Here is a 56,973-nt window from a genome sequence, read left to right as displayed (position 1 = left end):
GGCCATCATCGCGATCCACAACACGGTGCTGGGCCCTGCGCTCGGCGGTCTGCGCATGTGGCCGTACAAGACCGAGCAGGAAGCGGTGAACGACGTGCTGCGGCTGTCGCGCGGCATGACCTTCAAGAACGCCGTGGCCGGCCTGAACCTGGGCGGCGGCAAGGCGGTGATCATCGGCGACCCGAGCAAGGACAAGTCCGAGGCGCTGTTCCGCGCGTTCGGCCGCTTCGTCAACTCGTTGAACGGCCGCTACATCACCGCCGAGGACGTCGGCATCGACGTCAACGACATGGAATACGTGTTCCGCGAGACCGAGTACGTCACCGGCGTGCACCAGGTGCATGGCGGTTCGGGCGACCCGTCGCCGTTCACCGCCTACGGCTCGCTGCAGGGCCTGATGGCCGCGCTGCAGTTCAAGCACGGCAACGAAGACGTGGGCAAGTACAGCTACGCCGTGCAGGGCTGCGGCCACGTCGGCGGCGAGTTCATCAAGCTGCTGCGCGAACAGGGCGCCAAGGTGTTCGTCACCGACATCAACAAGGAAGCGGTGCAGCGCTGCGTCGACGAGTTGGGCTGCGAGGCGGTGGGCCTGGACGAGATCTACGACGTCGACGCCGACGTGTACTCGCCGTGCGCCCTGGGCGGCACGCTGAACGAGCAGACCATCAACCGCATCAAGGCGAAGATCATCTGCGGCCCGGCCAACAACCAGCTGGCCACCGACGAGATCGGCGACGAGCTGAACCGTCGCGGCGTGCTGTATGCGCCGGACTACGCGGTCAACGCCGGCGGCGTGATGAACGTGTCGCTGGAGATCGACGGCTACAACCGCGAGCGCGCGATGCGCATGATGCGCACGATCTACTACAACCTCGGGCGCATCTTCGAGATCTCCAAGAACGACGGCATCCCGACCTACAAGGCCGCGGATCGCTTGGCCGAAGAGCGCATCAACGCGATCGGCAAGCTGAAGCTGTCGCACATGGGCAACGGCGGCACCCGCTTCCAGGGCCGCATGCGCGGTCAGTAAACCGTTGCGATACGGCATGCCGGTGACCTCACCGGCATGCGATGCTCGCCAAAGGCCTGCCGCGTTGCGCGGCAGGCCTTTGCATATGTGAGGTGGCAACCGAATAATCGGACGCAGGAGGTGCCACGGATGCGCAGGGTGATGATCTGGCTGGGCTGGAGTGTGCTGGCGCTGTTGCTGCTCATGCTCAGCGGGCTGCTGCTGGCCGACCACCTGACTCCGCGCGCCACCGGTGCGCCCAGCACGGCGTTGCCGCTGCAGCCGGCACAGACCGCGATCGACCGCGAGCTGGCGCCGTACCTGGCCACCCACCCGGGCAAGACCGCAGCGACCCTGTTGCCCGACGGCCTGGACGCGTTCGCCGCGCGCGCCGCCTCGGCACGCCTGGCCGGGCGCAGCCTGGACCTGCAGTACTACATGTGGCACGACGACCTGGTCGGCCACCTGCTGGCGCGCGAGGTATACGCCGCGGCCGAGCGCGGCGTGCGCGTGCGCCTGCTGCTCGACGACATCAACGCCAAGGGACTCGACCCGGCGCTGCTGGCGCTGGACGCGCATCCCAACATCGAAGTGCGGTTGTACAACCCGTTCCGCAACCGCAGCGGCGTGTGGCGCCTGCTGGAAATGGTGCAACGTTTCTTCAGCGTCAACCACCGCATGCACAACAAGGCGTGGATCGTCGACGGCCGGGTCGCGCTGGTCGGCGGCCGCAACATCGGCGACGAATACTTCGACGCCGGCAGCAGCGTGAACTTCCGCGACCTCGACATGCTCCTGCTCGGCCCGGCGGTGGTCGACGCCAGCGCGATCTTCGACGATTTCTGGAACTCCAGCGCGGCCGTGCCGATCGAGGCGCTGAACCCGCAGACGCCGGAAAACCTGCACAAGCTGGTGGCCGCGCTCGCCCACGAGTCCGCCGACGCCACCGCGCAGGTCTATCTGCATCGGGTCGCCGCCTCGCCCTCCGCGCAGCGCCTGGCCAACCACGAACTGTCGCCGCACTGGAGCGCGAACATCGTGGTGGCGTCCGATCCGCCGCTGAAGACGAAGTCCGCCGACCGCGGCAGCTGGCTGCAACCGCGGCTGGCCGCCCACCTCGGCGGCGTACACAGCGAGGTGCTGCTGATCTCGCCCTACTTCGTCCCCGGCAGCAAGGGCACCGCCACACTGCTGACGCTGGTGCATGCCGGCGCGCGGGTCGGCGTGATCACCAACTCGCTGGCCGCGAACGACGTGCCGGCCGTGCACAGTGGCTACGAGCGCTACCGCTCACGCCTGCTGGCCGGCGGCGTGAGCCTGTTCGAACTCCGCCGCAACGGCCCGGTCGCCACCCACGGCCTGTTCGGCAGCAGCGGCGCCAGCCTGCACACCAAGGCGTTCGTGATCGACGGCGCGCGCGGTTTCGTCGGCTCGTTCAACCTCGACCCGCGCTCGGCCAACCTCAACACCGAGATGGGCGTGCTGTTCGACGATCCGGGCCTGGCCCGCGACCTGCGCCAGGAATACCTGCGGCTGGCCGCACCGGCGCTGAGCTACCAACTCCGCCGCAGCGCGGACGGCTCGACGCAGTGGCTGGACCGCACCACGCAGCCGCCGCGGGTGCTCGGGCACGAGCCCGACGCCGGCTGGTGGCTGCGCGCGATCACCCGGGTGATGAGCTGGCTGCCGATCGAATCGCAGCTGTAGCTCCCGCGCCCGTCCGTGGCCGGCGCTGCGAGGCGGCGTGCGCTAAAATCGCCGGTCTGCATTCAAGGAGTTCGCCATGCGTCCGTTTCCGCTCGGAGAAGACATCGACCTGCTGCGCGAGTCCGTGCATGCGTTTGCGGAAAAGGAAATCGCCCCGCGTGCTGACCGCATCGACCGCGATAACCTGTTCCCCGCCGACCTGTGGCGCAAGTTCGGCGAGATGGGCCTGCTCGGCGTGACCGTGCCGGAAGAGTACGGCGGCAGCGGCCTGGGCTTCCTCGCGCACATGGTGGCGATGGAGGAAATCTCGCGCGCGTCCGGTTCGGTCGGCCTGTCCTACGGCGCGCATTCCAACCTGTGCCTCAACAACATCTACCACAACGGCAACGAGGCGCAGCGTCGCAAGTACATCCCGAAACTGTGCTCGGGCGAGTACGTCGGCGCGCTGGCGATGAGCGAGCCCGGCGCCGGCTCCGACGTGGTCGGCTCGATGAACTGCAAGGCCGAGTTGCGCGGCGACGTATGGGTCGCCAACGGCACCAAGATGTGGATCACCAACGGCCCCGACGCCGACGTGCTGCTGGTCTACATGCGTACCGCGCCGCGCGCGGCCGGCAGCCGCTGCATGACCGCCTTCATCGTCGAGAAGGGCATGCAGGGTTTCAGCACGGCACAGAAGCTGGACAAGCTCGGCATGCGCGGCTCCAACACGTGCGAACTGGTGTTCGAGAACTGCGAGATCCCGGCCGGAAATATCATTGGCGAAGTCCACGAAGGCGTGCGCGTGCTGATGAGCGGCCTGGACACCGAGCGGCTGGTGCTGTCCGGCGGCCCGCTCGGCCTGATGCAGGCGGCGCTGGACCTGGCCCTGCCCTACGTGCGCGAGCGCAAGCAGTTCAACGCGCCGATCGGCACCTTCGGCGTGATGCAGGCGAAGATCGCCGACATGTACACCGCGCTGCAAAGCTCGCGCGGCTTCGCCTACATGGTGGCGCAGCAGTTCGACAACGGCGTGAAGTCGCGCATCGACCCGGCCGCGTGCCTGCTCAACGCCTCGGTCAACGCGGTACAGGTGGCGCTGGAGGCCATCCAGACCCTCGGTGGCAACGGCTACATCAACGAGTTCCCCGCCGGCCGCCTGCTGCGCGACGCCAAGCTGTACGAGATCGGCGCCGGCACCAACGAGATCCGCCGCATGCTGATCGGCCGCGAGCTGTTCCACGGCAAAGCATGATGTCGCGCATGGCCGGCGGCAGTCGATGCCCGCCGGCCATGCCGTCGATCGGCCGGATCAGAACGACCAGCTGAAATTCGCCGTGGCCATCTGCGCCTGCTGGCGTTGACCGAGGTAACGGTCGTAGCCGAGCTGCAGGCTGGCGCGTGAAGTCATCTGCCAGCCCAGCGTGGTACCGAGCACGCCGCCGTAGCGCGACAGGCCGATGCCGCCGACCGGGGCGAACTGGTCGATCCCGCTGAAGCTGGCGTCGAACACCTCGCCGCGCAGGCCGAACGACTGCTGCCACAGCATCCGTGTCTGCAGGCTGAGGCTGCCACCGCCGGCCAGCGTCCAGTTGCGCGTGGCACGCACGCCCAAACCAGCCTGCCAGCGCGCTGTCGTCTGTGCGCCTGACTTCAGGCCGAAGCCATACGCGCCGCGTTCGTTGAAACCGTCGCGCTGCACCTGCGCGTACTGCAGGTTCACGTACGGCGTGAACTGGGTGCGGCCAAGCGCCAGACGGTAGCCGCTTTCGCCATAGGCCACGCCGTAGCGGCCGCTGCCGTCGCTGGCCACGCCGGCGAACTGGTCGCCGAGTTCGAGTCGGCGACGCATGCTTTCACGATAGCTGCCGGCCCCGAAGCGGCCCATCGTATACCACGCGCCGCGGATCACGCCGCCGTACAACATGCCTTCCAGCGCATGGCTGCGGCCCTGATCCGCACTTTCGGCGAGCCGCCCCAGGCCTTGGCTCTGGCTCAGTGCATAGCCGGCAATGCCGTTGCTGCCTACGCGATGATCCTGCCCGACCAACCAGCCGCTGAGGTCGTAGCCGACGCTGTCGTAGCCGCTGCGCGACATGTCGCCGTGATAGCCGAGGTTCTGTGTCCAGCCGCCGGCCTGCGGCGTATCGAGCAGGCTGTCGAAACGATCGGACAGCGCACGCGTGCCCGCATCGATCGCCTCGAACGTCATCGCCGCACTGGCCGCATGCAGTTGGCCCGAGAGGCTTTCCAGCGAACGCTGCATGACCTCGGTGGAAACGGCGCGCTGCAGGCTCGCGGCACCGGCGATAAAGCCCGCGTCGGCCGGTGCGCCGCTGGCTACGCCCTGCAATTGGCTGTTGATCTGCTCGAATGCGCTCTGCGTGCGTTGCGCAGCGCCGAAACTGGCGGCGGTGTACGGCAGGCCCAGGATCTGGCTCAGATTCACCTGCTGCACGTCGAGCCAGGCGTTGTTGGCGTCGTAGTTCAGCGTCGCGGTCAACGTCACGCTCGGCGCCGTGCCCAGGGCCGAAAAGGTGCCCGTCAAACCACCATAAGCCGACAGCACCGTCGTGTGCGAGTTGAGGGTGTAGTTGGAATTGGCGCCGTACACATAGAGGTCCCCACCGGACAGGGTAGCCGTGCCGTTCACGTACAGCTGCGACCCCAGCGATAGTGCTATCCGCCCGTTGCCCTGCTGCACGTAGTTGCCGCTTAGATGGACGTCACCCTGGCTCACGACCAGCACACCGGCGTTGGTCACGTTGTTGTAGACCGAGAAGCCCGTGGGATTCAGCGGCGAATCGCCGGACATCAGCGTGCCCTGCGCGCCAATCTCGACGGGGCTGCTCAACCCGGCCACGGCGAGCGTGCCGCCCTGCACCTGGGTGAGACCGGTATAGCTGCTGCTGCCGCCCCAGAGGTTGAGCCTGCCCGGTCCTTGCTTGATCAATCCGCCGGCACCGGAGATCGAGTTGCCCCAGGTCGAGGTGCCGCTGAAGTTCACCGTGACATCGCCCCAGTCGAACCTGGCTGGCCCGTTGACCGCCCTGAATGCGTCCAGCATGCCGTAGCCGAACGTGGTGTCGGGGCCGGGCGCGCCAAGGTCGCGCGCGGTACCGAGCAGGGTCTGCCGCACCAGGTCGTTGCTGAAATACGGATAGGCCTGCCACACCAGTGCGGCCGCGCCGGAGACTTCCGGTGCGGCGAACGAAGTGCCGCTGACCACCCAGTAGGCCGGGCTGGTGCCGGCAACGGCATCCTTGTCGCTGACGATCACATCGCCCGGTGCGGCAAGGCAGTAGCTCATCGCCCTGCCGCAGGCGTTCGAATAACTCGCCAACTGGCTCGGATGGTTGCTGTCGACCGCCACGGCGACCAGCCAGCCCGGCGCCAGTTGCGGCGCCAGGCTGGGCAGGCTGGCGATGTCGCTGGGATCGCTGCGGGAGTCGTTGCCGGCAGCGAACACCACCAGGCCGCCATGCTGTATCACGAACGGCTCGTAAGCCTGGGCGAAGGCCTGGTTGATCGAGGCGTTGGTGGTATCCCAGTAGATGCCGCCCCAGGAGTTGTTCATCACCTGCACGCCGGCGTTGATCAGGGCCGGATTGAGCGTCTGCGCGAAGAAGTCGGCATCGGCGGCGGTCACCGCGTTGCCCTGGCCCGAACCATCGTCCTTCGGCTCGACGTCGCTGATGATGCGCGCCGAAACCAGGCTGGCGCCGGGCGCGATGCCGCCGGGGAACTTGTCGAACGCCTGGCCGGCGGCGATCTGCGAGACCCAGGTGCCGTGGCCGACCACGTCGTCGATCGCGGTGTTGTTGGTGGCCGGATCGATGTAGATCAATTCCTGCTTGACCCGCCCGACCAGCGCCGGGTGGTTGCGCATGATGCCGCTGTCGACCACGCCGATGGTCACGCCGGCGCCGGTGTAGCCCAGGCTGTGTGCGCCGGAGGCGTTGGTCAGCGCAAGCTGGGCATCCAGCGGCGGCTGATTGGTCGGCGTGCTTGGCGGTGGCGGTGGCGGCGAACTCGGCACGGTCGGTGGTGGTGTCGGCTTGACGTTGCCGCCTCCGCCGCAGGCACTCAATCCAAGCGCCATGGCCATCAGCCACGCCATCTCGCGACGCCGCAAACCCGAGTCGAACGTTTTCATCATTCCCCCTGCCAACGAAGTCCCAATCCCATGCATCGCCGGCGTAGCGGATACGCCGCGGTGCTTCCCTGCCGCGCATCTTGGCACAACGGAAATCCAATGAAACGCTCGCAAATGCCGGTGCCGCAAGGACTTGCGGCCGTTTGCCGAGCTTCGCGGCAGGCTGCGATAATTGCGGGGTTATCTGTCAGGCGTTCGCGCCCCTCGAGTCTTGCAAGCGGAGTTATCCATGTCGGATGTCAGCGTCGTCATTGTCGGTGCCAAGCGCACGGCCATCGGTTCCTTCCTCGGCCAGTTCACCGGCGTGCCTACCCCGAAGCTCGGCGCCACCGCGATCCGCGCCGCGCTGGAGCAATCCGGCGTGGCCCCGGCCGATGTCGGCGAAGTGATCATGGGTTGCGTGCTGCCGGCCAACCTCGGCCAGGCGCCAGCGCGCCAGGCCTCGCTGGGCGCGGGCCTGCCGGCGGGCACCGGCTGCACCACGATCAACAAGGTGTGCGGTTCGGGCATGAAGGCGATCATGCTGGGCAACGATCTGATCAAGGCGGGCTCGGCGACCGTGGTGGTGGCCGGCGGCATGGAGTCGATGACCAATGCGCCGCACATGGTGCAGGCCCGCACCGGCATCCGCTACGGCGACGGCCAGCTGGTCGACCACATGGCGTGGGACGGCCTGACCAACCCGTACGACGGCAAGGCGATGGGCGTGTTCGGCGAACTGTGCGCCGACAAGTACCACTTCACCCGCGAGGCGCAGGACGCGTTCGCGATCGAGTCGGTCAAGCGTGCGCTGGCGGCGCAGCAGAACGGCGGGTTCGCCGGCGAGATCGTCCCGGTCACCGTGAGCGGCCGCAAGGGCGACGTGGTGGTCGATACCGACGAGCAGCCCGGCCGTTCCGATATCGCCAAGGTCCCCAGCCTGAAACCGGCCTTCCGCAAGGAGAACGGCACGATCACCGCGGCCAGCTCGTCCAGCATCTCCGACGGCGCCGCCGCCGTGGTGCTGCTGTCGGCCGACGATGCGAAGGCGCGCGGCCTGAAGCCGCTGGCGCGCATCGTGGCGCACGCCACCCATTCGCAGGAACCGGAGTGGTTCACCACCGCGCCGGTCGGCGCGATCCAGAAAGTGCTGGACAAGGCCGGCTGGAAAGTCGGGGACGTCGACCTGTTCGAAATCAACGAGGCATTTGCGGTGGTCGCGATGACTCCGATGAAGGAACTCGGCATCCCGCACGACAAGCTCAACGTCAATGGCGGCGCCTGCGCGCTGGGCCATCCGATCGGCGCCAGCGGCGCCCGCCTGGTGGTGACCCTGCTCAACGCCTTGAAGGTGCGCGGCCTCAAGCGCGGCATCGCGAGCCTGTGCATCGGCGGTGGCGAGGCCACCGCGATTGCCGTGGAGCGCATCGACTGATATCCGGCTGGCCCGCCGGCCTCATTTCATTACCCGGCACATGACGGCTGGCTAAATCGGTTTTTGACGTATAGAGGCAGTACCATAAAAAAAGTGGCGCAATTTCCACGAAAGCGTTATTAATACACGGCCAAATGGCATTCCACGGCATAGGAGATCCACCATGAAGTTTACGCGTACCCTTCTCGCCTCCGCGCTCGTCGCGTTGCTGGCGGCTTGCAGCAACGGCGCGCAGGATTCCGCGCAGGACGCCCAGAAGTCGGCTGACACCGCTCAGCAGGCTGCTGATACGGCGCAGCAGGCTGCCGCAGCTGCCACCGCCGCTGCTCCGGCTTCCACCGCTGCTGCTCCGGCTTCCACTGCTGCTGCTCCGGCCTCGACCGAAGCTGCCCCGGCTGCTGCCGGTACGGCCCCCAGCGCTGTTGACACCATGAAGAGCGCTGCTGACGCTGCCGGCAAGGCTGCCGACACTGCCAAGGACGCTGCCGACAAAGCCAAGGACGCCATGAAGGATCACTGATCCTTTTCTGGTTTCCTGAAAAAACGGCCGCCCTGTGCGGCCGTTTTTTTTGATTCGAAGACTACCTCGCCCGTTGTCGTCATATTGCCGGACATACCTCGACGCCGGCGGGTCCACTCGCCGGAGTGGCGAAAAACCGTGGCCGCCTGAAAATCACCGCACGCGTCATGCCGGACCACCGCCAAATGAAAAGCCCCGGTTCGCACCGGGGCTTTTCGTTCCGCCTGGCAAATAACCCTGCCTAGAAGTTCTGCGTGAAACGTAGACCGACAGTACGGGGCACGTTGGTGACGGTGTAGACCTGCCCGTTGGGGTACTGCGGCACTACGCCGTGGGCGGCGCAGACCGCTTCGGCGCACTCGGCGTACTTGTAGAGTTGCCCGCGTTTGTCGAACAGATTGTTGACGTACATGTCCACCGACCAACTGCCTTTCTGGAAGCCGGCAGAGAAGTCCATGGTTGTGTACGCGGCGAGATTGCCGGTCAGGCTGTTTTCGAACACCCGCAGATCGGATTTGCGCTCGCCCACATGCACCACCGCACCCTGGATGAATGCCTCATTCTGACCGACGTCGAACGTGTAGCGGGCAACCAGATTGCCCTTGAACTTGGGCGTCACCGGCAACTGGGTGCCCTTCGGTGCCTCCTCCGCGCCGGGGCAATCGGTGACCGGCGTGCCGCTGGCGTCGGTAAAGCCGCAATAGTTTGCCGTCAGCTTGGCATCGTAGAAAGCGAAGCCGGCACCGAGCTCGAGATTGTAGGTGGCGGCCCAGTTCAACTGGGACTCCAGGCCCCTGATTCGCGCCTGGTTCGCGTTCTTGATTTCGGTGAGACCGTTGGCGCCCAGGATGCTGAACTGGAAATCCTTCCACTTCTGCTCGAATACCGAGCCGTTGAACGACAGCCGGTTGCCGAACCAGGTGGTTTTCCAGCCAAACTCCAGGTTGGTCAGGAAGTCCGACTTGTAAGGCGGCAACGAGCCGCGGCGATTGATGCCGCCGGGGCGATAACCCTCGGAACGGGTCACGTAGATCATCTTGCTCGGGTTGATGTTCCAGGTCAGGTTGACCTTGCCGAGCGAACCGCTCTCCTTCACGTTCTTGTCGAAGTCCAGGCACGGTGCGCCGCGGTAGGGCTGTGGCGAGATGCAACCGGCCTCGCCATAGCTGGAACCCGGGTAGTAGCCGGCGCTGAAGCCGTAGTAGCCGCCCAGGCTGTTGTCGGCGCGGAAGTAGCGTCCGCCGATCGTGCCGGTGAGCGTGTCGGGAATGAAGTCGTAGGACAGCTCGCCGAATACGGCCTCATCCTGATCGGTCCGGACCTGCTCGGTCAGCCAGATGGTGTTCGGCCAGCCCGGTATCGTCAGCGAGTCCGAGAAACCGTTGATCATGTAGCGCTGCTCGATGTCGTGCACCGACTTCTCCCAGAACACGCCACCGACCAGGCGCAGGCGATCCTCCTTCGGCGAGGCGATGCGCAGCTCGTGGCTGTTCACGGAGTAGTGATCCTTGCCGATGATGTACTGGGAAGGATTGATCAGGGCGCCGCTGTTGTCGTAGATGTAGTTACCGTACGCATAAGGCAGCTGGTCGTACCAGAACGAATAGTCGCTGTAGTCGTTGTGTTCGACGTTGTCGCGGTTGAGATGCGCATAAGCGTAGGTCAGGTCGAAATTGCCGATCTTGCCTTCCACAGTCAGCGCAGCCTGCCACCAGCGGTCGGTGGTGCTCTCGGGATAGAAGTGGGTGAGCGCAAGGTCGCCGATCGCCGGATCGGTCGCGATGTTGCCGTTGGCGCGCGTGTACTGGCCCATGAAGGTGCCGTTGACCGACCAATCGTCATTGAGATCGACTTTCAGCGCCGCACGCGCACCATTCGTATCGACATCGTTGTAGTTCTTCTTTGCCGCAGGAAGGCATACCAGCAGGCTCGACGACGTGCAGTTCCTGGCGTTACTGACCGTGCCACCCCAGACCGGATAGGTGCGCGTGCCGGGCTTGTTGTCGATGTAGCCGGCATCGTGCTCGTGCCAGCCGACCAGCCGGATCGCCGCCGTCTTCGAGATCGGGATATTCACCATGCCTTCGACGGTATTGCCGATGCCGCCATGGGCCACCGAGTCGATGCCGACGCTGTAGTTGGCGGCGAATCCGCTGGGGTCGGGCTTGTTGGTGATGATGCGCAGGGCACCCGATTCCGCGCTGGCGCCGTACAGGCTGCCTTGCGGACCGGCCAGCACCTCGACCCGGGCGATGTCGTACATGTGGATATCGAGCGGACCGGTGACTGTGGTGACCGGCTGCTCATCCAGATACACGCCGACGCTGGGCCGCGACGCGGAATGGTTGCCATCGCCGCCGCTGGCCACGCCGCGCATGTATATCTCGGAGAAGCCCGGGCCCGCGCTCTGGTAGGAAACGCTGGGCAGGTACTTCACGTAGTCGTCAAAGTTCTTGATATGCAGCTGCTCGATCTGATCGGTACCCAGCACCTGGATGCTGACCGGCACTTTCTGCAGGTTCTCGGTACGTTTCTGCGCGGTCACGGTCACCGCGCTCAGCGTCGCGACCTTATGCTCCGCGGCGGCTGTCCCGGTCGGCGCCTGGGCCTGGCCGGTGTCCTGCGCGAAGGCCGCCGAGCTGACGGCGAAACAGATCGCCGCGGCGAGCGGCAACCGGTTCAATCCCGCCCGCCGTGTTCCTGCTGGTTGTCTACCCCTGGTCCTGTGCATTGGCTCCCCTCTCTATTGTTGATGACGATCAATCGGAAATTGCCACATCAGACTCGAATCCCGGCACGTCGGGGTACTGCTGCAGCACCTGCCCCAGTGTCGATTCCAAAGGCACCAGCCATGGTGCGTAGTTGCGCCAGTGATCCACGCCTTCGCGGTAGATCGGCCGGCGCACCTGCTCCGAACTCGCAGTACGCACGGGTCGCTCGTTCTGGAAGAACCGCAGGCACGATTCCTCGAACGGCAGGCCGCAATGATCGAGCAGGCGCCGAATCTCCCCTTCGGTGTCCTCGACCATGCGTTCGTAGACGACGCGGTGGATGCGGCCAGGCAGCACCGCGTCGAAATGCGCCATCAGCGCGACATAGTCGCGGTAGTAGCGGCCAAGATCATCAAGGCTGTAGCTGAAACCCTGCCCACGCGCGAAATGCTGCTTGAAACCCGAGAAACAGCAGGCCAGCGGATGCCGGCGCGCGTCGATGATGGTCGCGTTCGGCAGCATCAGGTGGATCAGCCCGATGTGCATGAAGTTGTTCGGCATCTTGTCGATGAACAACGGCGCCGTGGTCTTGCGCTGGATGCGGGTGCGCGCAAGGTAATGCTCGCCCAGCTCGCGCAGCGCACCGGCATCGAGCGCCGCCAGCGCATCGTGGTACGGCACCGCGCTGTCGGCATCACCCTGTCCGCGCAGCACGCGCGTGATCGAGGTGACCTCGGGCAGTTCCATCGTGCCTTCAACCTGGCTGTGGCTGGCCAGGATCTGCTCGATCAGGGTGGAGCCTGCGCGGGGCAGGCCGACGACGAAGATCGGGTCGCGCGCCGGGCTGCCGCTGCCTGCGCGCGCAGCGAAGAATTCGCGGGTGTAACGCCCGCGGATATGGCGCACGCGCGCGCTGGTCTCGTCGGCGCTGTAGTACAGCTGCTCGCGGCGGATCGCGTTACCCCGAGCATAGTGCCGGAACGACGGCTCGTAATCGCCGGTGTCCTCGAGTGCCTTGCCGACCGCGAACTCCAGGTGCAACCGGTCCTCGACGACCAGCTCAGCGCGCTCCAGCTGCTGGCGCATCGTGGCGAGGTCGGCGGCATCGAAGCGGAAGGTCTTGAGGTTGGCCAGGCTCCACCAGACTTCGCCGAAGGACGGCTCCAGTTCCAGGCTGCGACGATAGGCGGCGATGGCGCGTTCGGCGTGGCCGGCGGTCTTGAGCGCATGGCCGTAGCTCATCCACACCTTCGGGTTGCCCGGGTATTGCTCCAGCAGGTCGGCATAGATGGCGGTGGCCGGTTCGTAGTCGCCGATCCGGCACAACACCACTGCCTTGAGATTGCGGTAGCCCGGATGCGCCGGCGCCTGCGCCAGCAGGTGCTCGATCTGGACCAGCGCCTGTTCCGGCTGGTTGCTGCGATGCAGGACCAGCGCGTAGTTCTGGCGCGCCGCCTGGAAGCTGGGGGCCAGTTCCAGGCAGCGTTCGAGCAGATGCAGGGCGTCCTCGTTGCGGCCCAGCCGGGCAGCGACCTCGGCGAACATGCGGATCGCCGCCACGTCGGTCGGCGCCTGCTTCAGGTGCTCGCGCAATAAGGCCTCGGCCTCGGGAATGCGGTTCTCGACCAGGGCGACGGCGGCAGCCAGCAGGCGCGGGTCGCGCGTGGAGTAACGCACGTGGTTGGCGTATGCCGCGTCCGCCGCGTCCTGGTCGCCGGCCGCCATCAGATGGTCGCCAAGCGCGCGCCAGGCCTGCGGCAGGTCGGGCTTCAGCGCCACCGCGCGGCGCAATGCCTGGATCGCTTCCTGCCCGCGCCCACGGCGGCCCAGGGCCAGCCCCAGGTCGAAATGGATCATGGCCCAGTTCGGCTGGGCCTGCGCCAGGGGAATGAGGATATCGAGCGCGCCCTGCACGTCTCCCTGCAGCGAGCGCGCGGCGGCCAGCAACTGCAGCGCGGCTGGATGACCCGCGGCCACCTGCAGAATTTCGTCGAGCTGTTCGGCCGCCAGCAGCGGATCCCGCTCCAGCAGGCGTGCCGCGTGAGCCAGCGCCTGTTCCAGCGTACCGGTCGCTGACACACCCGTCACGGCCGACCTCGCGGTGACAACGCGCCCTGCCCGCGCGGGTCGAGTCTCGGGCGACGCAGCCGGGGCACAACGCGTTGCATGGACGGCAGCAGCTCCTCACGGGTATCGCCGCAATCTACAACTGATCCCGACCGGTAGATAGTGGCGACGGCAACTACATTGGTAGAGGTGCCCTGATCTATCCGGCGCAGGCAGCACCGGTTGCCCCCGGTTCGGCGGAGGCGCTAGGCTGGATCGGGCAAACACTGCTGCGGGCGCGAGACGGCATGCGGGACATGGAAGCTCCGGAAGACGACCGCTCGCCGCATCCATCCATCCGGGGACCGAACTTGCTCATGCCTACCGACACCATGGTCGAGGAACTCAACCGCGCGCACGCCCTGCCCGCCCGCTATTACGCGGGCGACGCGAAGCTGGCGATGGAACAGCGTGCGGTATTCGCGCGCAGCTGGCAGTTGGTGGCCCACCAGGAGCAACTGGCCGAAGCGGGCGACCATGTCGTGGAGCAGATTGCCGGGGTGCCCATCTTGCTGATCCGCGGGCCGGACGGCGTGCTGCGCGCCTTCCCCAACGTCTGCCGCCACCGGGCGGGGCCGCTGGCGCTGTGCAACGGCAAGGGCGCCAAAGCGCTGCACTGCAAATACCACGGCTGGACCTACACCCTCGAAGGCCAGCTGCGCAGCGCACCGGAGATGCAGGACGCCTGCGATTTCAAGGTCGAGGACATCCGCCTGCCGCCGCTGCGCGTGCACGAATGGCAGGGCCTGGTGTTCGTGGCGCTGGAGCCGGACGTGCCGCCGTTCGACGAGGTCTACGGCGGCATCGCCGAGCGCATCGCGCCGATCGACCTGTCGGCGATGCGCTACCTGCGTCGCGACAACTACGACATCGACTGCAACTGGAAGGTCTACGTCGACAATTACCTCGAGGGCTACCACCTGCCGCACGTGCACCCGGGCCTGTCGAAGGTGCTCGACTACCGCGCCTACGACACCGAGCTGTTCGCGTGGCATTCGCTGCAATCCTCGCCGTTGCGCAACAGCACCGAGCTCTACGGCGACGGCCAGGCGTTCTACTACTTCATCTACCCCAACGTGATGCTCAACATCATGCCCGGGCGGCTGCAGACCAACCGCATCCTGCCGCTGGGGCCGGATCGCTGCCGCATCGTGTTCGACTACTACTACGCACAGGACGCCGGCGCCCAGGCACGCATCGCCGCCGATCAGGCCTTCAGCGACGAAGTGCAGAACGAGGACATCGCGATCTGCGAGGCGGTACAGAAGGGACTGGCGTCCGGGTTCTATGTTCCCGGCCGGCTGAATCCGAAACGCGAGGGCGGCGTCTGGCATTTCCAGAACCTGCTGCGCGCGGCGTATGCCGGCCCCGCCGGCGAATCCGCATGAGCATGCGCCGCCCCGGCGGACCGTTCCTCCCCAACTGACCCCAAGCGGAAGCCGGCATGCACGACAGCAACAAGATCGGCTTCTGGACCTGCACCGCGCTGGTCGTGGGCAACGTCATCGGCATGGGCATCTTCGTGCTGCCGGCGTCGCTGGCACCGTTCGGATTCAATGCGCTGATCGGCTGGGTCATCGTGCTGGCCGGCTGCCTGGTGCTGGCCCGCGTGTTCTCGCACCTGGCCCGTGCCCTGCCCGACGCCGAAGGCCCGTACGGCTACATCCGCCGCACGCTGGGCGAGCTGCCGGCGTACATGGCGCTGTGGGCCTACTGGGTGTCGATGTGGCTCACCAATGCCGCGCTCGCCACCGGCGTGGTCGGCTACATGACGGTGGTGTTCCCGCCGCTGGGTGCGATCCAGCCGGCGCTGTTCGCGCTGTGCCTGCTGTGGTCGGTGGTGGTGATCAACCTGTTCGGCGTGCGCACCGGCGGCGGCGTGCAGATCGTCACCACCGCACTGAAACTGTTGCCGATGCTGGCGATCGCGCTGCTCGGCGGCTGGCTGCTGTTGACCTCGCCGGCAAGCTATACCGCGCACCCGCCGACCACGCCGGTCACCCTCGCCGACGTGATGGCGGCCTCGACCATCGCCCTGTTCGCGATGCTCGGCATCGAATCGGCCAGCGTGCCGGCGGCACGGGTGGACGACCCGGGGCGCACGATTCCGCGCTCGACCATGACCGGCACCATACTGACCGCGATCATCTACATCATCGTCTCCACCGTGCCGCTGCTGCTGATCCGGCAGCAGGAACTGGCCGAGGCAAGCGCACCGTTCGCGCTGCTGATGGACCGCTTCGCCGCTGCCGGTTCCGGGCGCTGGCTGGCGCTGTTCGTGGTGATCAGCGGGCTGGGCGCGCTCAACGGCTGGACCCTGCTCGCCGGCGAGCTGACCCGCACGATGGCCGTCAACCGCGTGCTGCCGGCGGTGCTGGCGCGCAATAACCGCCACGGCGCGCCGGCGGTGGCGCTGCTGGTGATCGGTGCGCTCGCCTCGGTGATGGTCTGGATGAGCTACAGCAAATCGCTGGTGTCGGCGTTCACCTTCCTCACCCGGGTGGTGACCGCCGCCAACCTGCCGCTCTACCTGTGCTGCGCGCTCGCGCTGATCGTGCTGTGGTGGCGGCGCAGCGCGACGTGCGCCACGCGCCGGGTGCTGCTGGTCGCCGTCACCTGCGTGGCGTTCGTGGTGTTCGCCTTCGTCGGCATCGGTCACGAGCCGTTCCTGTATGCGCTGGGACTGATCGCGGCGGGCCTGCCGCTGTATGCGTTCATGCGCCTGCGCCGCAAACCGGCACCAGTCATCAAGGCCATCGCCGAATGAGAGATCCGCGCTACGACATCCTGTTCACTCCGCTACAGATCGGCCCGGTGACGGCGAAGAACCGCTTCTTCCAGGTGCCGCACTGCAACGGCATGGGCCATGCGATGCCGCTGGCGCATGCGGCGATGCGCGAGACCAAGGCCGAGGGTGGCTGGGCGGTGGTCTCCACCGAGGAGTGCGAAATCCACCCCAGCGGCGACCTCACGCCCTACGTCGAGGCGCGGCTGTGGGACGACCGCGACATCCCCGCGCTGGCGCTGATGTGCGACAAGGTGCACGCGCACGGCGCGCTGGCCGCACTCGAGCTGTCGCACAACGGCCCCACCGCGTCGAACCTGTATTCGCGCGAGGTGCTGCTGGCGCCGTCGCACCAGCCGTCCAAATACGGCTACCCGTCGCAGGCGCGCGCGATGACCCTGCACGATATTCGCGAATATCGCCGCTGGCATCGCGAGGCGGCGATCCGCGGCAAGCGCGCGGGCATGGACATCATCTACGTCTACGCGGCGCACGACCTGTCGCTGGCGATGCATTTCCTGCAACGCCGGCGCAACCAGCGCAGCGACGAGTACGGCGGCTCGCTGGAGAACCGCGTGCGCCTGCTGCGCGAAGTGCTGCAGGACACGAAGGATGCCGTCGGCGACACCTGCGCGGTGGCGCTGCGCTTCGCCACCGAGGAACTGCTCGGGCCCGGCGGCGTGGAGCTGGCCGAGGCGAAGGACATCGTCGGCATGCTGGCCGAGCTGCCCGACCTGTGGGACGTGAACCTGGCCGCCTGGTACAACGACTCGGTGCCCTCGCGCTTCGCCGGCGAAGGTGCGCAGGAGCCGTTCATCGACTTCGTCAAGCAAACCACCAGCAAGCCGGTGGTGGGCGTGGGCCGCTTCACCTCGCCGGACACCATGGTGTCGCAGCTCAAGCGCGGCGTGCTGGACATGATCGGCTGCGCGCGTCCGTCGATCGCGGATCCCTTTCTGCCGCGCAAGATCGAGGAAGGCCGCATCGACGACATCCGCGAATGCATCGGCTGCAACATCTGCGTGTCCGGCGACATGACCATCTCGCCGATCCGCTGCACGCAGAACCCGACCATGGGCGAGGAGTGGCGCAAGGGCTGGCATCCGGAGCGCATTCAAGCGAAGCGCTCGGCCAGCCGCGTGCTGGTGGTCGGCGCCGGGCCGGCCGGGCTGGAGGCCGCGCGCGCGCTCGGCCAGCGCGGTTACGAGGTGAGTCTGGCCGAGGCGCGCCGCGAGCTGGGTGGGCGCGTCACCCGCGAAGCCCGCCTGCCGGGCCTGGCCGAATGGGCGCGCGTGCGCGACTGGCGCACCGGCCAGATCGGCAAACTCGCGAATGTGGCCGTCTACCTCGATTCCGCGTTGGGTGCGCAGGACGTGCTCGACTTCGGCGCCGAACACGTGGTGCTCGCCACCGGTTGCCACTGGCGCCGCGACGGCTACGGCCGCAGCAACGGCTTCGCCATCGCCGGCTTCGTCGACAACCCGCGCGTATTCACCCCCGACGACCTGATGGACGGCCGCCTGCCACAGGGTCGCGTAGTGGTCTTCGACGACGATGGTTTCTACTACGCCAGCGTCGCGGCCGAGATGCTGCGCGCGCACGGCTGCGACGTGACCTACGTGACCCCCGACGACAGCATCGCCCCGTGGAGCCTGAATACGCTGGATTACCGGCATATCCGCAAGCGCATGGCCAAGCTCGGGATCGAGCCGTTGGTATCGCACAACATCGCCGGCTTCGACGGTTCGACGCTGACCCTGGAAGACGTCTGGAGCGGCCAGCGCCGCGAGCTCGCCTGCGATGCGGTGGTCACCGTCACCGCGCGCGTGCCCGACGATGCGCTGTTCCAGGAACTGCAGCAGCGCGAAGCGGCCTGGGCCGAGGCCGGCATCCGCTCGCTGCGCCGCATCGGCGACGCCGAAGCGCCGGGACTGATCGCCCACGCGGTCTACGCCGGCCACCGCTACGCGCGTGAACTGGAGGAGCCGGCCGCCGGCGACGTCGCGTTCAAACGGCATTTCCACACTGCGGACGCCACCGACCTGCGCCGCGAGCCGCGGGCGTAGAAGTCGCCCCTGCGGGCCGCTCGCCGAAGTCCGTGGTTCTGATGGAGGGCGTGCGCCGCTATCATCGGCATTCGACTCCCTACAGCCAGCACGCACCATGAGCATCATCGCCTCGCAGATCGACCCGCGTTCGCCCGAGTTCCAGGCCAGCAGCGCCCAACTGCGCGCCGTGGTCGACGACCTGCAGCGCGAGCTGGTGCGCAGCGCCGAGGGCGGCGGCGTCAAGGCACGCGAAAAGCACGTCGCCCGCGGCAAGCTGCCACCGCGCGAACGCATCCGCGCCCTGCTCGATCCGGGCTCGCCGTTCCTGGAACTGTCGCCGCTGGCCGCGCACGGCATGTACGACGACGCCGCGCCCGCTGCCGGCCTGATCACCGGCATCGGCCGGGTCAATGGCATCGAGGTGGTGGTGGTCGCCAACGACGCTACCGTCAAGGGCGGCACCTATTTCCCGATCACCGTGAAGAAGCACCTGCGCGCGCAGGAAGTGGCGCTGGAAAATAACCTGCCCTGCATCTACCTGGTCGATTCCGGTGGCGCGTTCCTGCCGCTGCAGGACGAGGTGTTCCCGGACAAGGAACACTTCGGGCGAATCTTCTACAACCAGGCGCGGATGTCGTCGCTGAACATCCCGCAGATCGCGGTGGTGATGGGCTCGTGCACCGCCGGCGGCGCCTACGTGCCGGCGATGAGCGACGAGACGATCATCGTGCGCGGACAGGGCACGATCTTCCTCGGCGGCCCGCCGCTGGTGAAGGCGGCCACCGGCGAGGTGGTCGACGCCGAGACGCTGGGCGGCGCGGACGTGCACACGTCCATCTCCGGCGTGGCCGACCACTACGCCGAGAACGACGCACACGCGCTGTCGATCGCGCGCGACATCGTGGCCCACCTCAACCGCAAGAAGGAGATGCCGCTGGCGCTGCGCGCGCCGGTCGAGCCGAAGTACCCGGCCGAGGAACTGTACGGCGTGATCCCGCAGGACACCCGCCGCCCGTTCGACATCCGCGAGGTGATCGCACGCATCGTCGACGGCTCCGAGTTCCACGAGTTCAAGGCGCGCTACGGCAAGACCCTGGTCTGTGGTTTCGCGCACATCCACGGCTACCCGGTGGGCATCGTCGCCAACAACGGCATCCTGTTCGCCGAGAGCGCACTCAAGGGCGCGCACTTCATCGAGCTGTGCAACCAGCGCAACGTGCCGCTGGTATTCCTGCAGAACATCACCGGCTTCATGGTCGGCAAGAAGTACGAGCAGGCCGGCATTGCCAAAGATGGCGCAAAGATGGTCACCGCCGTGGCCTGCTCGCACGTGCCGAAGTTCACCGTGGTGATCGGCGGCAGCTTCGGCGCCGGCAATTACGCGATGTGTGGCCGCGCCTACGGCGCGCGTTTCCTGTGGATGTGGCCGAATGCGCGTATCAGCGTGATGGGCGGCGAACAGGCCGCGAGCGTGCTGGCCACGGTCAAGCGCGACGGCATCGAGGCCAAGGGCGGCGAATGGTCGGCCGATGAGGAAGAAGCGTTCAAGGCGCCGTTGCGCGACCAGTACGAACGCCAGGGCCACCCCTACTACGCCAGCGCGCGGCTGTGGGACGACGGCATCATCGACCCGGTCGACACCCGCCGCGTGCTCGGCTTGGCGATCTCCGCCTCGCTCAACGCGCCGATCGAACCACAGCGCTACGGCGTGTTCCGCATGTAGCGCCGCGGTGGCCGGTGGCTCAGAAGAACTCGTATTCGAGCTGGGCCAGCCAGGTGCGACGCGGGGCCGCCGCGTTGATGCCCAGCAGCACGCCGAAGCGGTATTCCAGGTTGCCGCTGCTGTGTGGCACATGCCATTCGCCGGCGACGATCGGGCCGGCCTGGTACGCATCGTCATCTGGGCGACCATAGGCCTCGATGCCCGGGCGGAACGCGCTCGACACGGCGTAGGTCCCCGCGTAGCTGTAGCGGAACTCGGTTCCGGACGCCGCACCCGCGCCGACGTGCTTCTCCCAGATCAGGTTGACCCGGTGGTCGAAGCGGCCCACGGTCTTCTCGATCAGCGGACCGAACTCGAGTTCGCCGGGCCCGCCATCCTTGGGGTGGCCATAGGATGCGAGCAAGCCGAAGTCCGCCCAGTAACGCCCTGGCTCGGTGAGCTGAAAGGTGTTTTCGAACTCGTAGCCCACCAGACTTCCGCCGGCGCCCGGTTCCTTTTCGTATTCGGCGAGATAGAGCTCGGGCTTCCACCAGCCGGTGAAGGCGTGCGCCACGGACAATTCGGCGGCGCGCTGACCATCCATGTCCGATCGGCCATCGCCGAAGCTGTAGCCGCGCAACTCGATCTCGGTCTGGGTCGCGATCACGTGCGGCGAATACACGATGAAGTCATCGGCATGCGCACGCCCGGCACCTGCCAGCGCAACGGCAGCGAACAACATCAGACAGGTGCCGCGGGAGAATCGGGAATGGGTGATCACGCAGGAGCTTCCTTGAAATCAGGTTCGGGTGAATCGGGCGCGCACCGCACCCGCTCGAGGCGGCAAGCCGCGACAGCGTGGCTGGTACGCGGAATCAGGGCTGGGGTTGCGCTGCGATCGCAGCGGCCGCATGGCCAGCACGCGGGGCGGCAGCGCGAGCGACCCAGCGCATGCCGCCCAGCAGGATCAGCAGGGTGGCGGTGTAGAACACCAGCATGATCCCGGACGGACGGGCGTCATAGCCGATCAGGATATGCAGCGTCTGCCCCGGCAGCGAGTCATTCGACAACAGCCAGGAACTGTCCCACAGCGGGTCGGTGAGCGCCGGCAGCAGATCAGCCTGCACCAGATAGCGCGCTGCCGATGACGCCAGGCCCGCAGCCAGCAACATCAGCATCGCATTGGTCGCACTGAAGAAATGCCGCAGCGGGATCCGCAACAGGCCGTAGTACAGGGCGAAACCCACCGCGCTACCCGCGATCACGCCCAGCGCCAGCCCTCCGATTACGCCAACCGCGCCACCGGCCACCATGCCATACAGAAACAGCACCACTTCCGAGCCTTCACGCAACACGGCCAGCGCCACGACCAGCAACAGCATCATCAACGAACTGGAGCCGCTCTGGACGGCACCTCCCAGCGCCTTCATCTCCGCGGCCATCGCCCGTCCATGGCCGGACATCCACAGCACATGCCAGCTGATCATGAGTACCGCGGCCAGCAGCACGCTGGCGTTGAAGACTTCCTGGCCGACGCCGCTGAAGGCATTCGTCAGTGCGCCGGCGAACAGGGCGACCAACAGCGCGCCCAGCACACCCAGGGTCAGGCCGCCGCCGACAAACAGCCCGCGCCGCGGTACCCCGCGGGTGGCCGCACAGACGATGGTGATGATCAGGGCGGCTTCCAGGACTTCCCGGAAAACCAGCAATGCGATGCCTGGCATGCGGCTACTCCACCAACAGCGCGCCTTGCGCCGTGTCCTGATGGAAGTCGCCGAAGAACTTGTAGTGCCCGGCGGCAAGCGGGCCCATGTAGATATGGGCCGAGCTGTTCGGCATCACGATCTTCTCGCGATTGAACTCGGTGCTCTCGAACTCTTCCGGAGAAGCGTCGCGGTTCTCCACCACCAGCTTGAACTTGATACCGGCGGGAACCTTCAGCTCAGCCGGCTGGTAGCGGTGATTGCTGATCACCAGCCGGTATTCCGGCACCTCGCCTGCATGCGCGGAGAAACCGGCAAACATCAGGCAGGCAGCGATGAAAAACTCACGCATCATGAGGATCCACTCAAAGCAAAGTGGCGTTGATGATAATCATTCTCGTTATCGACCGCAAGCGAATCCGCGCACAGCCTCCCTCGTCGGACGCCCGTTGGACTGCGCTGTTCCAAATCGGGCCCAGCTATGGATGGATCGACGGCGGGCGTGTGTCCGCCGGCCCCCAGCGTCGAATCCGCGGGCGATCAGCCTTGCGTCGGCGCTTCCCCGCGCAGGCGCACGTCGTTCGGCAGCATGTCGGTGCGTTCCACGCTGGCCTCGCGTTGCGACTCGAAGAAACGCTGCACCTGCTGGCACACGGCCATGGTGTTCTCGCGGGCGATCGCCGAGACCAGGAACCACGGCTGGGTCCAGTCCAGCTCGGCGACGATCTTCTCCGCCACGGCCTGGCGTTCGTCCTCGGCCAGCATGTCGGCCTTGTTCAGCACCAGCCAGCGCGGGCGTTCCAGCAATTCCGGATTGAATTTCTGCAGTTCCTGCTCGATCGCACGCACCTGGGCGGCCACGTCGGAGCCGTCGATCGGCGCGATGTCGACGATGTGCAGCAGCAGGCTGGTGCGCGCCACGTGGCGCAGGAACTGGATGCCCAGGCCGGCGCCTTCGGAGGCGCCCTCGATCAGGCCGGGAATGTCGGCGATCACGAAGCTCTGGTCGGTGCCCAGGCTGACCACGCCCAGGTTCGGATGCAGCGTGGTGAACGGGTAATCCGCCACCCGCGGCGTCGCCGCGGACACCGCACGGATGAAGGTGGACTTGCCGGCGTTCGGGAAACCGAGCAGGCCGACGTCGGCCAGCAGGCGCAGCTCCAGCTTCAGCTCGCGCGCCTCGCCCGGCGTGCCCGGCGTGGCCTTGCGCGGCGCCCGGTTCACCGACGTCTTGAAATGGATATTGCCCAACCCGCCCTTGCCGCCCTGCGCCACCAGCATGCGCTGGCCGTGACCGGTGAGGTCGCCGATCACCTCGTCGGTGTCGACGTTGGTGATCATGGTGCCGACCGGCACGCGGATCGTGGTGTCCTCGCCGCCCTTGCCGTACATCTGGCTGCCCATACCGTTCTCGCCGCGCTTGGCCTTGAAGCTGCGCTGGTGACGGAAGTCGACCAGGGTATTCAGGCCCTCGTCGGCCACCAGCCAGACCGAGCCGCCGAAACCGCCGTCGCCGCCGTCGGGACCGCCGAACGGGATGAACTTCTCGCGGCGGAAGCTGATGCAGCCATTGCCGCCGTCACCGGCCTGGACTTTGATGTTTGCTTCGTCGACGAATTTCATTGGAGAGCCGGGATTGGGGATTCGGGATTGGGGATTCGGGAAGAGCTGGCTATCTGGACAGGATACGGGACGTGGAGCATTTCAGCTTTTACGAATCCCGAATCCCAAATCTCGAATCCCGTTACAAAAAAACAAAAACCCCGCCGAAGCGGGGCCTTCGCTATCGCGTCGCGGAAGGCTTACGCCTGGACGACGTCGACGAAACGGCGGTTCTTGTCGCCGCGGACAGCGAACTTGACGGTGCCGTCGACCAGCGCGAACAGCGTGTGGTCGCGACCCAGACCCACGCCCACACCCGGATGGAACTGGGTGCCGCGCTGACGCACGATGATGTTGCCGGCTTCGATGGCCTGGCCGCCGTAGATCTTGACGCCGAGGTATTTCGGGTTCGAATCGCGACCGTTGCGGCTGGAACCTACGCCTTTTTTATGTGCCATGACTCAGTGCTCCAGTGCTCAGGCGTTGATGCCCGTGATCTCGATTTCGGTGAAATGCTGACGGTGACCTTGCTGACGCTTGTAGTGCTTGCGGCGGCGGAATTTGATGATGCGGATCTTGTCGGCACGGCCGTGCTTGCGCACGGTGGCGCTGACGGTGGCGCCTTCGACGACCGGCGCACCGACGGTGACCGACTCGCCGGAGCCGACCAGCAACACTTGGTCGAAGCTCACGGTGGCGCCTTCTTCGGCGGTCAACAGCTCCACGCGCAGCACGTCGCCCTGCTGCACACGGTACTGCTTGCCACCGGTCTTGATGACTGCGTAACTCATGGGAATGCCCTTCTGTCGTTATTCTCTTGGGTATCGCCATGACCTTGTCAGGCCTGGCGAACTGCGGATTATAACGATCTGCCCGCGCGCTGGTCAAATACTGACCACAACCGGCCCCGAACCCCGCCGGATGGCCGTGGACCGGGGCCTGCGCGGCTCAATGGCCCGGCTTCGGCGCGGTAGCCGCCGGACTGGCGGGGCAGCGCCCGTTGGCGTCCAGGGTACCGTTTTGCTGCAACTGCCGGACCATCGCCTGGCCGCGCTCGCGGCCCCACTCCTGGCCGATCTTCATGCCCTCGGCCATGGTCACCGGCATCTGCGTGATCACCTTCTGGCCCAGCGGCGACTTGTAGAACTTCAGCAGGCCGGTCACGTCGGTAGCACTGAAGTGATGCTGGTAGATCGGCACCATCCGCCCGAGCAACTGCTGACTGCCGCTGGCGTCGATGAAACCCTGCCAGTACGACGCCGGCACGCACGGCACCGCCTGCCCCATCACGCCGGCCATCTGCGAGTTCATCTGGTCGAACATGCGCTCCATGTGCATCACCTGGAACAGCTGGCGCACCTGTTTCTCGCTCGGCTGCGCCGCCATGACCTGGCCCGCCATCCCCAGCGTCAGCACGGCGCCGGCCGTCATTCCCACCCACTTGCGCATGGCGCGCCTCCCACATCTGGCCATGGCGAGCATGGCAATGAAACCGGAATCCACCGGGCATTCCGCCGAAGCACAGTGAACTATCGAAACTCCTTGGTATAGTAAACGATCCCCCCCATATCCGGCGTCCATGGACACCATTCGCATCCGCGGCGCACGCACGCACAACCTCAAGAACATCGACCTCGACCTCCCGCGCGACAAACTGATCGTGATCACCGGCCTGTCCGGCTCCGGCAAATCCTCGCTGGCGTTCGACACCATCTACGCCGAAGGCCAACGGCGCTACGTCGAATCGCTGTCGGCGTACGCGCGGCAGTTCCTGTCGATGATGGAGAAGCCCGACGTCGACCACATCGAAGGCCTGTCGCCGGCGATCTCGATCGAGCAGAAATCCACCTCGCACAACCCGCGCTCCACCGTCGGCACGATCACCGAGGTGTACGACTACCTGCGCCTGCTGTACGCCCGCGTCGGCACGCCGCGCTGCCCCGACCACGGCATTCCGCTGGAAGCGCAGACGGTAAGCCAGATGGTCGACGCCACCCTCGCGCTGAACCCGGAGCAGCGCTACATGCTGCTGGCGCCGGTGATCCGCGAGCGCAAGGGCGAGCACGTGCAGGTGTTCGAGCAGCTGCGCGCGCAAGGCTTCGTGCGCGCCCGCGTCGACGGCGCGGTGGTCGACCTGGACGCGGTGCCGCCGCTGACCCTGCGCCAGAAGCACACCATCGAAGTGGTGATCGACCGCTTCCGCCCGCGCGAGGACATCAAGCAGCGCCTGGCCGAATCGTTCGAGACGGCGCTGCGGCTGGGCGACGGGCTGGTGATCCTGGCGAACATGGACGCCGGGCAGGAAAGCCCAAGTGCCGCGAGCACAGGACGCGCAGGAGCGGCCGCTGCCGGCGCGAAGGAGCAGATGCTCTCGTCACGCTACTCCTGTCCGGTCTGCGACTATTCACTGCCCGAGCTGGAACCGCGGCTGTTCTCGTTCAACTCGCCGGTCGGCGCCTGCCCGTCCTGCGACGGCCTGGGCGTGACCCAAGTGTTCGATGCGGCGCGCGTGGTCGGTCATCCCGAACTGCCGCTGTCCAACGGCGCGGTGCGCGGCTGGGACCGGCGCAACGCGCACTATTTCCAGCTGATCCTGTCGCTGGCGGCGCACTACGGCTTCGACGTGGACACGCCGTGGCAGAAGCTTCCCGCGGACGTCCAGAAGGCCATCCTGTACGGCAGCGGCAAGGACAAGATCGCGTTCCGCTACATCACCGAGCGCGGCGGCAAGGTCACCCGCGAGCACGCGTTCGAGGGCATCCTGCCGAACCTGGAGCGGCGCTACAAGGAAACCGAATCCGCCGCGATACGCGAGGAACTGGCCAAGTACATCAGCGACCAGCCCTGTCCCGCCTGCGCAGGCCAGCGGCTGAACCGCTCCGCGCGCAACGTGTTCGTCGCCGACCATGCGCTGCCTTCGCTCACCTCGCGTTCGATCGACGACGCACTGGCGTTCTTCGAGGAACTGAAGCTCGCCGGCTGGCGCGGCGAGATCGCGGTGAAGATCGTCAAGGAGATCCGCGAGCGGCTGACCTTCCTCAACGACGTCGGCCTGAACTACCTCACCCTGGATCGCCAGGCCGATTCGCTGTCCGGCGGCGAAGCGCAGCGCATCCGTCTCGCTTCGCAGATCGGTGCCGGTCTGGTTGGCGTGATGTACGTGCTGGACGAACCCTCGATCGGCCTGCACCAGCGCGACAACGAGCGCCTGCTCGGCACGCTCACGCGCCTGCGCGACCTCGGCAACACGGTGATCGTGGTCGAGCACGACGAGGACGCGATCCGCATGGCCGACCACGTGCTCGACATCGGCCCCGGCGCCGGCGTGCACGGCGGCGAGATCGTGGCGCAGGGCACGGTGCAGGACATGCTCGATTCGCCGCGCTCGATCACCGGCCAGTTCCTGTCCGGCGCGCGCGCGATCGAAGTGCCGAAGGAACGCCGCCAGCCGATCGACGCCGACGCGTGGCTGCATCTGAAGGGCGCCAGCGGCAATAACCTGAAGCACGTCGACCTGGCGATTCCGGCTGGCCTGTTCACCTGCGTCACCGGCGTATCCGGCTCGGGCAAGTCGACCCTGGTCAACGACACCCTGTTCCGCCTGGCCGCGGCCGAACTCAACGGTGCCGGCACCCAATCGGCACCCTACAAGTCCGTCGACGGCATGGAGCTGTTCGACAAGGTGGTCGACATCGACCAGTCGCCAATCGGCCGCACGCCGCGTTCCAACCCGGCCACCTACACCGGCCTGTTCACCCCGCTGCGCGAAATGTTCGCGCAGGTGCCGGAAGCGCGTTCGCGTGGCTACACGCCGGGCCGCTTCAGCTTCAACGTGCGCGGCGGCCGCTGCGAGGCGTGCGAGGGCGACGGCATGATCAAGGTGGAGATGCATTTCCTGCCCGACGTCTACGTGCCCTGCGACGTGTGCCACGGCAAGCGCTACAACCGCGAGACGCTGGAGATCCTGTACAAGGGCCACACCATCGCCGACGTACTCGACATGACGGTGGAGGATGCGCTCAAGCTGTTCGAGAACGTGCCGACCATCGCGCGCAAGCTCGACACGTTGCGCGCGGTCGGCCTCGACTACATCAAGCTCGGCCAGAGCGCGACCACCTTGTCCGGCGGCGAGGCACAGCGCGTGAAGCTGTCCAAGGAACTGTCCAAGCGCGACACCGGCCGCACCCTGTACATCCTCGACGAACCGACCACCGGCCTGCACTTCCACGACATCGAGCAACTGCTCGACGTGCTGCACCAGCTGGTCGACCAGGGCAACACGGTGGTGGTGATCGAGCACAACCTCGACGTGATCAAGACCGCCGACTGGATCGTCGACCTCGGTCCCGAAGGCGGCGCCGGCGGCGGCCGCATCCTGGTCGCCGGCACGCCGGAAACCGTGGCGGCTACGCCCGAATCGCACACCGGCCATTTCCTCGCGCCGCACTTGAAACCGGCCAAGCCGAAGAAGCCGGGCGCCGCCACGCGGGTCAAGGCCGCCACCAAGCACATCGCCTCGGCCGACAAGTACAAGCCGATGCGCGGCAGCAAGAAGAAGCGTTCATGAGTCCACGCAAATCCACCACGGTCGTCGACGCTGCGAGCACTGCCGCGCCGGAAACCGAAGCCGGCAAGCCGCTGTTCGTCGCCTCGATCGGCGTGCGCTGGCGCGACCTCGACGCGTTCAATCACGTCAACAATTCCAACTACCTCACCTACCTCGAAGAGGCGCGGCTGCAGTGGCTGAGCCACGTGCCCGGGCCGTGGTTCGACGATCACGCGATGCCGGTGATGGCCGCCAGCCAAGTCAACTACCGTCGCCCCATCGCGTGGCCCGCACAGCTGCAGGTGCAGCTGTTCTGCGCGCGCGTGGGCAACAGCTCGATGACGCTCGCGCACCGGGTGATCGACGCCGAACACCCCGACCGGCTGTACTGCGACGGCCACGTGGTGATGGTGTGGATGGACCCGGCCAGCGGCAAGCCGGTGCCGTTGCCCGAGGCGATCCGCACCGCCACTGCCTAGCCGCCCATGCACGCCGCAGCCGCCCGCACTTCATTCACGGTCAGCCCGGGCGAAGCCGGCCGGGTCGAGACGATCGCGGGTGCGCGCTATGCCTGGCGCTTCCGGCCGCACTTCCACGCCGGCGACGAGATCGTGCAGGTGCTGGCAGGCCGGGCACGGCTGCGCCTTCCCACGACCTGCCGCGAGGTCGTCGCCGGGGACACCATCGTGGTGCCGGCAGGCGTGATCCACCGCTTCGAGCCGGTCGACGGCAGCGGCTGGGCCTTCAGCTCGCGCTTTGTGCCACCCGCCACGAAGAAGGTTTCGACCGACAGCCATCACGATGCACTCGGCGCGCAGGCCAGAACCCTGCTGGCCGTGCGCCCTTCGCTGCACACCGATGTGGAAGCGATCGCGCAAGCCTGCGCGGTTTCCGCCGGCCACCTGGCACGCGCGTTCCGCCGCGAGACCGGCACCAGCCTGCACAACTTCCACGTCCTGCTGGCCCTGCACAAGGCCAAGGCGCTGCTGCGCGATCACACACCGGTCATCGAGGCGGCGCTCGACGCGGGCTTCTACGACCAGGCCCATCTCAACCGCGAATTCGTGAAGACGTTCGGCATGACTCCCGCCGTTTTTCGCGCGGGTTGGGCGGCGTAGCTCAGACCGTTCCCGGCTCGAGTTCCAGCGCCATGTACAACGTGCCCGGCACCGGGTTGTCGTAATACGGCGCCACCGGACGAAAACCCAGCGCGGCATAGAGTTGCCGGGCCGCCTGCATCGAGGCCAGCGTGTCCAGCAGCACGCGCACGTAGCCGGCCTGGCCCGCCCAGGCAATCACCGCCTCGGCCAGTCGCCGTCCCAGCGCCTGCCCACGCGCCGCAGGTCGCACATAGAAGCGCTTGATCTCGCACACGCCCGGCTGCGACCAGGGTCGCAGCGCCACGCAACCCTGCGCCGATCCCGCGCCATCGCGAGCGATCAGGATCACGCCCCGCGGCGGCGCGTACTTGCCGGGCAATTGCGCCAGCTCCACGGCCACGTGCTGGAAGGAGAGATCGATGCCGAGGCTGTCGATATATTCCGCGAACAGCCCGCGCACGGTTTCGATGTCGTCCGGCAGGCGGGCAGGTGCGATTTCGATCGTCGAAGTTGCAGACATGGTCGGAGCGTCCACAAGGAATCCGCACATCACGATAGTGAATCCGTGCCATCGACGCTTGGACAATCCTGACCAACGGCAAGGGAACCAGCGCGGATGCCGGCATTCCTCGGCACGCAGCGACGCCGTCGACGCACGGCATGCATGCGCCGTCGCTATGATGACAATCCGGTCCCCACGATGGAATGCGCCTCATGACGACAGCACATCGCTCCGCCCTTGCCTTCGCCTGTATCGCTGCCCTGGCCGGCGCATGGCCGGCCTACGCTGCCGACACCACGGCGCTCACCTTGTATCGCAGCGACAGCGCCACGTTGTACGCCAGCCATGGCGGCGGCGATGTCGGGGACGGTTACGCGGTGGTGCGCGAGCAACGCTCGCTGGCGCTCGCTGCCGGCACGCATGACGTGGTGATCGGCGACCTGCCGACCTTCCTCGATCCCGAAGCGCTGGCGCTGGGATTCCCCGACGCCAGCGCGAAGGTGATCTCGCAGCGTTTGTTGCTGGCGCAGGGTGCGGATGCGGCGCTGACCGGCCTGGTCGGCCGCAACGTGGACGTACTCGGCAGCAGCGGCGAGCCGCTGGCCAGCGGCACCTTGCTGCGCGCGGGCGACGGTCTGCTGGTGCGCGACGGCAACGGCCGCACCAGCCTGGTCATCCACTACGCGGCCGTGCGCAGCAGCGGCGCCGACTTCCCCACCGGATCCAGCCTCAGCCTGCGCGTGGACGCCGCGCGCACCGGCCAGGCCCGGGCCGTGCTCAGCTATCCCACTTCCGGTCTCGGCTGGCGCGCCGCCTACGTGGCGACGCTGCAGCCCGGCACAGCCTGCCGCATGCAGTTCGAATCGCGCGCGAGCATCGCCAACCGCAGCGGCCGCGACTGGCACGATGCGCAGGTCACCCTGATCGCCGGCGAGCCGAACATGGCCAAGGCCTCGGCGCCGCGGCCGATGATGACGATGGCGCGCGGTTTCAACGCCAAGGCCGAGAGTGCCGACATGCCGCAGCAGGACAGCGTGGGCGACTACCGTAGCTACACCCTGCCCGCCGCGGTCGAGCTGCCCGACGGCAGCGTCAGCCAGGTGCCGTTGTACGCCACGCGCACGCTGGATTGCGTGCGCACCGCGCTGTACGAGAACGGCAACAGCTTCCAGCCGCAACAGCCGATCCTCAGCCGCGACTTCAACCAGGGCGGCGGCAGCGCCATCGTCAGCACGCTGAAGTTGAAGGCGTTCGACAGCCTGCCCGCCGGCTACCTGCGCGTGCTCACCGCTGACCGGAGCGGCACGCCACAGTTCATCGGCGAAGGCCGCATCGACGACACCCCGAAAGGCAGCGAGGCCACCTTCACCCTGGGCACCGCGTTCGACCTGCGCGCCACGCGCGAGCGCACCGCCTTCAGCACCGACAAGGCCGGCCGCACCCTGGATGAGGCATTCCGCATCAGCCTCAGCAATGCCGGCGACAGCGCACGCACGGTGACGGTGCGCGAGCATCCCAGCCGCTGGCGGCAGTGGACACTGATTTCATCCAGCAGCAAGCCCAGTCAGCAGACGCCGGACACGCTGGAGTTCCGCATCGACGTGCCGGCCAACGGCAAGGCCGTGCTGGACTACGCGGTGCGCTACAGCTGGACCGCCGACGAACAACCACAGTAATCCCAACCGGAGTTCACCATGCTCAACATCACCAACCATGACAACGGGATCCGCGAGATCCAGCTGGCCCGTCCACCGGTCAACGCACTGAATCTGGAGCTGCTGCGCGCGTTGCGCGCTGCCGTCGACGACGCCGCGCGCGACGGTGTGCGCGGCATCGTGCTGTCCGGCGCGCAGGGGTTGTTCTCGGCCGGCGTCGACATACCGGCCCTGCTCGGCCGCGACCGCGCCGGCGTGCGCGAATACTGGCGCGAGTTCTTCGCGTTGTGTGCCACGCTGGCGCACGCACCGATTCCGCTGGTGGCGGCGATCACCGGCCACAGCCCGGCCGGCGGCGCGGTGCTGGCGCTGTTCTGCGACTACCGGGTGATGGCCGAAGGTCCGTACCGGATTGGCCTCAACGAGGTGCAGGTCGGGCTGATCGTGCCCGAGGCGATCCAGCTGGCGCTGCGCCGCGTGGTCGGCACCTATCGCGCCGAGCGGCTGCTGGTCGCCGGTGCCATGATCGAATCGGCCGAGGCGGTGGCTTGCGGCTTCGTCGACGAACTCACCGGCGTCGACCAGGTCACCACCCGCGCCATCCGCTGGCTGGGCGAGTTGCTGGCGCTGCCACCGCACGCGATGCTGGCCACCCGCACGCTGGCCCGCGCGGACCTCGCCGCGGCCTACGCCGATCTGGACGCGCTGCCGCTGGACGATTTCGTCGAGGCGTTCTTCCACCCGCAGACGCAGGCGGTGCTGCAGCAGTTGGTCGCCCGGCTCAAAGAGAAAAAATGAATCAACCTTTCGCCACCGGCCGCGACGGGTCGCTGACCCAGCCGCTCCACGATGGGGCGTACAGCCGCGAGCCGTGCAGGCCGGCGTGTTCCATCGCCAGCAGGTTGTGGCAGGCGGTGACGCCGGAGCCGCACATGTGCACCACATGCGAGGGTGCGTTCACGCCGAGCACCGCCAGGAACTCATCGCGCAGTTGCGCCGCCGGCTTGAAGCGGCCGTCGCTGCCGAGGTTGTCGGCGAACGGCCGGTTCAGCGCGCCGGGCACGTGGCCGCCGACCCGATCCAGCGGCTCGACATCACCGCGGTAGCGGGGCGCGGCGCGCGCATCGAGCAATTGGCCGGCCGCGCCGTCGCGCACCGCCACATGATCGAGCAGCACCTGGTTCGCGTTATAGCGCAACGACACCTTGCTGACCGGCCGCGGAGCGGCCGCGCCGGATTCGACCGGCAGGCCGGCCGCCAGCCACGCAGCGTAGCCGCCATCCAGCACCGCCGCCTCATGTACGCCGACCAGGCGCAGCAGCCACCACAATCGCGCCGCGGCCAGCGCGCCGCCGGCGGCGTCGTAGCTCACCACCTGCATGCCCGGCTGCCAGCCCCAGCACGACAACAGCGCGTTGAACGCGGACTCCAGCGGCAACGGATGCCGGCCCAGGCCTTCGGCCTGGCGCGACAGGTCGGACAGGTCACGGTCGAGGCTGGCATGGACGGCGCCCGGGATATGGCCGTCCAGATAATCACGCTCGCCTTTCGCCGGATCGGTCAGGTCGAAGCGGCAATCCACGATCAGCACCGCATGCGCTGGCAGCGCAGCCAGTTCCGTCGCGTCAATCAAGGTGGTCCTCAGCGTCATGTGCGTCCCATCCTCTGCAACAGGTTGTACAGCATCGCGGCGGTGGCGCCCCAGATGCGGTGGCCGCCGTGAATGAATTCCACCATCGGCCGCTGGTGGCCGCGGAATTCCATCGTATAGCGGCGCAGGTTGGCCGGTTCCAGCAGGAACGCCAGCGGCACCTCGAACACCTCGGCCACCTCGTCCGGCGCCGGATACAGCTGCGCCTCGGCCGCAATCTTCGCCACCACCGGGGTGACGCAGAAACCGCTGATCGTTTCGAAGCGGTCGAGATAGCCCAGCGGCGTCACCAGCGCGCGGTCGAGACCGATCTCCTCCTCGCTTTCGCGCAATGCGGTGGCGAGTGCGTCGCCATCGCCCGGGTCGCTGCGCCCGCCGGGAAACGCCACCTGGCCGGCATGCGCCTGCAGGTTGTCGGTGCGCACGGTGAGCACCAGCCGCGGCTGCACGCCTTCGCGAAAGCCCACCAGCACGGCCGCCGGCAAGCGCTGACTGCTGCCGAGCAAGCGGGACATGTCCGCGTGGTTCCAGCCCGGCCCGGTCGGCGGCGCCGACAACGGCCGCAGGGCGCTGACCAACTCGCCGATCATGAGGTCCTGCGCAGCGGCAGGATATCGCGCATCACATGCAACCGTTCGGTGTCGCTCATCGCGCGCCAGCGACCGATCTCCTCGCCGCTGCGCTGGCAGCCGATGCAATAGCCGCGCGCATCCAGCCGGCAGGTGCCGATGCAGGGCGTCAATGGTGGAGTTTCGGCGGGGATCGGGGCGTTCGACATGCCCCGCCATGCTACCACCGCGGGACTTGAGCAGGCTCTCAGGGCTTGCCCGTATCCGGCTTGATCGCGAGCAGCTCGATCTCGAATACCAGTGCCTCGTTCGGGCCGATCCGCGGCAACGCGCCGGTTTCGCCGTACGCCAGCTGCGGCGGAATCACCACCTTCCAGCGATCGCCCACGTGCATGCGCGGAATCACGTCCTGCCAGCCGCGGATCACCTTGTCGACGGTGAAACTGACCGGCGCGCCATGCGCCCAGGTGCTGTCGAACTCGGTGCCGTCGACCAGCATGCCGCGGTAGTTCACCGTCACCGTGCTGCTCACGGTGGGGCTGGCCTTGCCGCTGCCCTTGCTCAGCACCGCGTACTGGATGCCCGACGGCAGTTGCACCACGCCGGACTGCCGCCGGTTCTGCGCCATGTACTGCGCGCTCTTGCGCGCATTGAGAGCGGCGATCCGGTTGAACTCGGCCAGCGCATCGGCATGCATCTGCTGGTCGAGCCGCTGCAATTGCTGATGCATGTCCTGCATCGACACGCTGGGATGGCGCCTGGCGTAGGCATCCTGGATCGCCCGCACCAGCATCGGGATTTCCACGTCCGGCTTGCCGTCGGCGAACTGGCTGCCGATCTGGTAGCCGATCGCGTACGACAGCTTCGCCTTGTCGGGCTTCGTCGTCGGCACCGCACTCTGCGCATGCGCCACTCCGCCCAGCAACAGCACTGCGCCGAGCAGCCCGCAACGCAGATGTGTCATGCCTTTCTCCACCGGGCCTTTCCCTATCGCGACAATCGATCCTGACGGTTCATCCTAAGCGGTTCGCGCGATTCGTGCAGCGCTGGCGCTCGTGGCTTGAGAAACCCCGCGGCGGCAAAGGTTCCCGCTGCTACCATCGCGTTTTTGCACTGATCGGGAACCACTCATGGCCTATCGCAACCTGGAAATCAGCAACCGCGGCGCAGTGCGCACGATCGTGGTCAACCGCCCGGACAAGCTCAACGCGTTGAACCGCGACACCCTCAACGAGCTGAGCCTGGTGTTCGCGCAGGCCGCGCAGGACGACGCCGTGCGCGTGGTGGTGTTGACCGGCGCCGGCGAGAAGGCGTTCGTCGCCGGCGCCGACATCGCCGAAATGAACGGCTACACGCCGGTGCGGGCGCAGGGTTTCTCGCGTGCCGGCCAGCGCCTGATGACGTCGATCGAGCGGCTCGGCAAGCCGGTGATCGCGCGCGTGCAGGGTTTCGCGCTCGGCGGCGGCATGGAGCTGGCGATGGCCTGCCACCTGCGCGTGGCCAGCGAGAAGGCGAAGTTCGGCCAGCCGGAAATCAACCTCGGCCTGATCCCCGGCTTCGGCGGCACCCAGCGCCTGCTGCGCCTGGCCGGCCGCGGCGCGGCGCTGGAGCTGTGCCTGACCGGCGCGCCGATCAACGCGCAGCGTGCGTACGAGCTTGGCATCGTCACTCGCGTGGTCGCGCCCGAAGCACTAGACGAAGCTGTGAACACGCTGGCCGACCAGCTCGCCGCGGCCGCGCCGCTGGCCGCCGCCGGCATCCTCGACGCCGTACTGCAAGGTGGCGAGACCGCGATCGATCAGGGCCTGGAGTTCGAGACGCAGGGTTTCGCGCTGGTGTTCTCCACCGAGGACATGCGCGAAGGCACCGCGGCATTCCTGGAAAAACGCAAGCCGCAGTTCACCGGGCGTTGAGCCGAACCATCGCGTGGCGGTAGCTCAGTGCTCACCGCCAAGAAACTTCATCTCGCCCGCGGTCACCGGCAGCTTCAGCCGATTCTCCGGCGGCGCCAGCGGGCAGACCACGTGCGGGGTGATCGCGCATGGCGGGTTTTCGGCCAGGTTGAAGTCCAGCAGCACCTTGCCGTTCTTCGGCGCCGCGGCGTACAGGAAGCGCGCGCCGCCGTAGGTCAACCGCCCCGCCGTGCGGTCGGTGAACACGAAGAACAGCCGGCCATCCTCGTCGATCGGCAGCAGCTCGTAGGTGTGGCCATCGCGGTGGAACACTGCCTTGCCCGCGATCGGCGTATCGCTCACGGTGCCGGTGACGTAGGCGATCTTCAGCATGTGCGGCGTGGCGAACGGCACCCAGTCCGCCTCGATCCGCCACAACGGGTCGATCGGGAAATAGTCGAAGCCGGGGAAATGCGTGCGCAGCGGCGCGTCGTTGTTCTTCGCCCGCAGGCCGCGCTGCGTGCCGTTCTCGATCACGTACAGGTAACTGCTGCCGAAGCCCGCGCGGGTCGGCTGCTGCTTGCCGTCCGGACCTTGCGTACGCAATACGTTGACGGCCGCCGCCGGCTGGCCGTCGATCGTGATCCCATGGGTTTCCGCCAGCTGCAGGCTGACCTGTCCGTCCGCCGCCAGCTGCAGCGTGCCCAGGTGCGCGGGCGCGCCGGGAACCTCGAAGCGGTTGTCCGCCGCGCTGCCCACGCTGTTCGCGCCGGGCTGCAGCCAGCCCGAGGCGGTGAACGCCAGATAGCCGTCCACGCGCTTCAGCTGATCGACGCGCTCGGCGCGCGCCCTGGTCACCGCAGCGGCGTAATTCTCCGGCGTCGCGGCCGGCACGGAAAACGGAACCAGCCACATCAGCGCGGCGACCGCGCACCACTCAGTGATTCGAGCCACGGTAGTTCTTCTCCCCGGCGGTGACGCGCAGATCCAGCCGGTTTTCCGGCGGCGCCAGCGGACAGGTGGCGAACGGGGTGAACGCGCACGGCGGGTTGTACGCCTTGTTGAAATCCAGCACGACCTTGCCGTCTTGCGGCGGGTCGATGTACAGGAAACGCGCGGCGCCGTAGGTTTCCTTGCCGCTGGTGCGGTCGGCGAACACGATGAAGTACTGCGCGTCGCCCGGCACCTCGATCACCGGCAGGATCTCGAAGTGCTTGCCGTCGCGGGTGAACTCCAGCTTGCCCGGCACCGGGTACTTGTCGATGGTGCCGATCACCGAGCCCATCTCCAGCGTCTCGCCCGGCTGCGCCGGCACCCAGGTCGCCTCGATCCGCCACGACGGGTCGATCGGGAACGCATCGATGCCGAGGAAATGCTGGCGCGTCGGCGCCTGCGTGTCCTTCACCCGCAACCCCTTGCGGCCATCGCGGTCGATCACGTAGAAGCTCGCGCTGCCGAAACCCACCCGGGTCGGCGCAGCGTCCGCGCCGGCGTGCAGATCGTCCACCAGCGCGGCTTCCGTCACGGCCTTGCCGTCGATGGTGGCGCCGCTGTCCTTGTCCAGCGCGATGCGCATGCTGCCATCTCGCGCCAGCGTGACCACACCCAGATGCGCGGGGCCGGCGCTCAGCACGATGTCGTTGTCGGCGGCGCTGCCGACGCGGTTCGCGCCCTCCTTCAGCCATTCCAGCCCGATCAGACTCAGCCAGCCGTCCGGCGCGGTCAGCCGTTCGACCCGGCCGGCCTGCCACTGCTCGATGCTTTGTTTGTAACTATCGATGTCGGCGGCTTGCACGGTAGCGACTCCCAGGATGGCGGCGGCAACAAACAGGCTGGTACGTATCATCAATATCTCCAGCGAAACGTTTCTTGAAGGCGCGTCAACGGCCGCGCATGAACAACTTGTCGAGCTCGGCCAGGCTCAGCTGAACCCAGGTCGGACGCCCATGATTGCATTGTCCGGAGCGTTCGGTCGCCTCCATCTCGCGCAGCAGTGCGTTCATCTCGGGAATCGTCAGGCGCCGACCCGCGCGCACTGAACCGTGGCAGGCCATCGTGGAGAGCAGTTCGTTCTCCAGCTCCTGCAGGCGGCGCGAGCTGCCGTGCTGGGCCAGTTCGGACAGCACATCACGGCTGAGCTGGGCTACGTCGGCGCCTTCCAGCAGCGCAGGAATGCGCCGTACCACGATCGTCGCCGGACCGCTGCGCGACAGCTCCAGGCCCCACTCGACCAGCGCCTCGGCATGCTCCTCCGCGGCGGCCACTTCCTTCGCGCTGACCGCGATGGAAAGCGGCACCAGCAGCACCTGCGAGCGCAGGTTGCTGGTGACGCGACCGGCTTTCAACTTTTCGTAGGTGATCCGCTCGTGCGCTGCATGCATGTCGACCAGCACCATGCCGTGCGCATTCTCGGCCAGCACGAAGATGCTCTTCAGCTGGGCGATCGCGAAACCGAGCGGCGGTGCCTCGCCCTCCGCCGTTTCCGGCAACGGCGTGGGCACACCAGCGATGGATGGCGAGGCACCGAGCAAGGCCGCGTAATCGGCCAGCGGTTCCTCGCGCGTGCCCAGGCTCAGCCGACTCTGGCTGGACGGGCTGGGCCAGGCCACCGGAGCGGGTGGCGCATACGGGTAACCGGCCATCGGTGCCGGCTCCGTCGCCGGCAGCGTACCCAGTCCCGCGCGCGTCTGCGCCAGCGCCTCGTGCAAGGTGCGGAACAGGAAATCGTGCACCAGCCGCTGCTCGCGGAAACGCACTTCGTGCTTGGCCGGATGCACGTTCACGTCGACGCCCGCCGGATCGAGTTCCAGGTACAGCACGAACGCGGCGTGACGGCCGTGGAACAGCACGTCGGCATACGCCTGGCGCACCGCGTGGGCGACGATGCGGTCGCGCACCAGCCGGCCGTTGACGTAGAAATACTGCGAATCGGCCTGTGCGCGCGATGCTGTAGGCAGGCCGACCCAACCGGACAGATGCAGGCCGGCCGCGGCGTGGTCGATGCGCAGGCTTTGCGCCGGAAACTCGTCGCCGAGCACCTCGGCCACGCGCTGCAGCTGCGCCTGCTCGTCGCGTGCGGCCTTCCAGATACGCACCGGTTTGCCGTTGTGGCTGAGCCGGAATTCGACCGAGCCACGTGCCAGCGCCAGCGATTTCAGCAAGTCGTCGATATGCGCGAATTCGGTACGCTCGGCGCGCATGAATTTCCGTCGCGCCGGCACGTTGTAGAACAGGTCGCGCACCTCGACGCTGGTGCCCTGCGGATGCTGCGCCGGACGCGCCGCCTGCAGCTTGCCGCCGTCGACCTCGATGCGGAACGCGGCGTCCTGGTCGCGTGCGCGCGAAGTCAGCGCGAAGCGCGCCACCGACGACACCGAAGCCAGCGCCTCGCCGCGGAAACCCATGCTGGCGACGTGTTCCAGATCGTCGAAGCTGCCGATTTTGCTGGTCGCGTGCGAGGCCACCGCCAGCGGCAGTTCGTCGACATGGATGCCGCCGCCGTCGTCGCGCACGCGGATCAGGCGCGCGCCGCCGGCCTCGATATCCACCTCGATGCGCGTGGCGCCGGCGTCGAGACTGTTCTCGACCAGTTCCTTGACCACCGAGGATGGGCGCTCGATGACTTCGCCGGCAGCGATCTGGTTGATGAGTTCGGGGGGAAGCAGGCGGATGACGGTCATCCGCGAACTTTAGCAGCGAACGCCCGCGAAGCCGTCGGCGAGCGAACCGGCCGAGGTCAGCCGGTGGGGATGGTCAGCGTCGTGCCGGCGCGTACCGTGTTGCTGTTTATCTGGTTCGCATTCTTCAATGCGCCGACGCTGACCCCGTACTGCCGCGCGATGCTGCTCAGGCTTTCGCCGCGCCCGACCTTGTGCAGGTCGCGCGCATGCGTTTCCGTCCGCGACGCGACCGTCTTGCCGGCGCCGGCATCCGAACTGGATGCCAGTCGGACGCCACTGCGGCGCGCGGCCTCGGCCGCAAACCAGGTGCCGGGCGGCGGCGTGGATTCGAAATAATTCCGCACGCCGCCCATCACCGCTTCGGCGAGCTTCTTCTGGTGCGCCGGATCGCGCAGCCTGCGCTCTTCGGCCGGATTGCTGATGAACGCGGTCTCGACCAGGATCGACGGCACGTCCGGCGAGCGCAGCACCACGAAGTTCGCGCGCTCGACATAGCCGCGATGGGTCGGACCCAGCTGGCCCAGCGCCTTCAACACGTTGCCGGCGACCACGTCGCTGGCCTGCATGGCCCAGCCCTGTTGCAGGTCCAGCAGCACCTTGGCCAGGCTGTCGTCCTTGTCGTCCAGCGTGGTACCGCCGATCAGGTCGGCGCGGTTTTCGCGGTCGGCCAGCCAGCGCGCGGCCTCGCTGGTCTTGCCGCGCGGCGACAGCACCCACACCGACGAGCCGCGGGCATCGTCGTTGGTGAACGAGTCGGCGTGGATCGAGACGAACAGGTCGGCGTTGTTCTCGCGGGCAATCTGGTAGCGCTGTTTGAGCGGGATATAGAAATCGCTGTCGCGGGTCAGCACCGCCTTCATGCCCGGCTGGCGGTTGATCTGCGCCGCCAGCTCGCGCGCCACCGCCAGCGTGACGTTCTTTTCGAGCGTGCCGCCGGGGCCATGCGCGCCCTGGTCCTTGCCGCCGTGGCCGGCGTCGATCGCCACCACCACCTGGCGCTGGCCGTTGAGCATCGCTGCCGCCTGCTCGGCCGCCACGCGGCGGCTGTGCGTGGGGTTGCTGTACGACGGAACCGCCACAGGTGCCTGGGCGACAGGCGCAGGTGCGGCCTTGGCCGGCGCGGCCGTGGCGACGCTGACGCTGACGCTGGCATCGGCGTTGGCGTCGGCGGGATACAGGTCCAGCACCAGCCGATAGTCTGTGCCGCTGGCCGGCTTCAGCACGAAACTCTTCAGGCGGCTGGCCGGGGCGACCCTCGCGGTCAGCTGCATGCCGTCGCCGACACGGGCGTGGCTCATGCCGCGGTACAGGCCTTGCGCGGACGGACTGGAAAAACTGCTGGTAGTGCGGCTATCCGGCAGGTCGACCACGACCTGGCCGTCCTTCTGGCTGATCGTGTAACGCAGCGGGCCGGAGGCGTCGAGCACCACGCGGGTGTATTCGGGGCCGGCCCAAGCTCGCGCACCCTTCAAGTCTGCTGCCCGCGTCACGCATAGCGGCGCCGCCGCCAGGATCGCGACGACAACCCACCCACCCCAGTTGTTCAGGTAACCCCTCATGAGCCGCATTGAAGCGCAGCGATGTGTGGAATGCAAGAGTTTTTCCCTTAAGTATCCATAGCCTGCACACCATTCATCAGACCGTGTCAAGTTATGGACCGCAAGTCACACATTCCGAACAGATCCTTGCCAGAATCGCCGGATCGCAATTTTTCCAGGAAGAGTCAGTACTTAGCCAGCCGCGCCTGCAGCCGCTCGCCCCGTACGGTGAACGCGCGCAGCGACGCCTGGCGGCCCTGACCGGCATAGTCCAGCTGCAGTTCGAGATCCGCCGCCGGCAACGCGCCGGCGCCACGCTCGGGCCACTCCACCAGCACCAGCGCCGCCGGGTCGGCCAGCGCGTCCAGGCCCAGCCACTCCAGTTCGCCGGGATCGGCGATCCGGTACAGGTCCAGATGCCAGGCCGGCCGATCCCGCGCCGTATAACCCTCGACCAGGCTGTAGGTGGGGCTCTTGACCCGTTCACCCACGCCCAGCGCGGTCAGCAAGGCGCGCGCGAAACTGGTCTTGCCGGCGCCCAGCGGGCCATGCAGGTACAGCACCATGCCGCCGTCCAAGGCGCTGGCCACGCGCGCAGCCAGCGCCGCGGTGGCGGCCTCGTCGGGCAGCGTCCACGCCAGGTCGATATCGGCCGGCTCAGTCATGTTCACGTTCGTATCCCGTCATGCCGTTGCCCAATGCCCGCAAGGGAGCCAGCAGGTCGCTGGCCAGCAGCCCGCGCTCGCCCTGCTGGGCGGCGCGATCACCGGCCCGCGCATGCAAGCCGACGCCGAGGCAGGCCGCCTGCCAGGCGCTGCAACCCTGCGCCAGCAGGGCCGCCACGATGCCGGTGAGCAGGTCGCCCATGCCGCCGCCGGCCATTCCCGGGTTGCCCCACGGACAGACGTCCAGACGTCCATCCGGATCGGCGATCAGACTGCCAGCACCCTTCAGCACGACGACTGCGGCGTGGCGCCGTGCCAGTTCGCGCACCGCGGCGAAACGGTCCTGCTCGATGGCGGCGGTGGCCACCCCGAGCAGCCGCGCCGCCTCGCCCGGATGCGGTGTCAGCACGGTCGGTGCACCGAACCGGCGCGGCTCGCGTACCAGCAGGTTCAAACCGTCGGCATCGAGCACCAGCGGTTTGTTCGCGTCCAGTGCGGTCAACCACAACGCATGGCCCCAGGCGGCCTGGCCCAGGCCCGGCCCCAGGGCCAGCACGCTGGCCCGTTCGAGCAGCGGCGCCAACGCCTGCGGCCCGTCGACACCATGCGCCATCAGTTCCGGCCGCGCGGTGTTCAACGCGAACACGTGGCCGGCGCGCGTTGCCACGCTGACCAGGCCGGCGCCGGCACGCAACGCCGACTCGCCGGCCAGACGCGCCGCACCGGCCATGCCGTGCTCGCCGCCGATCACCAGCACGTGGCCGTAGTTGCCCTTGTTCGCGTAGCGCGCGCGCGGCGGCAACGCCTCGGCGACCAGCAGCTGCGCGTCGGGCAGCGTGTCGGTGTAGACGCTGTCGGGCACACCCAGGGTGGCCAGTTCGAGCACGCCAACCTGGTCGGCCGCACGTGCGGTGTGCAGTCCGCGTTTGCCGGCAATGAAAGTGATCGTGACATCCGCGCGAATCGCCGCGCCGGGACAGCTGCCGGTGTCGGTATCCAGACCGCTGGGCACGTCCAGCGCCAGCACCAGTCGGCCGCTCTGGTTGATCGTTTCGATCAACCGGGCCGGCACCGGCTCGGGCGCGCGGTTGAGGCCGATACCGTACAGCGCGTCGACGTGCAGCTCGGCTTCGGGCAATGCCGCTTGCGCGTCCCACAAGCGCACCCGGCCACCGCCCGCCTCCCACGCCGCGCGTGCCGCCGCGGCGTCGCCGTGCGAAGTTGCCGTCAACGCCACCAGCTCGACCTGCAAGCCGGCCTCGCGCGCCAGCACGCCGAGCAGGAAACCGTCGCCGCCGTTGTTGCCGGGGCCGCAGTGGATGCAGACCTGCTGCAGCTGCGGCCAGTGCCGGCGCAGACTGTTCAGCGCGGCGCTGGCTGCGCGACGCATCAGCTCGGGGCCGGAAATGCCCAGCGCCGACAGCGCCGCGCGCTCCATCACGCGCAACTGTTCGACGGTATGCAGATCGCGGCTGTATGGATGGGCAGGCATGCGCGGATTATAGGCACGGGCCGCATCTACAATAGGCGGATGCCCAGCATCACCTCGTCCGGTTCGCCCGATTACGCCGCGCTCGCCCGCGACATCAAGCGCTGGGCGATCGAACTGGGTTTCGCCGACGCCGGCATCAGCGGCACCGACCTGGGCGAGGACGAACAGCATCTCGAACGCTGGCTCGAACACGGCCACCACGGCAAGATGGAATACATGGCCCGGCACGGCACCAAGCGCACCCGCCCGGCCGAACTGGAGCCGGGCACGCAACGGGTGATCTCGGTGCGCATGGACTACATTCCGCCCGGCACCGCGAACGCTTGGGGCGTGCTGGGCGACGCCGAGGCCGGCTACGTGTCGCGCTATGCGCTGGGGCGCGACTACCACAAGCTGATGCGCAGCCGCCTGCAGAAGCTGGCCGAGCGTATCCACGGCGTGGTCGGCGACTTCGGCTATCGCGCCTACGTGGACTCCGCGCCGGTGCTGGAGAAGGCGCTGGCGCGCAACGCGGGGCTGGGCTGGATCGGCAAGCACACCGTGCTGATCAACCGCCACGCCGGCTCGTACTTCTTCCTCGGCGAGCTGTACACCGACCTGCCGCTGCCGGTCGACACACCGGCCAGCGCGCACTGCGGCAGCTGCACGCGCTGCATCGAGGTGTGCCCGACCCAGGCGATCCTGGGTCCGTATCGGCTCGACGCCAAGCGCTGCATCTCGTACCTCACGATCGAGCTGAAAGGCAGCATTCCGGAAGAATTGCGCACGCCGATGGGCAACCGCATCTTCGGCTGCGACGACTGCCAGCTGGTGTGTCCGTGGAACAAGTTCGCGCAGGCCACCACCGAGCCGGATTTCGCGCCGCGGCACAGCCTCGACGGCGCGAAGCTGGTCGAGCTGTTTGCGTGGAGCGAGGACGAATTCCTCAAGCGCACCGAAGGCATGGCGATCCGCCGCACCGGCTACGAGGGCTGGCTGCGCAACATCGCGGTGGCGCTGGGCAATGCGCCGAAGTCAGCGGCAGCGGTCGAGGCGCTCAACACCCGCGCCGATCACCCGTCGGCGGTCGTGCGCGAGCACGTGGCATGGGCGCTGGCGAAACAGCGCGGCTGAAGGATCAGGCCGCGGCCATCTGCTTGGGAATGGAACGGTTGGTATGGCTGATGCGGTTGCCCGGGCCCGGCGCGATGTAGACGCAGGTGGGCTGGTACTGTTCCAGCTCCGCCTCGCTCAACTGCACGAAGGCCGCGATGATGACGACATCGCCCGCTTGCGCGCTGCGTGCAGCACTGCCGTTGACCGAGATGATGCCCGAGCCTTCCTCGGCGCGCAGCGCGTAGGTGACGAAGCGCTGGCCGCTGTTGACGTTCCAGGCGTGGATCTGCTCGTACTCGCGGATGCCCGAAGCATCCAGCAGCAAGCCGTCGATCGCGATCGAGCCTTCGTAGTGCAGCTCGGCGTGGGTCACCGTGGCGCGGTGGATCTTGGCCTTGAGCATGTTCAGGTGCATGACATTCTTTCCAGCAGGGACATCCTGCAAAGTCGGCAATTATCGAACCGATGACGTTGCACCGCAACATCAGCGGCAACGGCCCCGATATGCGGGCAACTCAGTCGAACAGCAAGTTGTCGATCAGGCGGGTATTGCCCAGACGGGCCGCGACCAGGGCCACCAGCCCCTCGTGCTCGCCTTCGGCCGGCTCGGCCAGGTCCTCGGCGCGGCGGATCGCCACGTAATCGGGCACGAAACCCGCCCGCGCCAGCCGCGCGGTGGCGGTCTGTTCGATGGCCTGCCACGGATGCCCTTGCGCCAGCAATTCGCGCATTTTCAGCAAGGTGTCGTGGATCAGCGGCGCGCGCGTGCGCTCCTCCGCGCTCAGGTACTGGTTGCGCGAACTCAGCGCCAGGCCGTCGTCGGCGCGCAGGATCGGCGCCGCCACCACCTTCACCGGCAGCCCCAGGTCGCGCACCATCCGCTCGACCACTTTCAGCTGCTGGAAATCCTTCTGGCCGAACACCGCCACGTCCGGCTGCACCAGGTTGAACAGCTTGCACACCACGGTAGCCATGCCGTCGAAATGCCCCGGCCGGTGCGCGCCCTCCAGCGTGTCGGTGATCCGCGGCACGTGCACGCTGACGCTGTGTTCGGCACCGAACGGATACATCGTGGCCACGTCCGGCGCGAACAGCAGGTCGCAATCCTGCTCGGCCAGCGCCGCCTGATCCTGCACCAGGGTGCGCGGGTAGCGGTCGTAATCCTCGTTCGGGCCGAACTGGGTGGGGTTGACGAACACACTGGCGACCACCCGTTCGGTGCGCGCCCGCGCCAGCTTGATCAGCGACTGGTGACCCGCGTGCAGGTTGCCCATGGTCGGCACGAAGCCCACCGTCTGGCCTTGGGTGCGCCAGCCGCGGATCGCGGCACGCAGTGCCGGGACGTCTTGTACGGTCTGCATGGGATGTCGACTCGCCAGGTCAGTTGAAACAATGCTCGGGAGCCGGGAACGCGCCGCTGCGCACGTCCTCGGCGTAGGCGGCGATCGCCGCGGCGACAGAATCGCGCCCGCTCAGGAAATCCCTGCTGAACTTCGGCCGCTTGCCCGGGGTGATGCCGAGCATGTCGTGGATCACCAGCACCTGGCCATCGCAATGCGGCCCCGCGCCGATGCCGATCACCGGTATCGTCAGCGCCGCAGTCACCCGCTGGCCCAGCTCCACCGGCACGCCTTCCATCACCAGCAAGTCCGCCCCGGCCGCCTGCACCGCCAATGCCTCGGCCAGCACGCGGTCGGCGGCAGCCTGTTCGCGACCCTGGATGCGGAAGCCGCCGAACTTGTGCACCGACTGCGGGGTGAGCCCCAGGTGCGCGCAAACCGGGATCGCGCGCTCGTTCAGCGCCGCGATCACTTCGAGGATGTGCGGCGCGGCGCCCTCGATCTTCACCATCGCCGCGCCGGCTTCGCCGACCAGCCGCGTGCCGGCTTCCAGCGCATGCGCCACGTCGCGGTCGGCCATGAACGGGATATCGGCCACCAGCAGCGTGGCCGACAGTCCGCGCGCCACCGCGGCGGTGTGGTAGACCATGTGGTCCAGCGTCACCGGCAGCGTGCTGCGATGCCCCTGCACCACCATGCCGAGCGAATCGCCGACCAGCGCGATATCGACGCCGGCCGCCTCCAGCTGCCACGCGAAACTGGCGTCGTAGGCGGTGAGCATCACGATGCGCCGTCCCTGCGCCTTCATCGCAAGCAGGCCTGGCACGGTCACCGGCTTGCGGTCGGGGACACTGGCGTTCTGCACGTACACGGCAATTCCTGGGATGAGGGGTGGCCGCCGATTATCCGGCGCGCCACGGTGATGGCTCAAGCCACGCGTTCACAACCAGCCAGATCGAGGCGGGCGAGCAGCTCCGCCACCGTGGCCTGGCCGAACAAGCGCAGCGTGGGCGCGATGTCGTGCAAGGGCAATAGCACGAACGCGCGCTCGGCCATGCGCGGATGCGGCAGGGTCAGCTGCGGGTCGTCCGACCGCACGCCGTCGACGTGCAGCAGGTCCAGATCCAGCGTGCGCGGGCCGTTGCGTTCGGCGCGCACGCGGCCGGCGCGCTGCTCGATCGCCAGCATGGCGTCCAGCAAGGCGTGCGGCGACAGCGCGGTGTCCAGTTCCACCGCGGCGTTGATGAACGGCGGTTGCTCCAGCACACCCCACGGCGGCGTGCGATACAGCCGCGAACGCTGCAGCAGGCGGGTATCGGGCAGGTTCGCCAACGCCTCCATGGCGTCGAGCAACTGTTGCCGCGGGTTGCCGAGGTTGCTGCCCAACGCGACGTAGGCCAGGGTCACGCGGAGCCTGATTTGTCGCCCGGCCGGCGTCGCCGCCGGCGCGGGCGCGGCGGCTTGGCGGCTACCGGCGCCGCCACGTAATCAGCGGCACTGCCGCCGCCGGCCGGCAGCGCGGCCGCCAGCACGTCCTGCGGCAGCTGTTGCGCATGCGCCCACCACTGGCCCAGTTCGCGCATCGCCGGCGATTCGTCGCCACGCAGCAGCAGGAAGTCGAACGCGGCACGAAAGCGCGGATGCGCCATCAGGCGGAATACGCGCTTGCGCTGGATCTGCTCGAAACGCGGCTGCAGCGACCAGATCTCCTCCATGGTGAAGGTGAACCGGCGCGGGATCGCCACCCGCTGGCACTGCTCGCCGACCACCTGGCCGGCGGCGCGCGACCACGCCTCGTTGCTTTCGACGCCGCGGCCGATCAACTGGTGCGCCACGTCGCGCACTTCGCCCCACAGCAGCACCGCGAACAGGAACGCCGGGGTTACCGACTTGCCTTCGGCGATCCGTGCATCGGTGTTCGCCAGGCCGTGCTCGACCAGCGCGCGCAGCGCCTCGTCGCCGCGCCTGAGCGCACGCGCGGTGGCCGGGAACAGGAACTTCAACAGGCCGCATTGTTCCAGCATGCGAAAGCTCTTCAGGCCGTTGCCGGCCAGGAACATTTTCAGCGACTCGTCGAACAGCCGCGCCGACGCGGCATCGGCCAGCAGCGGCCCCAACGTCTCGAACGGCGCCATCGCGGCGGCGTCGATGTGCATGCCAAGTTTCGCCGCCAGCCGCGCCGCGCGCAGCATGCGCACCGGGTCCTCGTGATAGCGGGTGTCCGGGTCGCCGATCAGGCGCAGCACGCGATCCTCGAGATCCTGCATGCCGCCGACGTAGTCGCGCACCGAGAAGTCGCTGATGTCGTAGTACATCGCGTTGACGCGGAAGTCGCGGCGTACCGCGTCCTCCTCGATCGTGCCCCAGATGTTGTCGCGCACGATGCGGCCGTCGATGATGTGGCGGTCGCCCTCGCCGCCCTCCTCGCCGGTGCCGCGGAAAGTGGCCACCTCGATGATCTCCGGGCCGAACACCACATGGGCCAGTCGGAAACGGCGGCCGATCAGGCGGCAGTTGCGGAACAGCTTCTTCACCTCGTCCGGCGTGGCGTCGGTGGCCACATCGAAGTCCTTCGGCCGCAGCCCCAGCAGCAGGTCGCGCACCGCACCACCGACCAGGTAGGCGGTGTAGCCGGCTTCGTTCAGGCGGTACAGCACGCGCAACGCCGCCTTGCTGATGTTCTTGCGCGAGATGATGTGCTGGTCGCGCGGAATGATCCGCAGCGTTGGCGCGATGTCGTTCCCTGATTCGAGATTCAAGCGGTCGGAATCCTTGCGGGCGAAGCCGCCCTTGGGTTGCAATATATCGCGGCGCGTGGCGCCGCGAATCCGTCCCGCGGGGACGCGGGACGCGTGCACCGGCGGGGTCTGCTTCGAACGGTGCAGGCCGATGCGTGCCAAGCATTGCCGGGCGAAACAATTCCGCTATACTAGCGCGCCTCGCAGGATAACGCTCCCTTCGTCTAGTGGCCTAGGACACTGCCCTCTCAAGGCGGGAACACGAGTTCGAGTCTCGTAGGGAGCACCATTTACCGGGCCGTCTGGCACACTTCCCACAAGCAGGCCCAAGCCGCCCATGACCTTCGTCGTCATCGACAACTGCATCAAGTGCAAGTACACCGATTGCGTCGAGGTCTGCCCGGTCGACGCCTTCCACGAAGGCCCCAATTTCCTGGTGATCGACCCGGACGAGTGCATCGACTGCACCTTGTGCGAGCCGGAGTGCCCGATCAACGCGATCTATCCGGAAGACGACGTGCCGGCCGGCCAGGAAGCGTTCGTGGCGCTGAACGCCGAACTGGCGAAAGACTGGCCGGTGATCACCGAACGCAAGGATGCCCTGCCCGACGCCAAGGCGTGGGAAGGCAAGCCGGACAAGCTCGAGCTGCTGCAGCGCTGAGCCCACCTACCAGACCAAAAAGAACGCCGCCTCGAGGGCGGCGTTCTTTTTGGTGGCGCGACTCGGGGATCAGCCGCCCAGACGCGATTTCAACGCGTCGATCACCTTGCCCACGGCCGCGGCATTGCCTTCGGCGCGTATTTCGCTGGCCGCCGTGCCGCTGCCGTTGATGCTGACCCGAACCTGGTGCGAGCCGGCGCCCGGGGCGCGCACGGAACTGCCCTTGTCGCGCCCGAACATGCGGCCGAAGAAACCTTTCTTCTTCTGCTGCGCCAAGGCGTCGGCAACATTCAGCGTGTAGCTGTGCGTGGCGTCGTCATGGCCGACCACCTCGCCCAGGTTGCCGCTTTCCAGCACCTGGCCGACCCGGCGATAGGCATTGTCCACGCTGTCGGTCAGCACGAAGCCATCGGTGATCTGGCCGTCGGCCGAGCCGACGCTTGCAGTGGCGCCATTGGCGGTCGGCTGGTTCGCGCCCGGCGGCGGAATTACCAGCGCGTCGCTGGTCGACGGCCGGTCGAGGCTCGGCGGGATCTCCAGCGGGGCTTCCTGCACGGCGGTGTCCCACGCCTTGTGCGAGCGGAACGCGCCGCAGCCGGTGAGCAGCAGGCCACTGAGGGCCACGGCCGGCAGGGCCACGAGGAGCGAAGTTTTCTTCATGTAATCGGATTCCGTGAGTAAGTCAGGCAACCGTCAACCGGCCGCAGTCGCCAAGGATGCCAGACTGGACAGCGCTTGGTGCAATCGGGCGCGATCCGGACCGTCGTTCAGTTCCACCAGCGGCAACCTTGGCAGCGCCAGACCCAGCCCCAACACGGGCAGGCCAGCCTTGACCGCGATCGGGTTCGGCGCGCAGTTGAGCGCCTGCACCAATGGTTCCAATGCGGCATGACACCGCGCCGTCGCCGCCTGGTCGCCGCCGGTAGCCGCATCGCACAGGGCACGGAACGCCTGCGGCACCAGGTTGGCCACCACCGAAATGGTACCGGCAGCGCCGGCCAGCATCGCCTCGCCGGCGCTGCCGTCGTCGCCGGACAGATAGACGAAATCTTCGCGCACAAGTTCCACCAACGCCGAAATCCGCTCGCGATCGCCCCGCGCCTCCTTGATCCCGACGATCGCCGGGTGCTCGCGCAGCGCAGCCACGGTCGACGGCAGCAGGTCGCAACCGGTGCGGGTCGGCACGTTGTACAGCAGTACCGGCAGGCCACCGTGCTCGGCCACTTCCAGGAAATGCCGGCGCAGGCCTTCCTGGGTCGGGCGCACGTAGTACGGCGTCACCACCAGTGCCGCATCGGCACCCAGGGTCCTGGCGCGGCGGGTCAGCGCAACCGTCTTGGCGGTGCCGGCCTCGCCGGTGCCGGCGATCACCGGCACCCGCCCGGCCACGCGCTCGAGCGCGAACGCTAGCAGGCGGTCGAACTCGTCGTGCTCCAGCATGTGCGCCTCGCCGGTGGAGCCGGCCACCACCAGCGCCTGGGTACCGCCGGCCAGCTGGTGATCGAGCAACCGGCCGAACGCATCCAGGTCGAGTGCGCCGTCGACCGCGAACGGCGTGGCCAGCGCGCAGATGCTTCCGCGAATGTTCAAGACTCGATTCCGCTACCAAGGCAAGCCTCGCATGTTACTTGCCGCCTCGCGAGGCGGGCAAGTAAGCTCGACCGGAGTAGTCTCATGGCTCCGCGTCGCGCGGGCCGACGACGTCCACAGGCAGACCCTTTTGAAACCTTCCCCCGGCCCCTCTTCCGCCTCCACGCGTTCGGGCAACGACAACCAGTTGCTGATCCACGCGCTCACCCCGGCGACCAAGTCGCCGCTGCTGGCGCTGGCCAAGCGCATCGCCGACGCCGGCTGCAACCTGTCCGAGTCGCGCGTCTCCACCATCGGCACGGAAATCTCGCTGATGTTGCTGGCCACCGGCGCGTGGGACGCGCTGGCCAAGCTGGAAACCGCGCTGGCCAAGCTGACCCGCGACGAGAACATGCGGCTGGTGCATTACCGTACCGGCCCGCGCCAGAACAGCTCGCATTTGCTGCCCTACCTGGTGGAAGTGGTGGCGGCCGACCGGCCCGGCATCGTGGCGCGCATCGTGGATTTCTTCAGCCAGCACGGAATCAGCGTGGAGCAGCTGAACTCTACCCGCTACCAGGCGATGCAGACCGGGGCGGACATGTTCCAGGCCCAGTTCACTATCGGCATCCCGGCGGAAATCCACATCGCCGCGCTGCGCGACGACTTCCTGGAACTGTGCGACGGCTTGAACCTCGACGCGATCATGGATCCGGTCAAATTCTGAGGCGAGGCAGTCTTCCGAGCATCGCGCGTTGGCGCCCGCCTGACAAGGGCTGTCATCGGCTGCCGGACAAGCGCTAGTCTGTGCCCGTGACCCTGCCGGAGGGACGTTGCATTGCAGCCAGCGTGTCGATTCATGCCGATCGCTCCGGGCGCCATGACGCCCCTCGTCCAAACCGCGTCACCCCTCGCTTTCCACCAACGATCACGGCGCCGCAGCGCCGTGCAGGATCCGTCATGCCCGATATCGGCAAGAAGCTACCCCCGCTGAAAGGCACCACCGGCGACGGCGGCGAACTGAAGCTCGCCAGCCTCAAGGGCCAGTGGCTCGTGGTGTATTTCTACCCGAAGGACTCGACGCCCGGCTGCACCAATGAGGCCAGGGATTTTCGCGACCTTTACCCGGCCTTCCTCGAACGCCATGCGCAGGTCATCGGCGTGTCGCGCGATTCCGAGAAATCGCACGCCAACTTCGCGGCGAAACAGGAGCTGCCGTTCCCGCTGGTGTCCGATGCCGACGAAACCTGGTGCCGCGCGTTCGACGTGATCCACGAGAAGGTGCTGTACGGCAAGCACCACCTGGGCATCGTGCGCAGCACCTTCCTGGTCGACCCCGACGGGAAGCTGGCGCGCGAATGGCGTGGCGTGAAAGTCCCCGGCCACGCCCAGGCCGTGCTCGACGCCATCCCCACCCGGTGACCATGCCGCCGTTCATGGCTTCCATCCGCCCGTTTCTTCCACCCACCAGCGAGGACACTTCCGCATGACCGGAAGCAAGCGCATCTACGCTCTCGACACCAACGTCCTGCTGCATGACCCGACCTCGCTGTTCCGCTTCGAGGAACACGACGTCTTCATCCCGATGACTGTGCTGGAGGAACTGGACGAAAAAAAGAAGGGCGCCTCGGAAGTCTCGCGCAACGGGCGCCAGGTCAGCCGCTTCCTCAACGAGCTGATCGAACTGGGCAAGCAGCACGACCTCGGCGACGGGCTGGAGCTGAGCAACCCGCAGGGCATCAAGCTCAAGCGCGGCGCCTCGGTGGGTCGGCTGTATTTCCAGCACCGCACCAGCAGCAACGGCCACGCCAAGGCGGACAACCAGATCCTGTCGGCGGTGATCGAACTGCGTGACCAGAACCCCGGCCGCGACGTCATCCTGGTCACCAAGGACATCAACCTCCGGATCAAGGCCAGCATCAACGGCATCGTCGCCGAGGATTACGAGAACGATCGCGCGCTGGACGATTTCTCCCTGCTCTACACCGGCTCCGCCCAGCTGCCGGAAGACTTCTGGGAGCGGCACCCGGAAGTGCGCTCGTGGACCGAACGCGGCCGCACGTTCTACGAAATGAACCGACGCGAGGAGGATGACTGGCACCCCAACCAATGCCTGTACCTGCCCGGCGAAAACGCGGTCGAGCTGCGCGTGCTGCACCTCGACGACGCCAGCGCCACCCTGGTCCTGCTGGACGACCACTCGCACGCGAACCACCACGTGTGGGGCATCGGCGCACGCAACCGCGAGCAGAACTTCGCGCTCAACGTGCTGATGGACCCGGATGTCGATTTCGTCACCCTGCTCGGCAACGCCGGCACCGGCAAGACCCTGCTGGCGCTGGCCGCCGGCCTGGCCCAGGTGATGGACCAGCAGCGCTACCGTGAGATCATCATGACCCGCGCCACCGTCTCGGTGGGCGAGGACATCGGCTTCCTGCCCGGCACCGAAGAGGAAAAGATGACGCCGTGGATGGGCGCGCTGACCGACAACCTCGAAGTGCTCACCAACCCCGAGGACGGCGGCAGCTGGGGCCGCCAGGCCACCAACGACCTGCTCGCCTCGCGCATCAAGATCCGCTCGCTGAACTTCATGCGCGGGCGCACCTTTCTCAACCGCTACCTGATCATCGACGAGGCGCAGAACCTCACCCCGAAGCAGATGAAGACCCTGATCACCCGCGCCGGCCCCGGCACCAAGATCGTCTGCCTCGGCAACGTCGAACAGATCGACACGCCCTACCTCACTGAAACCACCTCCGGCCTCACCTACGCGGTGGACCGTTTCAAGAACTGGGCGCATTCGGCGCACATCACCCTGCGCCGCGGCGAACGTTCGCGACTGGCGGATTTCGCGGCGGAGACACTGTAACGTCAGCGACGTGGTAAGCCGCGGGGCCTGTCGCAAGCCGGCAGGCCCCGCCGCTCCCGCGCCCCGTTCCCCAGCCATGCCCGACTGACGCCGCCTCCATGTCGTTGAAGAATTTCGCCTACCGCCACCGGCTTCCGGTCAAGCGCGCCATCGCATGGCTGGCACGCTCGCTGCCGGCGCCGGCTCGCCGCCGGCTGCTGGCCGTGGCCGAGCGCGTCGCGTTCAGCGTTACCCCGCAATACCAGGGCGAAACGCTGCCGCCGATCTTCACGTACTGGTCGGGGCGTTTCCTGGCGCCGGACGCGCAGCGGCTGGGCATCGGCTCGCCGGAAAGTTTCTTTCTCGACCACATCCGGCGCAGCGCAGCCGGTGCAAACGCACCCGTGCACGTGCTCAGCGTCGGCACCGGCTCATGCGGGATGGAGATCGAGCTTGCCGCACGCCTGCGCGCGGACGGCAGTGCAGTGCACATCACCTGCATGGACTTCAATCCTGCGCTGATGCGCCATGCCGCCACCGCAGCACACGAGCGCGGCGTCGATGCACTGATGACATTCGAGGCGCGCGACTGCAACCTGCCGTTCGCACTGCCCGCGCAGGACGTCATCATCGTCAACCAGTTCTTCCACCACGTCACCGAACTGGAAATCCTCTGCGTATCGCTGCGTCGTTCGCTGGCCGCGCAAGGCGTGCTGCTCAGTTCCGACATCATCGGCCGCAACGGCCACCAACTGTGGCCCGACGTGGAAACCGTGGTGCAGGAAGCGTGGGCGACCCTGCCGGCCGACAAGCGCCATGATCGCCATTTCAATACGACATCGCCGCGCTATTGCCCGATCAACCATGCCGCGTATTCCAACGAAGGCGTGCGCGCGCAGGACATCGTGGCCTGCCTGCTGGCCGAGTTCGACTTCGAGCTGTTCTTCAGCTTCGGCGGCGCCATCATGCCGTTCGTCGAACGGCGGATCGGTTTCAACTTCGACCCGCAGCGGGCCGAGGACCGCGAATGGATCGATCGCATGCAGGCGATCGACGTGGCCGCTCTCGCCGCCAGCCGCTACCCCGCCGCCAACATGATCGCCGCGCTGCGCCACAAGGGCAGTGTCGTACAGCCGGTGTTCGATCCGATCAGCCCGCAGCAGCACGTCGAGCTGACCCGGGAGCAGCAGGCGAAGGCCGCGGCAGCCTCGCGATAACGGCGGCAGCCAAACGAGTAGAATGCCTGTCTGACAGACATCTCACGGTTGCAAGCGCCGACATGCTTCTCACTCCCCGCCTCGTCCTGCTGGCCCTGTTTGCCTTCTTCGCGTTGTGCGTGCTGCTGGTGCACCTGCGCGGCCGCGTGCGGCTGCGTTTCGATCGCCAGTTGGTCGACCACTCGGCGGTGTTCGCGCCGTACAACCTGCTGATGTACGCGTTCTCGGCGGTGCCGGCGCGGCCCATCCTCGACCGCCGCGGCTTTCCGCAGCTGGACCTGCTGCAGGCGAACTGGCAGGTCATTCGCGATGAGGCGACGCACCTGTTCGACGAGGGTTATATCCGCGCCGCCGCGAAGAACAACGACGCCAGCTTCAACAGCTTCTTCAAGCAGGGCTGGAAGCGCTTCTACCTGAAGTGGTACGGCGAGCCGCTGACCTCGGCCGAGGCGCTGTGCCCGCAGACGGTGGCCTTGCTGAAGTCGATCCCCAGCGTGAAGGCGGCGATGTTCGCGCTGCTGCCGCCGGGCAGCAAGCTCAACCCGCACCGCGACCCGTTTGCCGGTTCGCTGCGCTACCACCTGGGCCTGATCACGCCGAACTCGCCGGGCTGCCGCATCTTCGTCGACGGCGAGGAGCACGCCTGGGGCGACGGCAAGGACGTGGTGTTCGACGAGACCTACGTGCACTGGGCCGAGAACACCACCGGGCAGACCCGGGTGATCCTGTTCGCCGATGTCGAGCGCCCGCTGCGCACGCGCTGGATGAGCGCGGTCAACCATCGGGTCGGCGCGTTCATGGGCAAGATCACCGCCTCGCCGAACACCGAGGGCGAAGCGGAGAAGACCGGTTTCGTGAACCGCCTGTTCGCGCTGAGCCAGCGCAGCAAGCATGCCGGCGGCAACCGGTTCAAGGCCGAGTTCAAGCGGCGGCACAAGAAGCTGTACAAGGCCTGCAAGTACGTCGGCATCCTGCTGCTGGTCTGGCTGATCTTCCTGGCACCGTGGCCGCTGCTTCGATAAGTGACGCTCCGCTGAGCGGTCACATCGTGTGATCCCCGCGCGTCCTGTCTGGACGCCGCAATGGAGAACGCCATGGATCCGCACACCGCACTGTTCCAGCAACACCGCCCACGCCTGTTCGGCCTGGCCTACCGCATGCTCGGCACGCCCAGCGACGCCGAGGACGTCCTGCACGACGCCTGGCTGCGCTGGCACACGCAGGATGCCGACGCACTGGACGACCCGGAAGCCTGGCTGGTCACCGTGACCACGCGCATCGCGCTCGATCGCCTGCGCCGGGCCAAGACCGAACGCGCGCACTATCCCGGCCCGTGGCTGCCGGAGCCGCTGGCCGCCGAATCCGAGCAGCCCGAGGCGCAACTGGAGCGCGCTGAAAGCCTCACCCTCACCTTCCTGCTGTTGCTGGAACGATTGAGCGCGGAGGAACGCGCCGCCTTCCTGCTGCGCGAGGTGTTCGATTACAGCCACGCCGAGACGGCCGCGATGCTGGAGATCAGCGAGGACGCCTGCCGCCAGCGCGTGCATCGGGCGAAGCAGCGGCTGCGCGAGGATCGACCGCGCCAGGCGATGCCGGACATCGACACCCAGCGGCGCCTGCTCGAACGCTTCATGCAGGCGCTGCAGCAACCCGACATGCCCACCCTGCGCGCCCTGTTTGCCGAAGATGCCATGAGCGTTTCCGACGGCGGCGGCCTGGCGCGGGCCACCTTGCATCCGCTGCACGGCGCCGAACGGCTGGCCCGGTTGTACATGCAGATCGCGCTGCAGCTGCAGCGGTACGGCGGCGTGCGCCACGAGATCCGCCAGCTCAACGGCGCGCCGGCGCTGCTCGGCTGGCATGGCGACACGCTGATCTCGGCCAGCTGGATCGACGACGACGGCGAGCGCATCACCGCGGTGCACGCCCTGCGCCACCCCGGCAAGCTCGCCCGGCTGGCGGCTGTCACGAAATCGGCGCCACCCACGTCCTTGCACTGAACGGCCACCTTGGCCATCCACCCCACGGAGAACCCCATGCCCCGCTTCAATGCCTACAAACGCCCGGACGCCCTGAAACCGCTGCTCGCCCTGGTCGATTACGTCAGGAGCTGCGGCCTCGAACAGAGCCTGATCGAACTGGTGCAGATGCGTGCCTCGCAGCTCAACGGCTGTGCCTATTGCCTGGACATGCACAGCAAGGACGCCCGCGCCGCCGGCGAGACCGAGCAGCGTCTGTACGTGCTGCAGGCCTGGCGCGAGGCGCCGTTCTACAGTGCGCGCGAGCGTGCCGCGCTGGCCTGGTGCGAGGCGGTGACCCGGCTCGATCCGATCCACGGCGTGCCCGACGAAGTCTACGAAGAGGCTCGCGCCCAGTTCAGCGAGGACGAGCTGATCGACCTCAACATGGTGGTGATCGTGATCAACGGCTGGAACCGCATCGCCATCCCTTCGCGCGCCGAGCCCGGCCACTACAAGCCAGGCAAGCACTGAACGGCCATCGCCATGGCCACGATCAGGCTGTTCCGTCACCCGGACTGCGCGAAATGCGCACGCTACGCGCGGCTGCACCGCCGGCTCGACTGGCTGGGCCGTTTCGAAGATTCCACGGGCGTCTCGCCCGTGGGTCCGCTGCACCTGGGCGAAGTCGTGGTGCAGGACCTGCGCTACGGCACGACCCAGCGAGGCGCGGCTGGGTTCGCCCTGCTGTGCCGGCAGATCCCGGCCTACTGGCCACTGTTGCCGTTGCTGCAAATCCCCGCACTGCGCCGCCG

Annotated in this window: 51 protein-coding genes, 1 tRNA gene and 1 pseudogene (2 of these 53 only partly in view); 26 read left to right on the top strand and 27 right to left on the bottom strand. The window is 67.4% G+C overall.

All coding sequences use genetic code 11. The features are described 5' to 3' along the window. The 3 genes from ASG75_RS01120 to ASG75_RS01110 all read left to right on the top strand — a co-directional run. Positions 1–1,030, top strand: partial view of a Glu/Leu/Phe/Val dehydrogenase dimerization domain-containing protein gene (locus tag ASG75_RS01120; RefSeq protein WP_056384937.1) — the 3' portion only. 74 nt of this gene lie to the left of the window's left edge; only the last 1,030 of its 1,104 coding nucleotides appear in the window; its start codon lies off the left edge, out of view; it ends in the stop codon at positions 1,028–1,030. Positions 1,031–1,159: 129 nt separating this feature from the next. After that, a complete protein-coding gene (locus ASG75_RS01115; protein WP_056384935.1) occupies positions 1,160–2,716 on the top strand; it encodes a phospholipase D family protein in 1,557 nt (518 codons plus the stop codon). Between the two features lie 76 nt (positions 2,717–2,792). Then, a complete protein-coding gene (locus tag ASG75_RS01110) occupies positions 2,793–3,950 on the top strand; it encodes an isovaleryl-CoA dehydrogenase (RefSeq protein ID WP_056384933.1) in 1,158 nt (385 codons plus the stop codon). Between the two features lie 57 nt (positions 3,951–4,007). On the opposite strand, the gene ASG75_RS01105 is transcribed toward ASG75_RS01110, so the two are convergent. Beyond that, positions 4,008–6,851: an autotransporter serine protease gene (locus ASG75_RS01105; RefSeq protein ID WP_056386908.1), complete on the bottom strand. Its 2,844-nt coding sequence runs from the start codon at positions 6,849–6,851 to the stop codon at positions 4,008–4,010. A gap of 229 nt (positions 6,852–7,080) precedes the next feature. Between ASG75_RS01105 and ASG75_RS01100 the strand changes: the two genes are divergently transcribed. After that, positions 7,081–8,265, top strand: coding sequence for an acetyl-CoA C-acyltransferase (locus ASG75_RS01100; protein WP_056384931.1), 1,185 nt, complete (start codon positions 7,081–7,083; stop codon positions 8,263–8,265). Between the two features lie 163 nt (positions 8,266–8,428). Continuing rightward, a complete protein-coding gene (locus ASG75_RS01095) occupies positions 8,429–8,785 on the top strand; it encodes a hypothetical protein (RefSeq protein ID WP_056384929.1) in 357 nt (118 codons plus the stop codon). Between the two features lie 241 nt (positions 8,786–9,026). On the opposite strand, the gene ASG75_RS01090 is transcribed toward ASG75_RS01095, so the two are convergent. Beyond that, the gene (locus tag ASG75_RS01090; protein ID WP_200935569.1) at positions 9,027–11,516 is read right to left on the bottom strand and encodes a TonB-dependent receptor; all 2,490 of its coding nucleotides are present in this window, start codon (positions 11,514–11,516) and stop codon (positions 9,027–9,029) included. Positions 11,517–11,544: 28 nt separating this feature from the next. Beyond that, the gene (locus ASG75_RS01085; RefSeq protein WP_056384925.1) at positions 11,545–13,584 is read right to left on the bottom strand and encodes a tetratricopeptide repeat-containing sulfotransferase family protein; all 2,040 of its coding nucleotides are present in this window, start codon (positions 13,582–13,584) and stop codon (positions 11,545–11,547) included. A 335-nt stretch (positions 13,585–13,919) separates the two neighbouring features. On the opposite strand from ASG75_RS01085, the gene ASG75_RS01080 reads away from it, so the two are divergent. From ASG75_RS01080 to ASG75_RS01065, 4 genes are all read left to right on the top strand, one after another. Then, positions 13,920–14,990, top strand: a complete 1,071-nt coding sequence (locus ASG75_RS01080; protein WP_056384923.1) for an SRPBCC family protein — start codon at positions 13,920–13,922, stop codon at positions 14,988–14,990. A gap of 56 nt (positions 14,991–15,046) precedes the next feature. Beyond that, entirely contained in the window at positions 15,047–16,369 is a 1,323-nt protein-coding gene (locus ASG75_RS01075) for an amino acid permease (protein WP_056384921.1), read from the top strand. Further along, a complete protein-coding gene (locus tag ASG75_RS01070) occupies positions 16,366–18,453 on the top strand; it encodes an FAD-dependent oxidoreductase (protein WP_056384919.1) in 2,088 nt (695 codons plus the stop codon). The genes ASG75_RS01075 and ASG75_RS01070 overlap by 4 nt, the downstream gene beginning before the upstream one ends. A gap of 97 nt (positions 18,454–18,550) precedes the next feature. Beyond that, on the top strand, positions 18,551–20,158 hold the full coding sequence (locus ASG75_RS01065) for a carboxyl transferase domain-containing protein (RefSeq protein WP_056384917.1): 1,608 nt from the start codon (positions 18,551–18,553) through the stop codon (positions 20,156–20,158). Positions 20,159–20,177: 19 nt separating this feature from the next. Here ASG75_RS01065 and ASG75_RS01060 read toward each other — a convergent pair whose 3' ends face one another. The 7 genes from ASG75_RS01060 to ASG75_RS01030 form a co-directional block, all read right to left on the bottom strand. Then, a complete protein-coding gene (locus ASG75_RS01060; protein WP_235580122.1) occupies positions 20,178–20,918 on the bottom strand; it encodes a hypothetical protein in 741 nt (246 codons plus the stop codon). Positions 20,919–21,012: 94 nt separating this feature from the next. Beyond that, on the bottom strand, positions 21,013–21,861 hold the full coding sequence (locus ASG75_RS01055) for an FTR1 family protein (RefSeq protein ID WP_056384913.1): 849 nt from the start codon (positions 21,859–21,861) through the stop codon (positions 21,013–21,015). Between the two features lie 4 nt (positions 21,862–21,865). Then, the gene (locus ASG75_RS01050; RefSeq protein WP_327213267.1) at positions 21,866–22,195 is read right to left on the bottom strand and encodes a cupredoxin domain-containing protein; all 330 of its coding nucleotides are present in this window, start codon (positions 22,193–22,195) and stop codon (positions 21,866–21,868) included. A 185-nt stretch (positions 22,196–22,380) separates the two neighbouring features. Further along, a complete protein-coding gene (gene cgtA, locus ASG75_RS01045; RefSeq protein ID WP_056384911.1) occupies positions 22,381–23,463 on the bottom strand; it encodes an Obg family GTPase CgtA in 1,083 nt (360 codons plus the stop codon). A gap of 179 nt (positions 23,464–23,642) precedes the next feature. Continuing rightward, complete coding sequence (gene rpmA / locus ASG75_RS01040) at positions 23,643–23,900, bottom strand: 50S ribosomal protein L27 (RefSeq protein ID WP_007081760.1); 258 nt, start codon at positions 23,898–23,900, stop codon at positions 23,643–23,645. A gap of 18 nt (positions 23,901–23,918) precedes the next feature. Then, entirely contained in the window at positions 23,919–24,233 is a 315-nt protein-coding gene (gene rplU / locus ASG75_RS01035; protein WP_056384909.1) for a 50S ribosomal protein L21, read from the bottom strand. A gap of 157 nt (positions 24,234–24,390) precedes the next feature. Beyond that, positions 24,391–24,891 (bottom strand): DUF2059 domain-containing protein, encoded by a 501-nt coding sequence (locus ASG75_RS01030; RefSeq protein WP_056384907.1) that lies wholly within the window; start codon positions 24,889–24,891, stop codon positions 24,391–24,393. Between the two features lie 130 nt (positions 24,892–25,021). Between ASG75_RS01030 and uvrA the strand changes: the two genes are divergently transcribed. From uvrA to ASG75_RS01015, 3 genes are read left to right on the top strand one after another with little or no spacing between them, the layout of a single operon-like run. Then, complete coding sequence (gene uvrA / locus ASG75_RS01025) at positions 25,022–28,009, top strand: excinuclease ABC subunit UvrA (RefSeq protein WP_056384905.1); 2,988 nt, start codon at positions 25,022–25,024, stop codon at positions 28,007–28,009. After that, a complete protein-coding gene (locus ASG75_RS01020) occupies positions 28,006–28,467 on the top strand; it encodes a thioesterase family protein (RefSeq protein ID WP_056384903.1) in 462 nt (153 codons plus the stop codon). Before uvrA ends, ASG75_RS01020 begins: the two co-directional genes overlap by 4 nt. 6 nt (positions 28,468–28,473) lie before the next feature. Further along, positions 28,474–29,106 carry a helix-turn-helix domain-containing protein gene (locus ASG75_RS01015; RefSeq protein ID WP_056384900.1) on the top strand — a complete coding sequence of 211 codons (633 nt, stop codon included), beginning with the start codon at positions 28,474–28,476 and terminating at the stop codon, positions 29,104–29,106. Position 29,107: 1 nt separating this feature from the next. Here ASG75_RS01015 and ASG75_RS01010 read toward each other — a convergent pair whose 3' ends face one another. Then, positions 29,108–29,608 (bottom strand): GNAT family N-acetyltransferase, encoded by a 501-nt coding sequence (locus ASG75_RS01010; protein ID WP_056384898.1) that lies wholly within the window; start codon positions 29,606–29,608, stop codon positions 29,108–29,110. Positions 29,609–29,802: 194 nt separating this feature from the next. Here ASG75_RS01010 and ASG75_RS01005 point away from each other — a divergent pair, with 194 nt between their 5' ends. Together ASG75_RS01005 and ASG75_RS01000 are read left to right on the top strand one after the other, a co-directional pair. After that, positions 29,803–31,266 (top strand): DUF4139 domain-containing protein, encoded by a 1,464-nt coding sequence (locus ASG75_RS01005; RefSeq protein WP_056386904.1) that lies wholly within the window; start codon positions 29,803–29,805, stop codon positions 31,264–31,266. An 18-nt stretch (positions 31,267–31,284) separates the two neighbouring features. Next, the gene (locus ASG75_RS01000; protein ID WP_056384897.1) at positions 31,285–32,043 is read left to right on the top strand and encodes an enoyl-CoA hydratase/isomerase family protein; all 759 of its coding nucleotides are present in this window, start codon (positions 31,285–31,287) and stop codon (positions 32,041–32,043) included. A 1-nt stretch (position 32,044) separates the two neighbouring features. On the opposite strand, the gene ASG75_RS00995 is transcribed toward ASG75_RS01000, so the two are convergent. The 3 genes and pseudogenes from ASG75_RS00995 to ASG75_RS00985 all read right to left on the bottom strand — a co-directional run bounded on the left by ASG75_RS00995 (position 32,045) and on the right by ASG75_RS00985 (position 34,429). Then, positions 32,045–32,896, bottom strand: coding sequence for a sulfurtransferase (locus tag ASG75_RS00995; RefSeq protein WP_056384895.1), 852 nt, complete (start codon positions 32,894–32,896; stop codon positions 32,045–32,047). Next, a pseudogene (locus ASG75_RS00990) lies at positions 32,893–33,674 on the bottom strand (DUF1289 domain-containing protein). The gene ASG75_RS00995 and the pseudogene ASG75_RS00990 overlap by 4 nt, the downstream one beginning before the upstream one ends. 38 nt (positions 33,675–33,712) lie before the next feature. Beyond that, on the bottom strand, positions 33,713–34,429 hold the full coding sequence (locus tag ASG75_RS00985; protein WP_056384893.1) for an FKBP-type peptidyl-prolyl cis-trans isomerase: 717 nt from the start codon (positions 34,427–34,429) through the stop codon (positions 33,713–33,715). Between the two features lie 166 nt (positions 34,430–34,595). Here ASG75_RS00985 and ASG75_RS00980 point away from each other — a divergent pair, with 166 nt between their 5' ends. Next, positions 34,596–35,378 (top strand): enoyl-CoA hydratase-related protein, encoded by a 783-nt coding sequence (locus tag ASG75_RS00980; RefSeq protein WP_056384891.1) that lies wholly within the window; start codon positions 34,596–34,598, stop codon positions 35,376–35,378. Positions 35,379–35,402: 24 nt separating this feature from the next. Here ASG75_RS00980 and ASG75_RS00975 read toward each other — a convergent pair whose 3' ends face one another. From ASG75_RS00975 to ASG75_RS00950, 6 genes are all read right to left on the bottom strand, one after another. Next, positions 35,403–36,311 carry a DUF1684 domain-containing protein gene (locus ASG75_RS00975; RefSeq protein ID WP_056384889.1) on the bottom strand — a complete coding sequence of 303 codons (909 nt, stop codon included), beginning with the start codon at positions 36,309–36,311 and terminating at the stop codon, positions 35,403–35,405. Further along, on the bottom strand, positions 36,295–37,203 hold the full coding sequence (locus ASG75_RS00970; protein ID WP_056384887.1) for a DUF1684 domain-containing protein: 909 nt from the start codon (positions 37,201–37,203) through the stop codon (positions 36,295–36,297). The genes ASG75_RS00975 and ASG75_RS00970 overlap by 17 nt, the downstream gene beginning before the upstream one ends. A 34-nt stretch (positions 37,204–37,237) precedes the next feature. Further along, positions 37,238–39,037: a DNA mismatch repair endonuclease MutL gene (gene mutL, locus ASG75_RS00965; RefSeq protein WP_056384885.1), complete on the bottom strand. Its 1,800-nt coding sequence runs from the start codon at positions 39,035–39,037 to the stop codon at positions 37,238–37,240. A 56-nt stretch (positions 39,038–39,093) separates the two neighbouring features. Continuing rightward, a complete protein-coding gene (locus tag ASG75_RS00960; RefSeq protein WP_056384883.1) occupies positions 39,094–40,596 on the bottom strand; it encodes an N-acetylmuramoyl-L-alanine amidase in 1,503 nt (500 codons plus the stop codon). Between the two features lie 164 nt (positions 40,597–40,760). Next, complete coding sequence (gene tsaE / locus ASG75_RS00955; protein ID WP_200935617.1) at positions 40,761–41,240, bottom strand: tRNA (adenosine(37)-N6)-threonylcarbamoyltransferase complex ATPase subunit type 1 TsaE; 480 nt, start codon at positions 41,238–41,240, stop codon at positions 40,761–40,763. Next, positions 41,233–42,732, bottom strand: a complete 1,500-nt coding sequence (locus tag ASG75_RS00950; protein ID WP_056384878.1) for a bifunctional ADP-dependent NAD(P)H-hydrate dehydratase/NAD(P)H-hydrate epimerase — start codon at positions 42,730–42,732, stop codon at positions 41,233–41,235. Before ASG75_RS00950 ends, tsaE begins: the two co-directional genes overlap by 8 nt. Positions 42,733–42,771: 39 nt before the next feature. On the opposite strand from ASG75_RS00950, the gene queG reads away from it, so the two are divergent. Beyond that, the gene (gene queG, locus ASG75_RS00945) at positions 42,772–43,845 is read left to right on the top strand and encodes a tRNA epoxyqueuosine(34) reductase QueG (RefSeq protein WP_056384876.1); all 1,074 of its coding nucleotides are present in this window, start codon (positions 42,772–42,774) and stop codon (positions 43,843–43,845) included. A 4-nt stretch (positions 43,846–43,849) separates the two neighbouring features. Here the strand turns inward: queG and panD are convergent, their stop codons facing one another. The 5 genes from panD to pcnB form a co-directional block, all read right to left on the bottom strand. Next, the gene (gene panD / locus ASG75_RS00940) at positions 43,850–44,242 is read right to left on the bottom strand and encodes an aspartate 1-decarboxylase (RefSeq protein ID WP_056384874.1); all 393 of its coding nucleotides are present in this window, start codon (positions 44,240–44,242) and stop codon (positions 43,850–43,852) included. A 100-nt stretch (positions 44,243–44,342) separates the two neighbouring features. Then, on the bottom strand, positions 44,343–45,188 hold the full coding sequence (gene panC, locus ASG75_RS00935) for a pantoate--beta-alanine ligase (protein WP_056384873.1): 846 nt from the start codon (positions 45,186–45,188) through the stop codon (positions 44,343–44,345). 19 nt (positions 45,189–45,207) lie between these two features. Further along, on the bottom strand, positions 45,208–45,999 hold the full coding sequence (gene panB / locus ASG75_RS00930; RefSeq protein ID WP_268793534.1) for a 3-methyl-2-oxobutanoate hydroxymethyltransferase: 792 nt from the start codon (positions 45,997–45,999) through the stop codon (positions 45,208–45,210). Between the two features lie 95 nt (positions 46,000–46,094). Then, on the bottom strand, positions 46,095–46,574 hold the full coding sequence (gene folK, locus ASG75_RS00925) for a 2-amino-4-hydroxy-6-hydroxymethyldihydropteridine diphosphokinase (RefSeq protein ID WP_056384869.1): 480 nt from the start codon (positions 46,572–46,574) through the stop codon (positions 46,095–46,097). Next, positions 46,571–47,926: a polynucleotide adenylyltransferase PcnB gene (gene pcnB / locus ASG75_RS00920; RefSeq protein ID WP_056386902.1), complete on the bottom strand. Its 1,356-nt coding sequence runs from the start codon at positions 47,924–47,926 to the stop codon at positions 46,571–46,573. The genes folK and pcnB overlap by 4 nt, the downstream gene beginning before the upstream one ends. Positions 47,927–48,118: 192 nt before the next feature. Between pcnB and ASG75_RS00915 the strand changes: the two genes are divergently transcribed. After that, positions 48,119–48,194 (top strand) — tRNA-Glu (locus ASG75_RS00915). A 48-nt stretch (positions 48,195–48,242) separates the two neighbouring features. Next, positions 48,243–48,566: a ferredoxin FdxA gene (fdxA, locus tag ASG75_RS00910; protein ID WP_056384867.1), complete on the top strand. Its 324-nt coding sequence runs from the start codon at positions 48,243–48,245 to the stop codon at positions 48,564–48,566. Positions 48,567–48,635: 69 nt separating this feature from the next. Here the strand turns inward: fdxA and ASG75_RS00905 are convergent, their stop codons facing one another. Then, on the bottom strand, positions 48,636–49,226 hold the full coding sequence (locus ASG75_RS00905) for a hypothetical protein (protein WP_056384865.1): 591 nt from the start codon (positions 49,224–49,226) through the stop codon (positions 48,636–48,638). A 33-nt stretch (positions 49,227–49,259) separates the two neighbouring features. Then, positions 49,260–50,156: a 4-hydroxy-tetrahydrodipicolinate synthase gene (gene dapA, locus ASG75_RS00900; protein ID WP_056384863.1), complete on the bottom strand. Its 897-nt coding sequence runs from the start codon at positions 50,154–50,156 to the stop codon at positions 49,260–49,262. Positions 50,157–50,187: 31 nt separating this feature from the next. Here dapA and ASG75_RS00895 point away from each other — a divergent pair, with 31 nt between their 5' ends. From ASG75_RS00895 to ASG75_RS00860, 8 genes are all read left to right on the top strand, one after another. Beyond that, entirely contained in the window at positions 50,188–50,862 is a 675-nt protein-coding gene (locus ASG75_RS00895; protein WP_235580121.1) for a glycine cleavage system protein R, read from the top strand. Positions 50,863–51,095: 233 nt separating this feature from the next. Further along, positions 51,096–51,557: a peroxiredoxin gene (locus ASG75_RS00890; RefSeq protein ID WP_056384860.1), complete on the top strand. Its 462-nt coding sequence runs from the start codon at positions 51,096–51,098 to the stop codon at positions 51,555–51,557. Positions 51,558–51,621: 64 nt separating this feature from the next. Further along, positions 51,622–53,004: a PhoH family protein gene (locus ASG75_RS00885; protein WP_056384858.1), complete on the top strand. Its 1,383-nt coding sequence runs from the start codon at positions 51,622–51,624 to the stop codon at positions 53,002–53,004. A 98-nt stretch (positions 53,005–53,102) separates the two neighbouring features. Further along, positions 53,103–54,200 (top strand): class I SAM-dependent methyltransferase, encoded by a 1,098-nt coding sequence (locus ASG75_RS00880; protein ID WP_056384857.1) that lies wholly within the window; start codon positions 53,103–53,105, stop codon positions 54,198–54,200. A 62-nt stretch (positions 54,201–54,262) separates the two neighbouring features. Beyond that, on the top strand, positions 54,263–55,222 hold the full coding sequence (locus ASG75_RS00875) for an aspartyl/asparaginyl beta-hydroxylase domain-containing protein (RefSeq protein WP_056384855.1): 960 nt from the start codon (positions 54,263–54,265) through the stop codon (positions 55,220–55,222). A gap of 72 nt (positions 55,223–55,294) precedes the next feature. Next, positions 55,295–56,200 carry an RNA polymerase sigma factor SigJ gene (sigJ, locus tag ASG75_RS00870; protein ID WP_056386900.1) on the top strand — a complete coding sequence of 302 codons (906 nt, stop codon included), beginning with the start codon at positions 55,295–55,297 and terminating at the stop codon, positions 56,198–56,200. A 36-nt stretch (positions 56,201–56,236) separates the two neighbouring features. Continuing rightward, positions 56,237–56,692 carry a carboxymuconolactone decarboxylase family protein gene (locus ASG75_RS00865; protein WP_056384852.1) on the top strand — a complete coding sequence of 152 codons (456 nt, stop codon included), beginning with the start codon at positions 56,237–56,239 and terminating at the stop codon, positions 56,690–56,692. Positions 56,693–56,704: 12 nt separating this feature from the next. Continuing rightward, positions 56,705–56,973, top strand: partial view of a hypothetical protein gene (locus ASG75_RS00860; protein ID WP_056384850.1) — the 5' portion only. 112 nt of this gene lie beyond the right edge of the window; the window shows 269 of its 381 coding nt (coding positions 1–269); its start codon is at positions 56,705–56,707; its stop codon lies beyond the right edge, outside the window.

It is taken from the genome of Rhodanobacter sp. Soil772 (assembly GCF_001428385.1).
In the GTDB taxonomy this organism is placed as follows: domain Bacteria; phylum Pseudomonadota; class Gammaproteobacteria; order Xanthomonadales; family Rhodanobacteraceae; genus Rhodanobacter.
The sequence above is the reverse complement of the archived record's forward strand: the minus strand, read 5'-3'. Positions and strand labels throughout refer to the sequence as shown.

Bases quoted from the DNA above. Each gene is read 5' to 3' on its own strand.
- ASG75_RS00875 (WP_056384855.1), top strand. From the start codon at position 54,263: ATGCTTCTCACTCCCCGCCTCGTCCTGCTGGCCCTGTTTGCCTTCTTC.
- uvrA (WP_056384905.1), top strand. From the start codon at position 25,022: ATGGACACCATTCGCATCCGCGGCGCACGCACGCACAACCTCAAGAAC.
- ASG75_RS01090 (WP_200935569.1), bottom strand. From the start codon at position 11,516: ATGCACAGGACCAGGGGTAGACAACCAGCAGGAACACGGCGGGCGGGA.
- ASG75_RS01055 (WP_056384913.1), bottom strand. From the start codon at position 21,861: ATGCCAGGCATCGCATTGCTGGTTTTCCGGGAAGTCCTGGAAGCCGCC.
- ASG75_RS00970 (WP_056384887.1), bottom strand. From the start codon at position 37,203: ATGATACGTACCAGCCTGTTTGTTGCCGCCGCCATCCTGGGAGTCGCT.
- ASG75_RS01000 (WP_056384897.1), top strand. From the start codon at position 31,285: ATGCTCAACATCACCAACCATGACAACGGGATCCGCGAGATCCAGCTG.
- ASG75_RS00995 (WP_056384895.1), bottom strand. From the start codon at position 32,896: ATGACGCTGAGGACCACCTTGATTGACGCGACGGAACTGGCTGCGCTG.
- panD (WP_056384874.1), bottom strand. From the start codon at position 44,242: ATGCACCTGAACATGCTCAAGGCCAAGATCCACCGCGCCACGGTGACC.
- panC (WP_056384873.1), bottom strand. From the start codon at position 45,188: ATGCAGACCGTACAAGACGTCCCGGCACTGCGTGCCGCGATCCGCGGC.
- ASG75_RS00980 (WP_056384891.1), top strand. From the start codon at position 34,596: ATGGCCTATCGCAACCTGGAAATCAGCAACCGCGGCGCAGTGCGCACG.
- ASG75_RS01005 (WP_056386904.1), top strand. From the start codon at position 29,803: ATGACGACAGCACATCGCTCCGCCCTTGCCTTCGCCTGTATCGCTGCC.
- cgtA (WP_056384911.1), bottom strand. From the start codon at position 23,463: ATGAAATTCGTCGACGAAGCAAACATCAAAGTCCAGGCCGGTGACGGC.
- ASG75_RS00865 (WP_056384852.1), top strand. From the start codon at position 56,237: ATGCCCCGCTTCAATGCCTACAAACGCCCGGACGCCCTGAAACCGCTG.
- tsaE (WP_200935617.1), bottom strand. From the start codon at position 41,240: ATGACTGAGCCGGCCGATATCGACCTGGCGTGGACGCTGCCCGACGAG.
- ASG75_RS01065 (WP_056384917.1), top strand. From the start codon at position 18,551: ATGAGCATCATCGCCTCGCAGATCGACCCGCGTTCGCCCGAGTTCCAG.
- rpmA (WP_007081760.1), bottom strand. From the start codon at position 23,900: ATGGCACATAAAAAAGGCGTAGGTTCCAGCCGCAACGGTCGCGATTCG.
- ASG75_RS00895 (WP_235580121.1), top strand. From the start codon at position 50,188: ATGTTACTTGCCGCCTCGCGAGGCGGGCAAGTAAGCTCGACCGGAGTA.
- ASG75_RS01105 (WP_056386908.1), bottom strand. From the start codon at position 6,851: ATGAAAACGTTCGACTCGGGTTTGCGGCGTCGCGAGATGGCGTGGCTG.
- ASG75_RS01010 (WP_056384898.1), bottom strand. From the start codon at position 29,608: ATGTCTGCAACTTCGACGATCGAAATCGCACCTGCCCGCCTGCCGGAC.
- ASG75_RS01080 (WP_056384923.1), top strand. From the start codon at position 13,920: ATGCCTACCGACACCATGGTCGAGGAACTCAACCGCGCGCACGCCCTG.
- ASG75_RS01070 (WP_056384919.1), top strand. From the start codon at position 16,366: ATGAGAGATCCGCGCTACGACATCCTGTTCACTCCGCTACAGATCGGC.
- ASG75_RS01095 (WP_056384929.1), top strand. From the start codon at position 8,429: ATGAAGTTTACGCGTACCCTTCTCGCCTCCGCGCTCGTCGCGTTGCTG.
- ASG75_RS00985 (WP_056384893.1), bottom strand. From the start codon at position 34,429: ATGACACATCTGCGTTGCGGGCTGCTCGGCGCAGTGCTGTTGCTGGGC.
- ASG75_RS00890 (WP_056384860.1), top strand. From the start codon at position 51,096: ATGCCCGATATCGGCAAGAAGCTACCCCCGCTGAAAGGCACCACCGGC.
- ASG75_RS01075 (WP_056384921.1), top strand. From the start codon at position 15,047: ATGCACGACAGCAACAAGATCGGCTTCTGGACCTGCACCGCGCTGGTC.
- queG (WP_056384876.1), top strand. From the start codon at position 42,772: ATGCCCAGCATCACCTCGTCCGGTTCGCCCGATTACGCCGCGCTCGCC.
- ASG75_RS01015 (WP_056384900.1), top strand. From the start codon at position 28,474: ATGCACGCCGCAGCCGCCCGCACTTCATTCACGGTCAGCCCGGGCGAA.
- mutL (WP_056384885.1), bottom strand. From the start codon at position 39,037: ATGACCGTCATCCGCCTGCTTCCCCCCGAACTCATCAACCAGATCGCT.
- ASG75_RS01030 (WP_056384907.1), bottom strand. From the start codon at position 24,891: ATGCGCAAGTGGGTGGGAATGACGGCCGGCGCCGTGCTGACGCTGGGG.
- sigJ (WP_056386900.1), top strand. From the start codon at position 55,295: ATGGATCCGCACACCGCACTGTTCCAGCAACACCGCCCACGCCTGTTC.
- ASG75_RS00950 (WP_056384878.1), bottom strand. From the start codon at position 42,732: ATGCCTGCCCATCCATACAGCCGCGATCTGCATACCGTCGAACAGTTG.
- ASG75_RS00905 (WP_056384865.1), bottom strand. From the start codon at position 49,226: ATGAAGAAAACTTCGCTCCTCGTGGCCCTGCCGGCCGTGGCCCTCAGT.
- ASG75_RS00885 (WP_056384858.1), top strand. From the start codon at position 51,622: ATGACCGGAAGCAAGCGCATCTACGCTCTCGACACCAACGTCCTGCTG.
- ASG75_RS01050 (WP_327213267.1), bottom strand. From the start codon at position 22,195: ATGATGCGTGAGTTTTTCATCGCTGCCTGCCTGATGTTTGCCGGTTTC.
- ASG75_RS01115 (WP_056384935.1), top strand. From the start codon at position 1,160: ATGCGCAGGGTGATGATCTGGCTGGGCTGGAGTGTGCTGGCGCTGTTG.
- ASG75_RS00960 (WP_056384883.1), bottom strand. From the start codon at position 40,596: ATGAGGGGTTACCTGAACAACTGGGGTGGGTGGGTTGTCGTCGCGATC.
- fdxA (WP_056384867.1), top strand. From the start codon at position 48,243: ATGACCTTCGTCGTCATCGACAACTGCATCAAGTGCAAGTACACCGAT.
- ASG75_RS01020 (WP_056384903.1), top strand. From the start codon at position 28,006: ATGAGTCCACGCAAATCCACCACGGTCGTCGACGCTGCGAGCACTGCC.
- rplU (WP_056384909.1), bottom strand. From the start codon at position 24,233: ATGAGTTACGCAGTCATCAAGACCGGTGGCAAGCAGTACCGTGTGCAG.
- ASG75_RS01100 (WP_056384931.1), top strand. From the start codon at position 7,081: ATGTCGGATGTCAGCGTCGTCATTGTCGGTGCCAAGCGCACGGCCATC.
- ASG75_RS00880 (WP_056384857.1), top strand. From the start codon at position 53,103: ATGTCGTTGAAGAATTTCGCCTACCGCCACCGGCTTCCGGTCAAGCGC.
- ASG75_RS01110 (WP_056384933.1), top strand. From the start codon at position 2,793: ATGCGTCCGTTTCCGCTCGGAGAAGACATCGACCTGCTGCGCGAGTCC.